Genomic DNA, 54,058 nt, shown 5'->3' on the forward strand with positions numbered 1-54,058 from the left:
CTGCGATGCGGCGGTTCACCGCCGGGATGCCGGCGTGGAGCAGCGCGTCGAACTCGCGGCGCGACATGGCGAGGAGCTTCATCGTCGTCAGCGACCAGACCGTCGCGACCCGAGGTCGACCGTCGAGCAGCGCCATCTCACCGAAGATCGTGCCGGGCTGCAGCGTGCCGAGCGCCACGCCGTCGCGCACCGCGACCGCTTCGCCGTCCAGCACGACGAAGCATTCGTCGCCCGGCGCGTCCTGGATCGTCAGCACCCAGTTGTCCGGTCGCCAGACCTCGGTCGTCAGCCGTCCGACGACATCGAGCTCGCGATCGGTGCAGCCCTCGAACAGCCACACGTCGCGCAACCGGTCGTGCCATGTGTGCCTGGTGAACCTCATGCGTGCTCCTCCTCGTTCTCGGATCCGTTCCTCGTGAACAGGTCGTGACGGATCGGCGTGACCGCCGCATCCGATGCCCACTCGATCTCCACCGCCCGCAGGGTCATCGACTTGCAGGAGACCTCGCGGCCGACCGAGAACACGTGACCGCTCCCCGCCGCGAGCTCGCGAACGCGCTCGATGGCGAGGATGCGACCGTGGTCGGCCGCGCTGCACAGCCGCGCCGCCTCGACGACGGGCATGCCGAAGCAGTCGCCCTGCTCGACGGTCACGTCGCCGACGCTGACACCGACCCGGACGTCGAGACGGTGGCGCGCGTCCCGGTTCGTCGTGTCGACGGTCCGCTGGATCGCAGCGGCGCCGTCCAACGCGCGGCGGACGCTCGAGAAGCGCGCCATCACGCCGTCGCCGATGGTCTTGACGACCTGACCGCCCGTGCTCTCGACCGCGTCGCGCAGCGCCCGGAAGTGCTCGCGCCGCAGCGAGTCGCTCGCGTCGTCACCGAGCCGCATGGCGATCTCGGTCGAGCCGACGACGTCGGTGAACAACACCGACAGCGTCTGCACGTCCGTCTCCTGCCTCGTCTCCATGGATGAGGTTCTACGGACCGGCCGCAAAGGCCCCGTAAAGCGGTGGAACCCGCTCTGACCAGCCGGTACGGTTCGCGCTTCGCGGCGGCTCGAACCGGGGTGGGCCATGGAGCTCCGCGTCCTCGGACCTCTCGAGGTGGTCGGCGACGACGGACCGGTCGCGCTCCGGGGTTCGAAGCCGCGTGACCTGCTGGCGCTCCTCGCGGTCCGCGCGAACAGATGCGTGGCGCCCGAGGTGCTCGTCGACGAGCTCTGGCACGGTGCACCGCCCGACAGCGCGGGCGCCGCGCTACGGGTCCACATCGCGCGAGTACGCCGCGCGCTCGAGCCCGGGCGGCTCGACGGCATGCCGAGTGGGCGCCTCCCGCTGGACGCGCACGGCTACCGGCTCGTCCTCGCGTCCGACGAGACCGACGCGTCACGCTTCGAGCAACTGGTCGGTCGCGCGCACGACGCCCGCCGGGAGGGCTATCCGGAACACGCGGAGGAGCAGCTCGCCGCCGCGCTCGAGCTCTGGCGTGGTCCCGCGTACGCCGGGATCGACGACCTCGAGCCCGTCCGCCCCGAGGCCGCGCGCCTCGACGAGCTGCGCGTGTGCGCCATGGAGGAACGCTTCGACGCGCTGCTGGAGCTCGGCGCCCACGAGCGGATCGTCCACGCGGTCCAGGCCGCGGTGGCCGTCCACCCGTTGCGGGAGCGGCTCACCACGCAACTCGTGGTCGCCCTCTACCGTTCGGGTCGACACGCGGAGGCTCTTGCCGCGTGCAGCGCGTTGGTGCGCCGGCTCGACGACGAGCTCGGCTTGGAGCCGTCGGTGGAGCTACGCGACCTCGAGCGCGCTGTCTTGTTGCAGCGACCAGAGCTCGACTGGCGCGCCCCGACGAAACCCGAGCGGTCGGTCGGCGTCGGCGCGCGTTCGTTCGTACGGGAGCGTCTCATCGGACGTGATGCGGAGCGCACGGCCCTGCTGTCGCTCTGGAACCGCTCGACACTCGGCGAGCGACAGCTCGCGCTCGTCACCGGACCGGCGGGCATCGGGAAGAGCGCGCTCGTCGAGGACCTGGCGCGCCACGCGGAAGCCGCGAACGTGCTCGTCGCGCGCGGTTGGTGCGACCCGGACCCTGTGCACGAGCTGCAGCCGTTCGTCGGGGTCGTCCAGACGCTCGCGGGACGCGTCGACCTGTCGGACGATCCGCTCTTCGACGCGCTGGTTGCGATCGCTCCTGCCCTCGGCTCCCGCGAGCGACCTGCCGACGGCGACGGGAGCGAGGCTCCGACCGAAGCGCGCCGCTACCGGCTCTTCGAGGCGATCGCGAGGCTCGTCGCCGCCGTCCATCCCGCGCCGTGTCTCGTCGTGCTCGAAGACGTGCACTGGGCCGGGAGGCCCGTCCTCCAGTTGTTGCGCCATCTCGTCCGACACGCGGACGTTCGTCGCCTGCTCGTCGTCGCGACGTGCAGGGACTCCGAGGGCACGAGCGCGCGCGACATCGTCGACGATTTGCGCCGGCTGGTGACGGAGACGGGTGGCACCGAGCTCGCGTTGCATGGCTTCGACGTCGGCGCCGTGCGCGCGCTCATCGAGACGAGCGCGCCGCCGGACATGCGCGTAGAGCTCGCCCGATGTGCGGAGACCGTACGCGACGTGACGGGTGGCAGCCCGTTCTACGTGAGGGAAGTCCTCCACGAGCTCGCGGTCGCCGACGATCGAAGTGTCGACGCCGCGACCGCGCTCGCACAGCTCGCGCCGTCAAGCGTTCGCGCGCTGGTTGGCGAGCGTGTCGCGCGGCTGACGGAACCGGCTCGCGACCTGCTGTCCGCGGCAGCGGTGATCGGGATCGAGTTCACGCTCCCGCTCCTCGCGGCTGCACTCCGGGTCGAGGAGATCGACGCGTTGGTGCTCCTCGACGAGGCGTCGAACGAGGCGCTCGTGAACCAGGCCCCGAACGCGGTGGATCGGTTCCGGTTCGCGCATGCGATCGTTCGCAACGCGATCTACGCCGGGTTGACGCGCGTCCGCCGCGCCCGGCTGCACCGCGCGATCGCTGACGCGCTCACCTCGACGCCGTACGTGCACGGTCCAGGGCACGCGGCGGAGATCGCACACCACTTCGTCGAAGCCGTGCCGACCGGCGCTCGCGACGATGCCGTCCGCTGGTCCCGCTCGGCAGGTGAGCAGGCGCTCGCGGCGGGGGCGTACGACGACGCGGTGCGGTGGCTGTCGGTCGCGCTCGAGCTGTCGGGCGGTCGTGTGCTGAGCGCTCGGGACGAAGGACGGACGCAGCACGCGTTGGGACTCGCCTACGAGGGCGGTGGTCGCGTCGATCTCGCGCGCGACGCCCACTTCCGGGCCGCGGATCTCGCGTGCGCCACGGACGACCCGGACCTCCTCGTCGATGCGGCACTCGGGATCCCGTGGGTGTGGGGGTACATCGGTCCGTACCGCGGCGCGGTGCTCGGGGTCACCGACGACGCGCTCGCCGTCGTCCCGCCGGACGCTCGCCGGGTCAAGCTCCAGGCGCGGGTGGTACAGGCCAGCGTGTTCGCCGACGCCCGCCGCGCAACACTCGCCGCCCAGGACGCGCTGGCATTGGCGGAACAGCTCGACGATCCCGGCGCACTCAACGACGGACTCATTGCCGCGCACAACGCGCTCGTCCGGGATCCCGGCGAGGTCGAAGAGCGGCTCGCGTTCGCGCGTCGGGCAGTCGCCGCGTGCCGGGCCGGTGCGCTCCGGGTGGCCGAGCTGGGGAGCCTGCGGGTCCTTCTTGCAGACCTTCTCGCGTCCGGGTTGGTCACCGAGTTCGACCGGACGCTCGATACGTTCGAGGCGCTGGCGCGACACGAGGCAGATCCTCACGCCTCCTACTGGTCCGCGGCCTTGCGCGCGACGCAGGCAACGTTCAGAGGCGAACTGACGTCCGCGGAGCAACTCGTCCGCGGGGCGCTCGTCCGCGGGGAGGAGCTCTCAGAGCCCGAGGCTCCCGGCGTCCACCTCCTGCAGACGTTCGCGATCCGGTACCAGCAAGGGCGGTTGGCGGAGCTCTCGAGCACGCTGACACGGCAGATCGATCCGGGGTCGCCGTTCCGGGCTGGACTCGCGCTCCATGTCGCCTTGCTGGCGGAGACCGGGAAGCACGATGCGGCCGTCCGGGCGCTCGACGACGTGCTCGGCGACGGAGCCGCGCCGCTCCCACCGGACGCGTTCTGGCTTGCCGCAATGTGTCTGCTCGCCGGTGCAGCTGCGGAGGTCCACGCAGCCGTCTGGCTGCAGCCGCTCGAGGAGCTCCTGGCTCGGTTCGCGGGCCAGGTCGTCGTCTTCGGACGCGGCGGCGCGGTGTTCGGCACCGTCGACCACTGGCTCGCTGAGCTTGCACTCGCGCGAGGCGACGACGACCGTGCAGTGGGCCTGTTCGAGCGCGCGTGTGCCCGCGCGCGCGAGATGCGCTTCCCGTATTGGGTCGCGGCCGCGTCGATCGGCGCCGCGCAAGCCCGTCACGTCCGCCACGCGGATGCCGGGACCGACTGCGCCGCGTTCGGTCGGCTCACCATTCGTGTGGCGCAGTCAGGCGCAAGCACATGAGACAGGGAGGAACCATGGCTGACATGACCGCGTTCGGACTCTTGACGAGCGAGCTCCATGCTCACGCGAACGATCTCATGAAGGATCCGGAGGGGCGACGGCGCCTCCAGGAGATGTACGAGCGGCGACCGATACCGTCGTTTCTCGAGATGGTGAGGGAGTTGGGTCTCGACACGTACATGACCGACCTCGAGAAGTCGTATCTGGAGCACATGAGCGCGCACGAAGTACGCACGATCCAGGACGTCACGCTCGAGGCGCTCCGCCAGAAGGACCCGGAGCTCGTCCTCGCCGGTGAGTGCGCGAAGGCCGAGAAGAGCAGGGGGGCGGGATCGCGCGCGACGGGTGACCCACCGGCGGCACCGGCGATCAACATCGTCGCGGCGACGGTGGACGGGAAGTCCGCGATCGGCATCCAGCCCGCCTAGCACCGGTCGCTCCTGCCGCGTCGAGCGCGTGAGCACGCGGCGCGGTCGTCGACGCGCGCAGCCGCACTGTGACGCGCGCCCGGCCGGGGTTCCGAGTGACGGCCCGAACCGGCGGGTAACCCTGCGCGGAACGCCGACCGTGTGGGGAGCGAGATGCTCGAACGACTGAAGGGCAAGGCCAAGGAGGTCGCCGGCTCGCTGCTCGGCGACCGCGACCTCGAGCGCCAGGGCGAGCTGCACGAGCAGAAGGCCGATGCGCAGGACGCCGCCGCGCAGCACGAGGCGCGTGCGGAGCAGGAGCGCGCCGCAGCCGACGTCACCGAGCGCGAGCGCGAGGTGCGGGCCGAGCGTGAGCGGCTCACTGCCGAGGTGGCAGCGGAGGAGCGCGAGGCGCGCGTCGAGCGTGAACGCGAACGGGCGGAGCAGGAGGCCGAGGTCCGCCACGGGCGCGAGCAGGCCGCGCTCGCACACGAGCGGCAGGTCCGGGAGACGGCGCTCGCGGCCGACGAGCACCGCGCGGCGCGGGAGCACGCCGAGCAGGCGCGCGCTGCGAACACCGCCGAGCGGCAGGCCGATGTCGCCCGGCGGGCCGCCGAGGCGCTCGACGACGCGACGCCCGACGTCTGACGGATGCGGAGGACCACCCGATGAGCGTGTTGCAGGAGATCCCGCGGGCCGCCGTCCGGTCCACGTTGTGGGCGGCCCGGTTGCCGCTGACCCTGGCCGAAGCGGTGCGCGGCTCGGATCCCGAGTGGCCACCGGCGCTTGCGTTCGACGCGCTCGCCGCCGAGGTGCGCGAGCTCGCGGGCGGCGTGCTGCGCGACGACGAGCTCGTGCGGGCCGGCCGGCTGCAGCGGGCGCGTGTCCAGGAGCTGCGGCGGGCCGCCGATCTCGACGCCGCGGCCGCCGAGACGCGTGAGGAGGCGGACGAGGAGCTGCGCGCGCGCCGTGAACGCGACGCCCGGCAGCGCGCCGCCGTCGAGCGCGAGACCCGCCAGCGCGCGCAGGCCGCACGGCGGGCCAAGAGCGAGCAGCAGGCCGGGATCGCCGCCGAGGCGCAGCGCCGCAAGCAGGCGGTGCGACGCGCCGAGACCGCGACGAAGGAACGTGTCGCAGACGAGGAGCGCGCGGCCCGTCTCGCCCGGCTGGACGCGGAGGACCAGGCGCTGCGCGAGGAGCGGCGTGCCGTCGCGGCGAGCGGCGCCGCCGTCGACGCCGACCGGGAGCTCGCGGCGCGCAAGGCGGCACGCCGCTCGTGACAAGGCGGCCCGCCGATCGTCCCAATGCCGCACGCGGCCGGCGCCGGCCGGGCACACTGAGTACGTGACCGAGACGGTGAGCCACACGTCGACGGACGGGCTGGGCCCGGAGCACCCGCGCACGGCGGCCGAGGTGCTCGCGATCACGCGCCGGCCGAGCCTCACGGTGCAGATGACGAGCCTCGCGCTACCCCTCTGGCGGACCCTCGGGTTCATGTCGCCGCCCGCACGAGAGCGACGTGCCGTTCGCTACGCGAGCGCCGAGGTCCCGATGCCCTCGTGGTCGCCCGTCACCGCCGCGCACGTGCTCGCCGACGAGATGTGTCTCGCGGCGTTCAAGCTCGTCCGCAAGCCTCCGACGATCGAGGGCTTCCGGCGGATCGAGCAGGAGGTCGACGACGCCGTCGCGATGTTCGGCGCGCGCGGCTGGCTCGACGACGTCGCGGCATACGTCGGGGAGCCGCCGCCGCTCACCGACGCCGAGCCGTGCCGCGCGTTCGCGTTCCGGACGCGGATCGAGGGCTACCGCTTCGAGAGCGGCTGGGAGCCGCACCCGGGTGAGCCCGGACGTGACCGCTGGCTCTCCTACGAGGCGAACCGCACCGCGCGGATGTTCGTCCTCCGTCACGACGACGACCGGCCGCGGCCATGGCTCGTGTACGTGCACGCGACCGCGATGGGCCGCCCCGAGATCGACACGTGGGTGCTGCGTGTGAAGCACCTCCACGAGACGCTCGGGCTCAACGTCGCGATGCCGTTGCTGCCGTTGCACGGCACGCGCGCTGCGCCGCGCGGTGTCGACGCGCAGTTCCCGACGGTCGACGTGCTCGACAACGTGCACGGACTCGCGCAGGCGGCGTGGGACGTGCGCCGGGTGCTGTCGTGGGTGCGCACCCAGGACCCGACCGCGATCGGCATCACGGGTCTGTCGCTCGGCGGGTACGTTACCGCGCTCGTCGCCGGCCTCGAGGAGCCCCTCGACTGTGTCATCCCGGGGATGCCGGCGGTCGACTTCCCGCGCGTCCTGCGTCGGCACACACCCCGCGAGGTGCGCGACCTCGAGGACTTCCGCATCCTGGGCGAGAAGAGCGACCTGCTGCACCGCGCCGTGTCGCCGCTGCTGCCCGTTCCCGCGACGCCTCGCGACCGCCGGTTCATCTACGCGGGCACCGCGGACCGGTTGCTCGACCCGCTCGAGCAGATCGTCGCGCTCTGGGAGCACTGGGACCGTCCCGAGACGAAGTGGGTGCACGCGGGGCACGTCGGTCATCTGCTCCACGACGGCGGCACGCGCTCGTTCGTGGAGGAGGTGCTCGCGCGCTGCCTGCCGCTCGACTGACGGTCAGCGCGCCGCGCGTGCGGGTGCGCGGGTCGCGCCCGCGGTCGCCTTCTTGGTCGGTGGCTTCGCCGGGGTGACGCCGGCCGCGTCGCGCAGACGCGTGACCGCGCGCTCGAAGCCGGTGGCGAGGTCCCACACGTCGGGAACGAGCTCGCGGCACGCGATCACGCCGAAGTCGACGTTCCCCATGTTGCTGAGCACGGTCAGGTTCAACCCGATCCCCTCGATGAGCGGTCCCATCGGGTAGACGGCGTCGACACGCGCGCCTGCGCAGTAGAGCGGCAGCGGCGGTCCGGGGACGTTCGACACGATGAGGTTCGCGAGCGGGCCGTGCCGGTCGGCGAGCCCGAAGTTCGAGTACACGCGCATCGCCGCGCTCACCAGGTTGGGAGACGTGTACTGCGCCCACGCCTGCAGCACGTCGACCCCGAACGCCTGCGACGACCGCTTCGAGCGCGTCGTGTCCTCGTGCACGAGGCGCAGCTGCTCCAGCGGATCGTCGACCTGGACGGGGAGCAGCGCGGTGATGATCGTCATCGCGTTCGTCACGCGCTCCTCGGACGGGTCCTGTGGGACGGCCATCGGGCACGCGGCGACGAGCGGACGGTCGGGGAGCGCGTCGTGCTCGCGCAGCCACTCGCGCAGGGACATCGCGCATGCCGCGAGGACGACGTCGTTCACCTTCGTCCCGGTCGCGTCCTTCGTCGCCTTCACGTCGGCGAGCGACACGCGTCCGTACGCGACGCTGCGGTGTGGCGTGATCGCCCCGTTGAACGGCGTGGCCGGACCCTGGCGTCGCCCGCCCGTCGCGCTGTCGGGTTGCGACCGGCGGTGGAGCTGGTGACGGACGAGACCCGTCGCCGTCTTCCACGTCGTCGCCGCGAGCCCGATCGGTCGCGTCACCAGCGACTCCAGCGCGGCCGGGACGAGCTCCACCTGCGACGGCACCCGTTCGGGCCGCCACTCCGCCGTCGCCGGCTCGGGGTGCGCGTCGGGCGTCAGGTCGAACAGGTGGACCATGAGGTCCGCGCCGGACACGCCGTCGATCGAGGAGTGGTGCAACTTCGCGACGATCGCGATGCGGCCGTGCTCCAGACCCTCGACGACCCACATCTCCCACAGCGGACGGTCACGGTCGAGCGGCCGGCTCGCGATGTTGCCGACGAGCCCGGCGAGCTCTCGCATCCCGCCCGGCGACGGCACCGCGACGCGGATCATGTGCGCGTCAAGGTCGAACGCCGGGTCCTCGACCCAGTACGGGTGGCCGAGGCCGAGTGGGACGGGCACGAGCCGCCGGCGGAACGGGGGCAGGAGGTGCAGCCGCTCGCGGACCATCTCCCGGAACCGGTCGAACGAGTAGCCGCCCGGCATCGTCGACGGGTCGAGCACGACCGTGCCGACGACGTGCATGTGCATCGCCGGCGTCTCGATGTAGAGCATCGCCGCGTCCATGCCCGACAGTCGCTTCACGGCGTTCCCCCTTCGATCGGCGTTCCCGAACTGGAGCCGTACCCGCCGGTGGCGGGTGATGCTCGGGCTGTCACGGCGAGCTCCCGGAGCTCGTCGAGCGCGTCGTGCAGGTCGGTGACGAGGCTCCGGAGGTCCGGCATGGCGTCGTCGCACGCGAGGAGCCCGACGTCGAGCCCGTCGAGATAGCTCCAGACCGTGATGTTGAGCCCCGCGTTCTCGAGGACGGGGCCGACGGAGAAGAGCTCGACGAGTTGCGCGCCCGCGACGTAGAGGGGCTCGGTCGGGCCGGGCACGTTCGAGACGACGAGGTTGACGGGCGGCCGGTGCCGGTTCGCGAGACGGAGGCGCGAGTAGGCCCGCACGGTCGCGCCGAACGGCAGCGGCGGCGTGAGCTCCGACCAGTCGGCCAGCATGGCGGGACCGAGCCGGGCGAGCTGGTCCTTGGCGGCCTGGGTGACCGCGTGGATCTCGGCAAGACGCGCGCGTGGGTCGTCGACGTGGACGGGCAGCGTCGTGAACAGGTTCGAGACGTTGTTCGCCGCGCTCGTGGGCGCGCTCGCCGGCGCGCGCGTCGAGACCGGGACGCTCGCGACGAGCGCGCGGTCGGGGAGCTCCCCGCGAGCGAGCAGGTACCGGCGCAGCGCGCCGGTACACAGCGCGAGCACGACGTCGTTGACCGTGCAGCCGAGCGCTTGCTTCAGCGTCTTGACGTCGGCCAGCGGGAGCGTCGTCGACACGAAACGTCGGCGCGGTGTGAGCGCGCGGTTGAACCGCAGCTTGGGGGTGGCGAACGGCAGCGGCGCGCTCGCGGCGCGCGCCCGGCGCCCGCGCGCGACGTTCACGAGTCCGCGCACCGTGCGCGCGATGAGGTCGGGAAGACCGGCGAGCGCGCGCAGCGCGTCGACGAGGGCGTCGACGACCAGGCGGACGCGAGACGGGACCGGCTCCGCTCGCCACCCTGGCGCGTCCCCGTCCTCCGGCCTGTCGGGCGCCTCGGGATCGCGGTCGAGGACGCCGACGAGGAGCTCGGCCGCGGTGACACCGTCGGCGATGCAGTGGTGGAGCTTCGCGACGAACGCAACCGTGCCGTCGGCGAGACCTTCGACGACGGACACCTCCCAGAGCGGGCGGTCGCGGGGCAGGGGACGGCTCGCGATCGACGAGACGACGTCGTCGAGCTGCGCCCGTGTCCCGGGGGAGGGCAGCACGACCCGTTGTAGGTGCGCGTCGAGGTCGAAGCCCGGGTCCGCGATCCACACCGGGTGGTTCAGGCGCCCGGGCACCTCGACGATCCGGCGCCGGAACGGCGGCAGCCGGTCGAGCCGCGCGCCGAGCACGTCGCGGAACCGCTCGAACGAGTACCCGCCGGGCACGCGCGACACGTCGAGGATCGCGATCTTCAACGTGTGCATGTGCTGGGACGGCGTCTCCATCGCGAGGAAGCCGGCGTCGATCCCCGCCATGCGCTCCATGACGGCCATTCTGACGCCGCGTCGACGCGTGAGCGACGGGTTCAGTCGGGCAGCATCGGTACGGAGAGGCCGTCGTCGCGGCCGAGCATGGCCGCTCGGGTGACGGCACGGGTGCCGAAGCGGTCGCGCACGTCGTCGAGCGCGGCGTCGAGCGTCCCGCGCGTCCGGCGGTCGAACGGCAGCGGGAGCTGGACGGCCTCGTCGTCGTCCAGGTTGCCGACCGACACGCCGACGAGCGTGATGCCCCGCTGCTCGATCAGGGGCGTCGCCGTCGCGAGCAGGTCACGCGCAACCGTCAGGATCGGGTCGGTCCGTGAGGTCGCGCGCGGGAGCGTGTGCGAGCGCGTCACCCGCGAGAAGTCGTCGAAGCGCAGTCGCAGCGTCACCGTCCGGCCGACGCGGTCCGCGGCGCGCATCCGTCGCGTGACGCGTTCGACGAGCCCGGCGAGATAGGTGTCGACGTCGTCGAGCGTGTGCGGCCCACGGCCGAGCGCGCGTTGTGACCCGATCGAGCCGCGCCGGCGGCCGACCGTCACCGGACGGGGGTCGAGGTTGTTGGCGAGCGCGTGCACGTGTCGGCCGCCCGCCTGGCCGAGCATGGCGACGAGCGACTCGACGCCCAGTCGCGCGACGTCGCCGACCTTGGTGATCCCGCGATCGTGCAACTTGGCGGCGGTGACGGGCCCGACACCCCACAGCCGCTCGACCGGCAACGGGTGCAGGAACTCGAGCTCGCCGTCGGGCGGGACGAGCAGCAGCCCGTCCGGCTTGGCGACCGCGCTCGCGACCTTGGCGAGGAACTTCGTGCGCGCGATGCCGACCGTGATCGGCAGCCTGACGCGCTCGCGCACCTCGCGCCGCAGCCGTGTCGCGATCTCGAGCGGCGTGCCCGCGACGCGGCGCAGGCCGCCGACGTCGAGGAACGCCTCGTCGATCGACAGTCCCTCGACGAGGGGTGTCGTGTCCTCGAACACGTCGAAGACCTCGCGGCTCGCGTCGGAGTACGCCGACATGCGGGGCGCGACGACGATGGCGTCCGGGCACAGCGTGCGGGCCTGCGCGGCGCCCATCGGCGTGCGCACACCGCACGCCTTCGCCTCGTAGCTCGCGGCGAGGACGACCCCCATCCCGACGATGACGGGCTTCCCGCGCAGACCGGGGTCGTCGCGCTGCTCGACCGACGCGTAGAACGAGTCGAGGTCGGCGTGGAGGATCGTGGCGTCGCCGCTCACGAACGCATGTTCGCACACCGACGGCGGCCGAGCAGCGATGTCAGTGACGCTTCAATGAAGCGTCAGTCGGCCCACGACCGACTCACGCTTCACTGAAGCGTGACCGACCGCCCGCGTACGTCCGCCCGGACCGGTCGGCGCCGCTGTCGCGCGTGATCCGCGGTCACGGCGGCGAGGTAGCACACCGCGGCTGCGGCCATGATCGAGAAGCTGGGCGGGAGGCTGCCGTCCAGGTAGCTGACGACCAACCCGACCCAGACGACGAGCACGGCGAGCCCGCTCGAGAATGCCAGCCCGCGCCAGGGTTTGACCGTCAGCCGCCGCGCTGCGCCGGCCGGCGCGGCGAGCAACCCGACGAGCAGGAGGGCGCCGACGGCCTGGGTGGCCTCGGCCGCGCACACACCGACGAGCGCGAGGAACGCGATCCCGAGCGCGCGGACCGGCACGCCGCGCGCGTCGGCGACGGCCGCGTCCGCGCTCGCGAACAGCAAGGGCCGCGCGAGCACCAGCACGGCGAGGCAGACGGCGAGCCCGACGGCGGCGGCGACGTAGGCGTCGTTGGCGCTGAGCCCGAAGATCGACCCGAACAGGACGCTCACGCTCTTGGTGCCGCCCGCGCTGCGTGACGACTCTGCGTAGATCGTCATGAACAGCACGCCGAGGCCGAGGACCCAGGTGAAGACGTTGCCGATGACGACGTCGTCGGGCCGGCCACGCTGGCCCAGCACGCCCATCCCCGCGCCGACCGCCACGGTCGCGACGAACAGGCCGACGCGCGGGTCGACGCCGAACGCGAGCGCGGCGAGCGCGCCCGTGAACGCCACGTGGCTCAGCGCGTCGCCGCTGAACACCTGGCTGCGCAACACGACGAAGTACCCGACGGCGCCGCACGCGGCCGCGATGAGCGTCCCGGCGAGGAACGCGTGCTGCATGAACGGCGCGGTCAGCACGTCCGCACCCCGAGTCGCGATGCGGCGTGCGCGAGCACGTACACACCGAACGCGAACGTCGTGATCCAGAACCCGATGGGGTACGACGAGAAGTACCCGATTCCGAGCCCGAGCCACGTCACCGCGACCGCGAGGACGACCGACAGGACGATCCCGCGCCCGGGGCGCGACGTCAGGCGCTGCGCCGCGGCAGGTGGCGCGACGAGCAGCGCGAAGACGAGGAGCGACCCGGTGATCTGGCTCGCCTCGGCCACCGCGACGCCGAGGACCACGAGGAAGAGCGCGGACACGAGGCGTACGGGGAGGCCGCGCGCCTGCGCGACGTCGGCATCGACGGACGCGAACAGCAACGGCCGCGCGAGTGCCGTCAGTGCGGCGAGCGCGACGGCCGCGACGACCGCGAGCGTCACCACCTGTGCGCTCGTGATGCCGAGGAAGCTCCCGAACAGCAGGGCGTTCGTCTCGGTGAGGAGCCCCGCGTAGAGCGTCGCGAACAGGAACCCGCACGCGAGCGCGAACGCCTGCACGGTGCCGATCGCGGCCGACTCCTCGCCCCGCGCGCGTCCTCGCCCGGTGGACGCGGCCGCGATCACGAGCGCCGCGGTCACGCAGAACGCGTAGTAGCCGAGGTTCGCGCTCACGCCGAGCCAGACCGCGCCGGCCGCGCCCGGGAAGCCGACGAGCGCGAGCGTGTGACCGGCGAACGCCTCGCGGCGGAGCACCATGAACCAGCCGATCGCGCCGGCGAGGACGGCCACGACCGCTCCCGCTCGCAACGCGTTCACCATGAACTGGTGCTGGAGGAGCTGGCGCACGTCGTCGACGAGGTTCCACGACAGGTGCGCGACGTCCGCGCCGAGCAGCGCGCTCACGGATGCGGGTGTCCCGCGACGCGGTGGAGGTCGGGATGGTACGTCGCGACCTCGGGCTCGCCGACGACGACGAGCCGGCCGTCGCTCGCGTGCAGCACCTCGATCGGGGACCCGTAGAGCCGCGTGAGCGTGTCGCTCGTGATGACGTCCTCGGGCCGTCCACACCGCGCGCCACCACCCGCGAGGTACACGACGTGGTCGAGCGCGCCGACGATCGGGTTGACGTCGTGCGCGACGATCACGACGGTCACGCCCTGCTCGCGGCAGATCCGCTCGACGAGCGCCGCGACGCCGGCCTGGTTCGCGAGATCGAGGCTGTCGAGGGGTTCGTCGAGCAACAGCAGCGCGGGATCGCGCGCGAGCGCCTGCGCGATGAGGAGGCGCTGCTGCTCGCCACCGGAGCAGTCGCCGATCGGCCGGTCGGCGTAGTCGCCCGCGCCGACGAGGTCGACGAGCTCGGCGACACGCCGCCGGACGGCCCGGTCGCGTCGCGTACGGGGAAGCGGGATGCCCCACCGGTCGCCGTCGACGCCGAGACGCACGACGTCGACGCCACGGATCCGCAGGCCGGGGTCGAAGCTGCGGCGCTGGGGCAGGTACCCGATCTCTTCGCGCGCGTCACCGGGTGGTCGGCCGAGCACGCGGACGGTTCCGGCCGCGACGGGCACGACGCCGAGCAGGACCTTCAGCAGGGTGGACTTGCCGACGCCGTTCGGCCCGAGCACCGCGACGAGGTCGCCGCGCGCGATCTCGAGGTCGACGCCGCTCCAGATCGTTCGGTGGCCGACGCGCACGGCCGCCCCCCGGATCGTCACCGCGGCGTCGGCCGTCATCGGTGCACCGCCGTCGCGAGCGCGTCGCGCAGTGCAACGAGTTGGCGCGTCTGCCATGCCTCGAACGTCGCTCCGCGAGGTGTCAGGGTCTCGGTCATCCGGACGACCGGGATGCGTTCGGTGCGTGCAGCGTCGACGAGGCGCTGCACGTCTGGAGTGGAGTTCTGCGGGTTGAACACGAAGACCGCGATCTGCCTGCCGGTGATCTGGCGGTCGGCCGTCCGTTTGTCAGACGCGCTGGGGTCGTTGCCCTCGGAGATCGCGTCGAGGAAGGGCACCGGCGTGGCGAGGCGGACTCCGAGCGCAGGGACGATCGGCACGACGATGCTCTCCGAGGCTCCGATCGCGACGCCACGGAACCGATCGCGAATGGAGGCGATCGTGTCGTCGTACGCGCGCAGCCGCGTGTGCTCGAGGGTGTCGCGCTGTTGCTCGTAGTAGGCGGCGTGAGCCGGGTCGAGGCGGCCCAGGTCCCGCGCGACACGCGCGACGAACGCGTGGACCGACGCGGGGGAGTACCACTGGTGGGGATTGCCGCCCGCGTGCACGCCGACGAGATCGCCGACGTCGAGGACGACGCGCCCGCGCTCGGGGTTCGCCGCGAGCAGCTTGCGGGCCCACGCGTCGTACCCGATGCCGTTCACCACGACGTAGTCCGCGGTCGCGAAGCGGCGCGCGTCCGCGGGGGTGGGCTCGTAGTCGTGGGGATCGACGGCGGGGTTCGTGATGATGCTGGCCACGTCGGCCTTCGTCCCGGCGATCTGTGCGACGAGGCTTCCCCAGGTGTTCTCGGCCGCGACGACCGCGAGCCGCCCGCCCGCCCCGGCCGACGGCGAGCCGCCGACACGGCAACCGCCCAGCGCGACGGCGCACGTCGCGAGCAGGGCGGTCGCGAGGGGAATGAGGCTCGTTCTCACCATGGCGAACGTACGAGACTGAGTCTCATTCGGTCAAGCGAACGAGAACCAACCTCATTTCACCGGTGACGTGCACGCTATGATCGCGAGGTGTCGCCCGACGTCCACGAAGCCGCAGGCGCGCGGCTGCGCGCGCTGGACGGCCGCTACACGGACGCGCGACGGAGGCTGGTCGAGGTCCTCGCCGCGGCCGGGCAGCCGTTGACGGTCGGGGAGATCGTCGAGCGCAGTGCACTCCCGGTCAGCTCGGTCTACCGGAACCTCACGGTGCTCGAGGAGGCCGGGCTCGTGCACCGGCTCGCCGGTCACACCGAGTTCACGCGCTTCGAGCTGGCGGAGGACCTGCTCGGCCACCATCACCACCTCGCGTGCACCGCGTGCGGCGCGATGACCGACGTCCGCCTGCCGGCGGCCGTCGAGGCGGAGCTCACCCGTGCGCTCGCGCGGGTCGCGCGCCGTCAGCGGTTCTCGATCGACGCGCACCGGCTCGACGTCGTCGGCCTCTGCGCGTCCTGCGCGACGACGGGCTGAGGAAGCGCCCGGCGATCCCGGGGGACCGCCGGGCGGCAACCGGTGAGCGGGACGTCAGCGACCCGACGCGCGCGACCGCTCGCACGGCACGCAGTTGCGCGCGTGGGGAATGACCTCGAGGCGGGCCGCGAGGATCGTCCCGCCGCAACGCGCGCAGCGGCCGTACGACCCGTCGTCGATGCGCGCGAGCGCGTCGTCGATCTCCTGGAGCGCCTCGCGGCCGCGGGCGTCCAGGTCCTCGAGGAGCTCGCGCTCGAGCTGCTCGTCGGCGTCGGTGACCGTCGCGAGATCGTCGAGCGCTTCGACGCGCTGCGACGACTGCTGGAGCAGCGCGTGGCGCTGCTCCACCAGCAGCTCGCGGAACGTGTCGAGCGTCGCCGGGGTGACCTCGCCGTGCGAGGCATCGGCAACGCCGGGAACGTCGGCGCGCCGGGGCGCCGCGGGGGACGCGTGCATGGGGAACCTCCTGGTGTCGCGCGCGCGACGAGCGCGCGGAACGGGCCTGAACGGAGCGGTCAGGCCGCGGGAGGCGCGCCGAGGAGGAGCGATCGCCAGTCGTCGCCCGCGTCCCAGAGGACCCGGCGCGACGGCACGACGTGGAGGCGCCGGTGTGCGAGCGTGAACGCGGCCGCGACGGCCACCGACGCGACTGCGACGGCGGGCTCCCACGGCGTGCTGACACCGGCGCTGCGCAGCGCGCGCACCGCAGGGACCGGGACCGCGACGTGGTGGTCCGGCGACGTGTGACCCGTGTGCGCGGCTGCGCGGTGGTCCTCGGCCGCGACGCGCACCGCGATCTGCGTCGCGAGCGCGCCGAGCGCGAGCGCGACGATCGGGAGGAGGATCCGCCGCCGAACCATGCCTCGATGGTACCGGAACCGTTCCGTCAGACGCGTTCGAGCTCGTCGCGCTCCGGAACACGCGGCGGGTCGAGCGCGACGCCGCGCAACACCGCGAGCAGCGTCGCCATCGCGACGAGCACCGCGCCGGTGATCGCGGCCGCGGCCGCCGCGAACGCGCCGCCGAGATCGACGGTGTCGACGTCGTTGCGACGGATGGCGACGACCGTTACCGCGAGCCCGACGAACGCGATCACGAGCAGCGCGAGGCCCGCGGACGCGAACCACGGTGTGGCGCTCGGCCCGCGCGTCTCGCGCCGCTCGTCGAGCCCGCGACCGATGAAGACGGTGAGGACGGTGGACGCCCACGCCGTCACGACGAGGACCGCGCCGATCGGGTCGCTCGCCCGGTGGCTCGCGGTCGCGACGACCGCGACGCCGATCGCTCCCGCGTAGAGCGCGCCCAGCATCCCGACGAGGCTGCGCCAGCGGCTGGGCGCGACGAGCACGGCGCCGACCGCGAGCGACATCGCCACGGTCGTGTGGCCGCTCGGGAACGACGGCGTCCGACCGAGCGCGTCGACGACGCCGAGATCGGGCCGGGGCAGCACGAAGTGCTTGAGGATCTCCGACGTGAGCGTCGCCCCCGCCATCACGATCCCGGCGCCGACGGCGAGACGGGGCCGTCCCCGTAGCAACGCGACGAGCACGATTGCGCCGCCGAGCAGCGCGACGGACGCGACGTCGATCGTCGTCAGGAGCCGGTGGGCGGCGTGCACGGTCTCGATCCGCAGCGCATGACGACCCCGGACCGCGGTCGCGTCGAGCCGCTGGCCCCAAGCGGTGCGGACCGCGAACAGGTAGAGCGCGACGAAGAGGAGGACGGAGACGGCCGCGGTCGTCTCCAAGGCCCGCTGCTTCACCGCGCGGGAGGCCGGCTGGCTGCTCATCGGGGTTCTCGGGACGCTAGTGCGCAGGCGCCGACGCGGTGACCGCGGGTGGGTGCCCCGGTCTCGACCGTCGGTGGGCGATCCGATACAACGTTCGCCGATGGCCTCACGCCGGGTGCGGATCCCGTATGTCGCCGCGCTCGACGGCGTGCGCGGCGTCGCGGTCGCGGGTGTGCTGCTGTTCCACGGCGGGCACCTGACCGGTGGGTACCTCGGCGTCGACCTCTTCTTCGTCCTGTCCGGCTTCCTCATCACGTCGTTGCTCCTCGCGGAATCGGAGCAGACGGGCGAGATCGCGCTGCGTGGCTTCTGGTCGCGCCGCGCCCGTCGGCTGCTCCCCGCGCTCGGTGCGATGCTCGTCTTCGTCGTCATCTACGCGACGTTCGTCGCCGCGCCCGCGGAGCTGTCACGAATCCGTGGTGACGCCCTCGCGACCATCGGCTACGTCGCGAACTGGCGTGACGTGCTGTCGCACTTCGACTACTGGGCGCTGTTCAGCGCGCCATCGCCACTCGAGCACACGTGGAGCCTCGCGATCGAGGAGCAGTTCTACGTCGTGTGGCCGCTCCTGTTCACCGCGGTCCTGTGGTGGGGCGCGCGTCGCGGGAGCGGGCGGCGCGAGGTGCGCGCGACGGCGAAGCGCATCGTGGCGCTCTCGGCCGTGCTCGCGGTCGCGTCCGGGTTGCTCGGGTTCGTCCTGTACGAGGCGGTCGGGACGAACCGCGTCTACTACGGCACCGACACGCGCGCCGCGGCGATCCTCCTGGGCGCGGGCCTCGCCGCGTTGCTGGCGCTGCGAGGACCGGCGCGGACCCGCGCGGGCCGGTGGCTCGTGGAGATCGTCGGGCTCGGCGGGGTCGCGGTCCTCGCGTACGCGTGGGCCGCGCTCGGCGGCGCGAACCCGCGTCTGTACGAGGGCGGTCTGTTCGCGTGCTCGCTCGCGGGCGCGGCCGTGATCGCGGCCGCGACGCATCCGCAACCGGGCCCGATCGCGCGTGTGTTCCAGCTCCGGCCGCTCGTGCTGCTCGGGCTCATCAGCTACGGCGTGTACCTGTGGCACTGGCCCGTGTTCGTGTGGGTCGACGCGCAGCGCACCGGTCTCGACGGCTGGACGTTGTTCGTCGTGCAGGTCGCCGTCACGCTCGCGATCTCGATCGCGTCGTTCTTCCTGCTGGAGCGGCCCATCCGTCACGGCGCACTGCGCGCCCCGCAGTGGCGCGTCATCACGCCCGTCGCGGCGACGGCACTCGTCATCGCCGTCGTCGCGTCCACCGCCGGCTACGTCGCACCCGTCGACAGCGCGACCGCGACGGCAGCCGCGACGCAGGGCTCGCTCCCGAGCGCCATCGCGGCGGCACGCGCGTACCCGGCAGCGATGCGCGTCGAGGTGGTCGGCAACTCCGTCGCGTTCTTCCTCGCCCGCGAGGGCTTCGGCGCGATCCAGACGGAGCCGCGCATGGTCGTGCACAACGGCGCGTTCCCGGGTTGCGTCTATCCCCCCAGCCCGTACACGCGCACCGACGCGAACAGCCCGCGGCATCCCACGGTGAACTGCAGCGCGTACTGGGCGAACGACATCGAGCAGTTCCGTCCCCAGGTCGTGTTCCTGACGTTGGGTGACACCGCGGGCCAGTACCTCGTGAACGGTCAGTGGCTCGAGCCGTGCACGGCCGGGTACGCGCGCTGGTTCGAGAGCGCGACGCACGACGCGATCGACGTGCTCACCAAGCGCGGTGCGCACCTCGTCATCGCGACGACGGCACCCAACCAGATCTTCGGGCAGCCGGACACCTTCTACAAGGAGGCGGCCTGCGTCAACGACCTCGAGCGCAAGGTCGCGGCGAACGATCCGCGCGTCTCCGTCATCGACCTCGCGGCGTACATCTGCCGGGCGAACGGCACGTGCCGTCAATTGCAGAACGGCATCCGTCTGCGTCCGGACTCGGTCCACTACCGCCATGAAGGCGCGCGGATCCTCGCGACCTGGATGTTCCCGCAGCTCGGGTTGAGGACGGCGGACGGAAGGCCGGGCTGGGTCGTGTCGAACGGCTCACCGCCACTCCCCGCGTTGCAGCACGTCGGCGCCGGCGCCGACTGACTCCGCGCGCCGCGTAAGGTTTCCGCGCCTCACGCACACGCGACGCGAAAGGACGGGGATGGCGCAGCGCGACTGGATCACCGACGCGCGAACGTTGTGGGAACTGCTCGAGCAGCGCGCGAATCGCGACGGTGAGCGCGTCATGCTCGTCGACGAGCAGGAGCGCAGCGTGACGTTCGCCGGGTTCCGCGACCGCGCGCTGCGTGTTGCCGCCGGGCTGCGCGACCTCGGGATCGGTGAGGGGACGCCGGTGTCGTGGCAGCTCCCGAGCCGGATCGACACGATCGTCCTGTCGATGGCCCTGTCGCGCCTCGGCGCGGTGCAGAGCCCGATCATCCATCTGTACCGCGACCGCGAGGTCGGGTTCGCGCTGCGCCAGACGGGCTCCGCGCTGTTCGCCGTCCCCGGCGTGTGGCGCGGGTTCGACTACCCGGATCTCGCGCGCCGGGTGACGGACGGCATGGAGCAGCCGCCGCGCGTGCTCGTGGTGGACGACGGGCTCCCCGAAGGCGACCCGTCCTCGTTGCCGCCCGCGCCCGACGTCGCGGCGGGCGAGGACGCGCCCGTGCGCTGGATCTACTACACGTCCGGGAGCACCGCGGATCCGAAGGGCGTCCGCCACACCGACCAGACGCTGATGGCTGCGGGCCGCGGGCTCGCACACGCGCTCGACATGTCACGCGACGACGTCGGCAGCATCGCGTTCCCGTACGCGCACATCGCGGGACCGGACTACCTCGTGATGATGCTCACCGTCGGGATGGGATCGGTCGTCGTCGAGGCCTTCTCGATGGACGTCCTGCCGTTCTACCGGGAGCACGGCGTCACGATGGCGGGTGGCAGCACCGCGTTCTACGTCGCGTTCCTCACCGAGCAGCGCAAGCACCCGGGCGAGTCGATCCTGCCGTCGCTGCGCATGCTGACGGGCGGTGGCGCGCCGAAGCCGCCCGAGATCCACTACGAGGTACAGCGCGAGATCGGTGGGCGGGGCGTCGTGCACGGCTACGGCATGACCGAGGTGCCGATGATCGCGAACGGCTCGCCGCACGACACCGACGAGCAGCTCGCGAACACCGACGGCGCCCCGATCCTCGGAGCCGAGATCCGCGTCGTGAAGCTCGACGGCACGATCGGCGGTCCCGACGAGGAGGGCGAGATCCGCGTCCGCGGCCCGATGGTGATGCGCGGCTACACCGACGCGTCGCTGAACGGCGAGGCGTTCGACGACGAAGGGTTCTTCCGGACCGGGGATCTCGGGAAGCTGCGCGCGGACGGTCACGTCGTCCTGACCGGCAGGCTGAAGGACGTGATCATCCGCAAGGGCGAGAACGTGAGCGCGAAGGAGATCGAGGACGTCCTCTACACGCATCCGAAGGTGGAGGAGGTCGCGGTCATCGGCTTGCCGGACCGAGAACGCGGCGAACGCGTCTGCGCCGTCGTGCAGGTGGCCGCGGACGCCGACGTGCTGACGTTCGACGAGATGGTCGCGTTCTGCCGCGAGGCCGGCTTGATGACGCAGAAGATCCCGGAGCAGCTCGAGGTCCGCACCGACATGCCACGCGCCTCGATCGGCAAGATCGTGAAGACGAAGCTGCGCGCCGAGTACGCCGAGAAGCCCTGGACGCCGCGGTCGTGACGCGCGCCGCGCGCGTTGCGGCGGTGCTCGCAGCGGCGCTCACACTCTCGTTCGCGGCGGCGGCCGCACCCGGCGGCGCCACGCCGGTGCCCTCGCCGCGTGCACCGACGCGCGCCGCGGCGACGCGCGTCGCGGTGTCGACGCCGACCGCAGTCGGCCGGCGCATGTCACTGCGATCGCGCGTCCCGTCGTCGGTGCACGCGGCCTCGACGACGAGCCCGTTCGTCGCGACCGAGTATCCGTGCACGGGCGCGTCGCAGAGCGAGGTCGTCCCGAGCGGCGTGCACGCGCTCGCGGTCGAGATGTTCGGCGGTGACGGTGCCGCGACCGCCGGCGCGGCCGGCGGCAAGGGCAGCTTCGTGACGGCCTCGTTCGCGGTGACACCCGGCGAGACGCTCGCGCTCGACGTCGGGTGCGCGGGCGTGGCGCCGTCCGCCGGCGCGCCGCGTGGCGGCACGGGCGGCTTCGGGTACGCGACCGGGGGCGCGGGCGGCGCAGGTGTGGCGAACGGCGACGGCGGCGCGGGTGGTGGCGGCGCCTCCGCGGTGCGGCGCGCGACGACGCCGCTGCTCGTCGCGTCCGGCGGTGGCGGCGCGGGCGCGGGGGCCACGGGCGCGGGCACGGGCGGCGACGGCGACCACGCGGGCGAGTCGACGACGGCGGGCGCGCCGGTGAGCGGCGGCGCGGCGGGCGCCGGGTCGGTGCCCGGTGCCGGCGGTGTGCCGGGCGGCGCGGGAGGGTCGGGCGCGGCCGGGGGCGACGGCGGCTCCACGGGACTCGCGCCCGTCGGCGGCGGTGGCGGCGGCGCGGGTGCGGCGGGTGGTGGTGGCGGCGGCTCGGGCGACTCGGGGACGTCGGTCGGTGCGGGCGGTGGCGGCGGCGCGAGCGCGTCGCCGAGATCGGGCATCGCGTACGGGGCGGGCGGGACCGGCAACGGCTCGGCCGGCGACGGCGCGCTCGTGACGGTCTCGGTGCAGCCCGTCAGCCAGATGCGCTACGAACCGGGCGCGAGCGCGTACCGCGGCGTCGCGTCGGCGTTCGACTCGTCGGGCGGCTACGTGGTGGACGGGAGCGGCGCGGTGACGACGTTCGCGCAGGGCGGTGACCCGGCGCCGCCGGCAGCGACGGGGATGGCGCGCTGGTCGAGCTGGGACATCGTCCGCGGGATCGCGACGATGCCGGACGGTCACGGCGGCTTCACGCTGGACGGCTGGGGTGGCCTCCACCCGTTCGCGATCGCCGGATCGAGCCCGCCCGCGATCAGCGGCGCGGCGTACTGGAAGGGATGGGACATCGCGCGCGGCGTCACGATCCTGCCCGACGGCACCGGCGGGTACGTCGTCGACGGATGGGGTGCACTGCACCCGTTCGCGATCGGTGCGAACCCGCCCCCGCCGCGGTTGACGAACGGACCGTCGTGGCGGGGATGGGACATCGCGCGCGGCGTGACGATCGCTCACGAGCTCGGGAGCGAGCTCGGCGGCTACGTGCTCGACGCGTGGGGTGTGCTGCATCCGGTCGGCGCGCTGGAGCTGCAGGTGACCGGGGGAGTGCTGCGTGACTACGCGGTGCCGCCCGCGACGGGCGGCGCCTACTGGCGCGGGTGGGACATCGCGCGCGGCGTCGTCGCGTTCCCGGCGGGGAGCAGCAGCTTCGGCGGGGTGGTGCTCGACGCGTGGGGCGGTCTGCACCCGTACGCGTCGGCCGGCGTGCAGTAGCGCGCGGGCGCTCGCCGATGCAGCGCGTCGTCGTGGTCGGCTCGGGTGGCGCGGGCAAGTCGACGTTCAGCCGGCGCCTCGGCGCGCTGACTGGTCTGCCCGTGGTGCACCTCGACGATCTGTACTGGCGGCCCGGTTGGGAGCCGACGCCCGTCGACGAGTGGCGTGCCGTGCAGGCGCGTGTGGTTACCGAACCGAGGTGGATCGTCGACGGGAACTACTCCGCGACGCTCGACGTGCGGCTCGAACGCGCCGACACCGTCGTGTTCCTCGACTTCCCGCGCGCGTTGTGCCTTTCACGCGCGCTGTGGCGTGTCGCGCGCAACCACGGTCGGGCGGTGCAGGCCGCGGGCTGCCCCGAGCGGTTCGACGGCGAGTTCATCCGGTGGATCTGGTTCTATCCGACGCGCAGCAGGCCGCGTGTCCTGGACGCGATCGCCCGCCATCGCTCGCATCTCGACCTCGTCTGCCTCACGCGTCCGCGCGACGCGCGACGTTGGCTCGCTTCCTCCGGCGACGGATGACGCGCAGTGTCGGCAGCACCAGCGCGCCCGCGAGCGCGGGGAGGAACGTGCCCAGCCCGCGATACGCGAGCGCGCCGGCGAGCGCCGTCGCGTGGTGGACGTCGTAGGACGACAGCACCGCAGGCAGCGCGGTCTCGACGACGCCGAGCCCCGCGGGCAGCAGCGGGACGCCGGTCGCGAGCACCGCGACCGTGTACGCCAGCAGCAGCACGTCCGGCCGCACGACGGCGCCCGCGGCGACGAGGCAGAAGAACAGGCACAGCCCGTCGCACGCCCACGCGGCCAGCGCGATCGCGACGACGACCACCACGTCGGTGCGCGTCGGTGTGATCGTGCGCGCGTCCGTGTACCAGCGCGACCCGCGCGCGCGACGCTCCTCGACCGGGACTCGACGATCGTGTGGCGCGAGCACCCCGAGCCGGACGCTGACCCATTGCACGACCGTCTCGCGCCGGGCGAGCGCGATGACGAGCGCGAGCACGAACAGCATGAAGGCCGCGACGCCCAGCAGCGTGCCGCGCTCGTCGCCGGGAACGTCGCCGACCGTGGAGGCCACGAGGATCGCGCACCCCGTGATGAGCCACAGCGTCCCGTTCGCGTACCACTCCGAGAAGATGAGGGTGAGCGCGGCGCGCCGCCGGGTGAGACCACGGCGGGTCAGCTCCGCGCTCGCCAGCACCATCCCCTCGGCCGGCGACGCCGGCGTGATCAACCCGAGCCCGAACACGACGAGCCCCAGTCGCAGCGCGGCGTTGGGTGCGAGGTCCGCGTCGCGACCGGCGAGCCGGTGGAGCTGCCACGACAGCAGCACGTAGCTCGCGGCCTCGGCCCCGATCCCGGCCAGCAGCCACCGGCCGTCGACGTCGGCGAGCGCGTCGCTCGCGTCCGAGAGCCCGCCCGCGAGCTGGATCGCGACGAACAGCGCGAGCCCGGCGAGCACGAGCCCGATCACGAACCGGAACAACGTGCGCCGTCGCGAGCGTTCGGTCGGTTCGTCCGCGCCGGTGATCACGACTGCGGGCCCTCGCGCGGCAGGGCGCGCGTCAGACTTGGGCCGAGGAGGTCGTCATGGCACACGAGATCACGAAGACCGACGACGAGTGGAAGCAGGAGCTCGGCGCCGAGCGCTACCACGTGCTGCGCCAGGCGGGGACCGAACCGCCGTTCAGCGGCGAGTACGTGCACACCAAGGACGACGGTAGCTACCGGTGCGCCGCGTGCGGTGCAGTCCTGTTCCGCTCGGACGACAAGTTCGACTCGGGCACGGGCTGGCCGAGCTTCACGCAGCCCGCGGTCGCCGACGCGCTCGAGCTCGTGGAGGACCGCAGCCACGGCATGGTCCGCACGGAGGTGCGCTGCCGCAGGTGCGGATCCCACCTCGGGCACGTGTTCGACGACGGCCCGCGCCCGACCGGGCTGCGGTACTGCATGAACTCGCTGGCGCTGGAACTCGATCGGGACGCCGACCACACAGGGTGAGATTCCGCTCAAGCCCCTGGTAGCGGGCACCGATAACCAGCTCAGCGAGTCTCAGGAAAAAGGCAAACCCGCCGGGAGGCGGGGACGCAAAGTCACGGGGCCCATCCCGCCTCGCCGACGACGGCGTGACGGACGGCCGGCCGGACTACCCCGAGGACGTGAACCCCGGTGACGGGGGGAGCCCGACGGGCGAGACCACGGACTCGCACCCGGAACATCCCGACCCATCACAAGGGGGCACGCGAGTGCTGCAGAACACCCTGAAGAACCTCAGGGCCCGTCGTGACGGGGAGGAGGGGTTCACGCTCATCGAGCTCATGGTCGTGGTGCTGATCATTGCCATCCTCATCGCCATCGCCATCCCCACCTTCCTCGGTGCGAAGAGCCGGGCCCAGGACAAGCAGGCACAGTCCGACGTGCGGAACGCGCTGACGGCTGCGAAGACGGTCTTCACCGACGCGCAGACGTACGCCAACGCCACGGGCACGGCGACGAACCCGAACACGAGCACGGCGGGGATGTCGCAGGTCGAGCCGTCGTTGAACTACGACCTGACGCAGTCGACGGACCCGAAGACGGTTGCCGTCGAGGCGATCTCGACGGGCGCGAACGGTTCGACGTACGACGAGATCCTCCTCGTCGCCCGTTCGAACGACAACAAGTGCTGGGCGATCAGCGACATCCAGGGCGCCGCGGCGCCTCAGGGTCGCACCGTCGGCACGGCGTACGCGTCGTTCGGTGACACGAACGGTGCGTGCACGCTCCAGGCGGCGAGCAACGCGACCTGGGCGAGCGCCTGGTCGTAACCCGAACCCGACCAACGCCGAACGAGAGGGCCCGGAGGTTCGCCTCCGGGCCCTTCGGCGTGTGCGGGGAAATCGTCGCAGGATTCGCGCGCACCGCGTTCAACCTTTGCGCTGCGCACGCCGATACCCCACCTGTCGTCCCGCTCTCTCCGGAGGAAGAACACTCCATGGGTGCACTGCAGATCATCGGACTCGTCGTCGTCGCCGGCCTCATCGGGCTGCTCGTGAAGATGCGCCGCTCGAACAGCGCGCCGGCGACGCGTCGCACGCGCTGACGCGCGCGAACACGGTCGCCGGGCTCAACCTCGCCCGCACGCGCGCCGACGCGTAGACCGTGAACGTGGCGACCGCCGTCATCGCAGGGATCTTCGGGCTGCTCGTCGGCTCGTTCCTCAACGTCGTGATCTGGCGGGTGCCACGCAAGGAGTCGGTCGTGAGGCCGGCGTCGCACTGCCCCGAGTGCGACGCTCCGGTCCGCCCGTACGACAACGTGCCCGTGCTGTCGTGGGTCGTCCTGCGTGGGCGCTGCCGCGACTGCCACGCGCCCATCCCCGTCCGCTACCCGCTCGTCGAGCTCGCGTGCGGCGCGCTGTGGGCGGGGCTGGGGTGGCGCTTCGCCGGGTCGTGGGCGCTCCCCGCCTTCCTCGTCCTCGGCGCCGGGCTGCTCGCGCTGTCGGTCATCGACCTCGAGCACTACCTGCTCCCGAACCGGGTCGTGTACCCGCTCGGGATCGCGTGCGCGGTGCTCCTCGCCGTCGGCGCGGTCGGTGACGGCGACCCGGCCCGCTGGCTGCGGGCGCTCGCGGCCGGCGCGGTCGCGTTCGTCGCCTTCTTCACCATCCACCTCGTCTCGCCGCGCGGGATGGGGTTCGGCGACGTCCGCCTCTCGTTCGTGCTCGGGCTCGCGCTCGGCTGGCTCGGGTGGGGCTATGTCGCGCTCGGCCTCTTCCTCGGGTTCGTCTACGGCGCGGTCGTCGGCGTCGGGCTCATCGTGACGCGGCTGCGGTCCCGCCGGGACCACGTCCCCTTCGGCCCCTTCCTCGCCGCGGGCACGCTCACCGCGGCGCTGTGGGGTCACCTCATCCTCGACTGGTACCTCCACCGGTAGAGATGCGGCACTGACGTACGCATTGCGTAGGTCAGTGCCGCATCGTTCATTCCTGCCGCGTGCCGCACCCCCTCGTGCGCGCGCCACGCTTCGCGCGAACGACTCAAGTCGAGGGGGCGGAAATGACGACGCTTCCTGCAGGTCTTCGCCGGGGGACCCGCGCCGAACCTTCCGGGCTGATGGCGCTGTTGACTGGTGTTGCTAGTGAACAGTACTGTGCTCGGAGTCAAAGAGGGGTAGGTAGCGTGACATTTGCGATGCCTGAGCGTGGCCTGCTCACCGTGCGTGAGGTGGCCGCGGAGATGCGGGTGTCGACGATGACCGTGTACCGGCTCATCAAGGCCGGCGAGCTCCCCGCGATCCGGGTCGGGAAGCACTTCCGGATCAAGGGTGGGGACCTGCTGGCGTACCTCGACAGCCGGATCGTCGGCGGCGCGCCGCCCGTCCGGCCCGCACCGCCGGCAGCCGACGACATGCGAGACGTGCGAGGGGGCTCGTGGCCCGGCGGGTGATCGGGCTCGACGTCGGCACGAACGCGGTACGGGTCGCCGAGATCGAGGTCGGCCCGTCGCCGGTCCTGCGCGCCTTCGGTCAGGTCGCGCTCCCGCCCGAGGCGATGCGCGAGGGCGAGATCGTCGACCCCGGCGCGGTCACCGCCGCGATCGAGCGCCTCTGGCGCGAGCTCGGGCTACGCAAGGGTGAGGTCCGCGTCGGGATCGCGAGCCCGCGCGTGATCGTCCGCCCGGTCGAGCTGCCCGCGATGCCCGAGGAGGACCTCGCGGGCGCGTTGCGCTTCCAGGCCCAGGAGCTCATCCCGATCCCGATCGACGAGGCCGTCTTCGACTTCCAGGTCCTCGACACCATGCCGCCGCTCGAGGGCGAGGAGGGGACGGGAACGAGTCGCGTCCTGCTCGCCGCCGCGCACCGCGAGACGGTCACGCGACTCGTCGACGCCGTCCGGGCCGCCGGGCTGCGCGCGGCCGCGATCGACGTCGTGCCGCTCGCGCTCGTCCGCGCGCTGACGATCGTGCCGACCGACGACACCGCGCCCGGCGCGGAGGCGATCGTGTCGATGGGTGGCGGCACGACCGTGGTCGTCGTCCACGAGGCCGGGCTGCCGCGCTTCGTCCGCATCCTCGGCGCGGGTGGCCGCGTCCTCACTGACGCGGTCGCGCGCGACCTCGACCTTCCCGCCGAGACCGCGGAGTCCGTGAAGCGCCAGGGCGACCTCGCGCCTGACGACCTCGGCGCCCGTGCCCGCGCCGCGATCGAGCGGCCGCTCAGCGACCTCCTCGAGGAGGTCCGCAGCTCGATCGACTACTACCGCACGCAACCGGGCGCCGCGCCGCTGCGCCGCGCGCTGATCACCGGTGGGTCCTCACGACTGTCCGGCATCGTCGACCGGTTGTCGAGCGTGCTCGGCGTCCCCGTGGAGGAGGCGCGCCCGCGTGACCACGTCGTGGTCGCGGACATCGGGTTCCCGCCCGAGGAGCTGCCCGCGCTCGACCCGTACCTCGTGGTGCCCATCGGGCTCGCGTTCGGCGGCATCGGCGCGACACGCCGGATCAACCTCACGACGGTCGTGCGTCGCGTCGAGGTGGACCGCCGTCTCGTCGGCGCGCTCGCCGCCTGTCTCGTCGCGCTGATCGTCCTGCTCGGCTTCCTCACCGTGAAGAAGTCGCACGACGTGTCGAACGCGAAGGACGACCTCAAGACGGTGCAGCGGTCGAACACGCAGCTGCAGGCGGAGATCACCCGTCTCGGTGGTGTGCAGGCGGACCAGCGCCAGGTCGAGGCGATGAAGGCACAGGTGACGCAGCTCCTGCAGAACGACGTGTCGTGGGGAACGCTGCTGCAGGGCATCGCGCGCGTCATCCCGGACGACGTCTGGCTGACGAGCTTCCAGGGCACGCAGAGCAAGACCGCGACGGCCGCGCCGTCGTCGGCCGCGAACACCGCGGCCGGCATCTCGGGCAGCGCCGCCACGACGACGACGTCGGGCTCGTCGGGTGCGACGACGTCGACGACCGCGCCGGGAGCCGTGCCCGCGGGCGGGCCGACGGGCACGCTCACGTTCAGCGCGACCGGCCTGGACTTCACGTCGGTCGCGTCGTGGATCCAGCGCATCTCGGACATCCCCGCGCTGTCGAACGTGTGGGTGTCGTCCGCGAGCCGCGGCGGACAGGGTCAGTCCGGCGCGGGCGCGGGCGCAGGCTCGACGGGCCAGAACCTCGTGACGTTCTCGTCGACCGCGACGTTCAACGCGAACGCGCGCTCGAACCGTCTCCAGCAGCTGGAGCAGGGGGACGGATGAGCCCGGCGATGACGAAGCGGATCGTCCCGATCGCCGCCGCGGCGCTCGCCGTGCTGATCGTGCTCGTGTGGTACTTCGGCTTCTACTCGCCGAAGAGCCACGACCTCTCGAAGGTCCATCAGGACACCGACGCCGCGCAGCAGAGCCAGCAGACGTTGCGCGCGCAGCTGAGCAACCTGCGCGGTCTCGAGGCGAACCGCACGAAGGAGCAGGCCCAGCTCCAGCAGCTCTCGGCCGCGGTCCCGGCGACGCCCGATCTCGCGAGCTTCATCCTGCAGGCGAACGACATCGCGACCCAGGCGGGTGTCAACTGGTTGCAGGTCTCGCCGTCGCCGCCGACCGCGGGCACCGCCGGCGCGCCGACGACGATCAACGTCACGATGCAGCTGCAGGGTGGGTTCTTCCAGGTGTTCGACTACCTGAACCGGCTCGAGGACATGCAGCGACTCTTCCTCGTCGACACGGTGAACATCTCGTCGAGTGGCGGCGGCCAGAGCGGCGCATCGGGGGGCGTGACGTCCGACCCGACGCTCTCGATGTCGATCACGGGCCGGATGTTCACGCGTGCGGTGCCGGCGGCACCGGGTGGTGCGGCGGGCGGCACCGGCGGGCCGGGTGGCACCGGCGGGACGGGTGGCACGGGCACGACGCCGACGACGCCCACGACGTCCGGGACGACCACGACCACGGCGTCGTCCACGACGACGCAGAGCACGCAGGTCGGCTGACATGGCGGCGACACGCAACGTCTCGTCCGACACGAAGCGGGTCATGATGATCGGCGGGGTCGGCCTCGTCGTGATCCTCGGCCTGCTCGCGTTCTCCCTGTCTCGCGGGGGCGGCTCGTCGTCGTCGCCGCCGACGACGACCGTCCCGTCGAGCCGGTCGGTGAGCGAGCGCGCGCTCGCGTCCGGCCGGCGCGCGCAGACGTCGCCGAGCACGACCACGACGACTACGACGACGCCCGTCAACTCGATGCCCGACAGCTTCGAGACGTTCACCGAGCGCAACCCGTTCCAGCCCGCGGTCGGCGTGTCGACGGGTGTGACGACGACGCCCGACACGAGCGGCACGACGGGGACCACGCCGACGACCGCGCCCGCGACGTCGGGTACCGCGAGCGGCACCGGCACGGGTACCGGTGCCACGACGGAGACGACGACCGCGAGCCAGAACCCGTCGGCGGGAACGGTCGTGCAGCTCGTCGAGGTCGTGCCCGGCAGCCCGCCGAGCGCGCGCGTGCAGGTCGCGTCCACCGTGTACACCGTGACGCCGGGACAGACGTTCGACACGAGCTACAAGCTCGTCTCGCTGAGCGGTACGTGCGGGCAGTTCCTGTTCGGCGACTCGCCGTTCCAGCTCTGCCAGGGCCAACAGGTCCTGAAGTAGCCCCGGGCCCTCACCGAGCCCGCCTTACACTTCGCACACTGTGCTGCGCTTCCTGACCGCCGGCGAGTCGCACGGCCCCGCGCTGACGGTCATCGTCGAGGGCCTGCCCGCGGGCCTGCCGATCCTCGTCGAGGACGTCGCGTCCGAGCTCGCCCGTCGGCGTCTGGGCTACGGGCGCGGTCCGCGCATGCGCTTCGAGCGCGACGACGTCGAGATCAACGGCGGCGTCCGCCACGGCCGCACCCTCGGGTCGCCGGTGTCGATGGTCATCCACAACACCGAGTGGCCGAAGTGGCAGGAGGAGATGTCGGCCGCGCCCGGCGTCACCGCGAAGCCGTTGCGCCAGCCCCGGCCGGGCCATGCGGATCTCGTCGGCATGCAGAAGTACGGGTTCGACGACGCGCGCGACGTGCTCGAGCGCGCGAGCGCGCGCGAGACCGCGGCGCGCGTCGCGGCCGGTGCGCTCGCGAAGGCCTTGCTCGCGCAGCTCGGCACGTCGGTCCTCAGCCACGTGATCCAGCTCGGCGCGGTGCGCGCACCGGGCGAGCCCCGCCCGACGCCGGACGACCTCGAGCGCGTCGACGACTCGTCCGTGCGGTGCTTCGACCCGGAGGCCGAGGACGAGATGGTGGCCGCGGTGAAGGCGGCCGCGAAGGTCGGTGACTCGCTCGGTGGCGTGGTGGAGGTGCTCGGCTACGGCGTGCCGCCCGGTCTCGGGTCGCACGTCCACTGGGACCGCAAGATCGACGGGCTCCTCGCGCAGGCGCTCATGAGCATCCAGGCGATGAAGGGCGTCGAGATCGGCGACGGGTTCGCGGTGTCCGGTCTGCCCGGCAGCCAGGCGCACGACGAGATCCTGTGGGACGCGGACGCGCGCGAGTACCGGCGCGCGTCGGACCGCGCGGGTGGCACGGAGGGCGGGATGACCACCGGGGAGCTGCTCGTCGCCCGGGTCGCGATGAAGCCGCTCGCGACGTTGAACCGTCCGGTGCTGCGCACGGTCGACACCGAGACGAAGGCCGAGACGGTGTCCTTCAAGGAGCGCACCGACGTGACCGCGGTGCCCGCGGCGGGTGTCGTCGCCGAGACGATGGTCGCGCTCGTGCTCGCGAACGAGGCGATGCGGAAGTTCGGTGGCGACTCGCTCGACGAGCTGCTCCGCAACCACCGCGGGTACCTGGCGTCGCTGCGCGAGTCCTGACCGAGCGAGCCGTGAGCATCTCGCGTGGCCCGCACCTCGTGCTGATCGGGTTGATGGGTGTCGGGAAGTCGACCGTCGGGCGTCGCTGCGCGACCGCGCTCGACCGGCCCTTCGTCGACACGGACGAGCTCGTCGAGACGATCGCGCGCATGCCCGTCCCGACGTTGTTCGCGACGCGCGGCGAGGCGCACTTCCGCGCGCTCGAGAGCCGCGTGCTCGAGGACGCGTGCGCGTCGCCCGTCCCCGCGGTGATCGCGTGCGGCGGCGGTGCCGTGGTCGACGCGAAGAACCGTCGCCGGCTCGAGCGCGCCGGGCTCGTCGTGTGGCTGCAGGCGCCGCCCGCGGTCCTGACCGAGCGCGTCGGTCGCGGCGACGGCCGCCCGCTGCTCGCGGGCCCGGCGGGTGCGCGGCCACGGCCGCCGCAGGTGACGGCCACGCTCGAACGGCTCGCGCTGCTGCGCGAGTCCGCGTACGCGGACGCGGCCGACGCGGTCGTCGACACCGTGGGCCGCAACCCCGCCGAGGTCGCCGACGTGGTGCTGCGCGTGTACCGCGCGACGGTCCCGTGACCGCCTCCGAGACCGTCGTCGGCAACGGCGTCCTGCGCGACGTCGCGCGCGTGCTGCGCGGGCGGCGTCGTGTCGTCGTCGTGACGCAGCCGGCGGTCGCGGCGTTGTATGGGGACACCGTCGCCGAGGCCCTGGGCGGCGTGGGCGTCGCGTGCGAGACGGTCACGATCGGCGACGGCGAGGACGAGAAGTCGCTCACGACGGTCGAGACGCTGTGCCGCCACTTCGCGTCGTCGGGTCTGCTGCGCGCGGACGCGGTCGTCGCGCTCGGTGGCGGCGTGGTCGGCGACACGGCGGGGTTCGCCGCCGCGGTGTACCACCGTGGTGTCGACGTCGTGCAGGTGCCGACGACGTTGCTCGCGCAGGTGGACTCCGCGGTCGGCGGCAAGACGGGTGTGAACCTCCCCGAGGGGAAGAACCTCGTCGGCGCGTTCCACCTGCCGGTCGCCGTCGTCGCCGACACCGCGACGCTCTCGACGTTGCCCGAGCGGGAGTTCCGCTCGGGATTGGGAGAGGTGGCGAAGTACGCGCTCATGCCCCAGGGTGCCGAGGTCGCGGACATCCTCGACGCGCGGCGCGACGACGTCCTCGCGCGTGATCCCGACGTCCTCGGCGACCTCGTGCGCCGGTGCATCGCGATCAAGCAGGCGGTCGTCGACGCCGACCCGCAGGAGCGGACCGGTGTACGCGCGACGCTGAACCTCGGACACACGCTCGCGCACGCGCTCGAGACCGCCGGCGGCTACGACCTCCGCCACGGTGAGGCCGTCGCGGTCGGCCTCGCGTTCATCGGCGAGCTCGCGTACGCGACCGAGCGCGTCGATCGTGACACCGCGGCTCGCTTCCGCGACCTTCCCGCGGCGCTCGGCCTCCCCGTCGACGTCCCCGACGGTGACGCGCTCACGCCCGCCGCGCTGCTCGCGGTGATGCGCCGCGACAAGAAGGCGAAGGGTGGGTTGACGTTCGTCGTGCCCGCCGACCGCGGTCGCGTGCTCGAGACGGTCGACGACCCGCCGGCCGCCGCGCTGGAGCACGCGCTCCGCGCCGTCGGCGTGCGAGGCTGAGCACCGATGCCGACGATCTTGTTGCTCTCGGGCCCGAACCTGAACCTGTTCGGCGAGCGCGAGCCGTCCGTGTACGGGACCGACACGCTCGACGACATGGTGCGCGACGCCCGTGAGGCGGCCGCGGCGCGTGGGTACGAGGTCGAGCACGTGCAGTCGAACCACGAGGGCGACCTCGTCGACGCGGTGCACGCGGCGCGCGGCCGATGCGACGCGATCGTCGTCAACGCCGGCGCGCTCACGCACTATTCGTACGCGCTCGCGGACGCGCTCGCGACGTTCGAGGGCGTGAAGGTCGAGCTGCACGTCTCGAACCCGGCGGCGCGCGAGGCGTGGCGCGCGGAGTCGGTCCTCTCGCCCTTCGTGACGGGCGTCGTCGCGGGGTTCGGCCGCGCCGGGTACCGCCTCGCGGTCGACGGCGCGCTGGCGAAGCTGGGGGAGCGCGCGTGACCGATCTCCCCGCCATGGACGTCGCCGCTCGGACCGACCGGCTGCGGGCCCGCTTCGACGACGACGGTCTGGACGCGCTGCTCGTCACGCGGCTGCCGAACGTCCGTTACCTCACCGGGTTCACCGGCTCGGCCGGCATGGTCCTCGTCGCGCGCGACTGGTCGCTGCTCGTCACGGACGGCCGCTACGCCACCCAGGCCGAGGAGCAGCTCGCCGCGGCCGGCGCGCGTGCCGACGTCGCGATCGGTGCGAGCGGGCTGAAGCAGCGTGACATCCTGCGCGACGCGGTGCGCGACGGCAGCCGGCTCGGGCTCGAGGCGCACGGCGTGACGTGGGCGCAGCAGCGCGCGTTCGCGTCGGAGTGGTTCGGGCACGCCGAGCTGGTCCCCACGGAGGGCATGGTCGAGGCGCTGCGCTGCGTGAAGGAGCCGGCCGAGGTCGCGCGGATCCGTGCCGCGTGCGCGATCGCCGACGACGCGTTGCGCGAGGTCAGCGCGTTGCTCGCGCAGGAGCCGAGCGAGCGCGAGTTCGCGCTCCGGCTCGAGCTCGCGATGCGCGAGCGTGGCGCGAGCGGCAACAGCTTCGACCCGATCGTCGCGTCGGGCCCGAACGGCGCGAAGCCGCACGCGCGCCCGACGGACCGGCGGGTGCAGCGGGGCGAGCTCGTCGTCATCGACTTCGGTTGCGTCGTCGACGGCTACTGCTCCGACATGACGCGCACCGTCAGCGTCGGCGACCCCGGTCCCGAGGCGCGGCGCGTCTGGGACACCGTGCTCGCGAGCCAGCGCGCGGGACGCGACGCCGTGCGCGCGGGAGTCGAGTGCGCGGCCGTCGACCGCGCGAGCCGCGCCGTCATCGACGACGCCGGATGGGGCGACGCGTTCGCGCACGGCACCGGTCACGGCGTCGGCCTCGAGATCCACGAGGACCCGCGGGTGGCCGCGACGGCCCGTGGTACGTTGGCCGAAGGTCACGTCGTGACCGTGGAGCCCGGCGTCTACCTCCCCGGCGTCGGTGGCGTCCGCATCGAGGACACCGTCGTCGTCACGGCGTCCGGTGCCGAGCCCCTCACCGAATTCCCGAAGGAACTCGTCGTCTCGTCATGAGTGAGCGAGCCGCCAGGCGAGCGGAAGCGTGGCCCAGCGGCCCGGCGCCGAAGGCGCCAGGAGCGGAAGCATGAGTGTTTCCACCAACGACCTGCGCAACGGGATGGCCCTCAACCTGCCCGAGGGCCTGATGACGGTCGTCGAGTTCCAGCACGTGAAGCCGGGCAAGGGCGGCGCGTTCGTGCGCACGAAGCTGAAGAACTACCGCACCGGTGCCGTCCTCGAGCGCACGTTCCGCGCCGACGAGAAGGTCCCGCTCGCCGTCATCGACAAGCGCGAGATGCAGTACCTCTACCGCGATGGCGCCGACCTCGTGTTCATGGACGGCGAGAGCTACGAGCAGATGAACGTGCCCGCGTCCGAGCTCGGCAGCGCGGTCAGCTTCATGAAGGAGGGCGACACCGTCATCCTGCCGATGTACCAGGGGCAGGTCGTCGGCGTGGACCTCCCGGCCGCGGTCGAGCTGACGGTGACGGAGACCGAGCCGGGGATCCAGGGCGACCGCGTGTCGGGCGCGCGCAAGCCGGCGACGCTCGAGACCGGTCTCGTCGTGCAGGTCCCGCTGTTCGTCGAGACGGGCGACACGCTGAAGGTCGACACCCGCACCGGCGAGTACCTGACCCGAGCCTGAGACGTGGGGTAGCGATGGCGACGCGGCGCGAGGCGCGTGAGCGGGCACTCGGGCTCTGCTACGAAGCCGAGCAGCGGCTCGTGCCCGCGGAGCGTCTCCTCGCCGAGCAGCCGGTCGCGCCGGACCCCTACGCGAGCGAGGTGCTCGCGGGTGTCGACGACCATCGCGAGGAGATCGACGCCGTGCTTCGCAAGTTCTCGGAGCACTGGGCGCTCGAACGCATGCCCGCGGTCGACCGCGCCGTCCTTCGCATCGCGTGCTACGAGCTGATGTACCGGCCCGACGTGCCGACGGCCGTCGTCATCACGGAGGCGGTCGAGCTCGCGAAGCAGTACTCGACCAAGGATTCCGGGCGCTTCGTGAACGGGATGCTCGGTCGGATCGCCGACCACGTCCGCGACGACGACACCCCCGCGAGCGAGGACACACCCGCGCCGTGATCGCGCGGCTCCGCTCCACCGGGACCGAGCTCGAGGAGCCCGTCCTCGACGAGCCGCTGCTCGACGAGCCGATCGGTGACGAGGACGTCCTCACCGACAAGCCGTGGATCGTCATCGTGTGGAACGACCCGGTGAACCTGATGTCGTACGTCGTGTACGTCTTCCAGAAGCTGTTCGGCTACTCGCGCCAGAAGGCGACGAAGCTCATGCTCGACGTGCACCACAAGGGCAAGGCGATCGTGTCGCACGGCAACCGCGAGAAGGCCGAGACGGACGTCGCCCGCCTGCACGCGCACGGTCTGTGGGCGACGATGGAACGCGACACACCCGCGTGACGGTGCGCGCGTGATCTTCTCCGCGTTCAAGCGCAACCGTCGGGGTGAGCTCGTGGCGCGTCTGCGTCCCGAGGAGGTCGAGCTGCTGCGCCGCCTGCCCGACGAGCTCCAGCCCGTCCTCGACGCCCCACCCGAGCCCGACGTCGCGGGGGAGGGCGACGCGATCCGGCAACGACTGTTCCCGCGCGCGTACCTGGACCCGACCGAGGAGCAGGCCGAGCACGACTGGCAGAGCGCCGTCCATCCGGAGCTCGTGCGCACGAAGCTCGAAGCGCTCTCGTTGCTCACGACGACGCTCGATCGCGCGACGACGACGCGCGGTCGCGTCGAGGTCGTCCTGTCGCCCGAGGAGTCGGAGGCGTGGCTCGGCGTGCTGAACGACGCGCGACTCGCGCTCGGCGTCGCCCTCGGTGTCACCGAGGACCTCGACTACGGGAAGATCCGTCCGGACGACCCGGCGGCCGCCGGGTACAGCGTGTACGGCTGGCTCACCTCACTGCAGGGTCAGCTCGTCGACGCGCTCGCGGGCGGATAGCCGGCAGTTCTCTGACGATGCGCTTCGAGGCCGAGCAGACGTTCCCGGGTGCGTCACCCCGCGACGTCGGCGCGCTCCTCGTCGATCCGGCGTTCGAGGCGAGCGTCGAGCTGCCCGACCTCTCGCCGCCGGAGGTCGTCGCGCGCGAACGCGACGGCAACGTCGCGCTGCTGAAGCTCCGGTACGAGTACACCGGGCAGCTCGATCCGATCGCTCGCCGGTTGCTCGGCAACCGGAAGCTCTCGTGGGTGCAGGAGCTGCGCCTCGACGTCGAGGCCGGTCGCGGTGAGCTGACGTTCGCCGCGGAGGCCGACCCGTCACGGCTGCACGGCCGCGCGGACGTCACGCTCACGGTCGACGGGGACGGCGGCACGCGCCGGCTCTTCGCGGGTGAGCTCGTCGTGAAGGCGCCCGTCGTCGGCGGCATGGCGGAGCGCAGGATCGTCCCCGGACTCCTCCGCCGCCTCGACGTCGAGGCCGACGCGGTCCGCGCGCACCTCTCCCGCCCCGTTCCGTGAAGCGTCACCGCGCCTATGTGGCGGTGCCGCTTCACGAAAGCGTGTCGAGCGCGTGCATCTCGTCGTCGGTCAGCGTGAAGCCGAACACGTCGAGGTTCTGCGCGATGCGTTCGGGTGTCTTCGACTTCGGGATCGCGACGACCTCGTGCTGCACGTGCCACCGCAGCACGACCTGCGCAGCCGTCACCCCGTGCGCACGCGCGATCGCGACGAGCCGCGCGTCGCGCAGGTTCGTGTGCTTGAACGGCGAGTAGCCCTCGACGACCATCCCGCGCTCCCGCGCCGCGGCGAGGAAGCGCGCGTCGAAGCGTGACGGGTCCCACGGGACCTGGTCGAGCGCCGGCGTCTCGCCGGTCGCGGCCGTGAGGCGGTCGACCTGAGCGACGCTGTGGTTGCTCACCCCGACGCTCGTCGCGAGCCCGTCGTCCCGGATCGAGAGGAACCGCTCCCACGTCCGCTCGAGGACGCGGTCGCGCGGTGGCCAGTGCACGAGCCAGAGGTCGACGTGGTCGGTGCCGAGCGCGGCGAGGCTCGCGTCGATCGTCGCCTGCTCGCGACCCGCGTTCTCGGGCGGCAGCTTCGTCGTGAGGAACACCTCGTCGCGCGCGATCCTGCTGTCGCGCAGCGCGCGTCCGATCTCCGCCTCGTTGCCGTACATCGTCGCGGTGTCGATCAGCCGGTAGCCGGCGTCGAGCGCAGCCCGCGTCGCCCGGTACGCGCCGCGACCGCTGAGCTGCCATGTCCCGAACCCGACGAGCGGCATGGCGGCGCCGCTGCGCAACGTGACGGTGGGGACGTCCATCCTCCGAGTGTTGCCCGACGGATACCTCCAGGGGGTATAGTGGCGCGCATGGAGCACCACGGCCAGCACGACGGGCACCACGACCACGGGTCGCACGCCGACGCGTTCCGGCGCCTGTTCTGGTGGAGCCTCGTGCTGACGGTGCCGATCGTTGTCGCGAGCCCGATGGTGGCGGACTGGTTCGGCTACCCGGTCGACGTGCCGGGAGCGGGTTGGGTCGGGCCCATCCTCGGCAGCGTCGTGTTCCTCTGGTGCGGCCGGCCGTTCCTGGCGGGCGCACGCGACGAGCTGCGCGCCCGCGCGCCCGGGATGATGCTGCTCATCGCGCTGGCGATCACGGTTGCATACGTCGCGTCGCTGGCGAGCTCGATCGGCTGGTTCAGCGAGGACTTCTGGTGGGAGCTCGCCGCGCTGATCACGATCATGCTGCTCGGCCACTGGCAGGAGATGAAGGCGCTGGGGCAGGCGTCGGACGCGCTCACCGCGCTCGCCGCGCTGCTGCCGGACACCGCGGACGTCGTCGACGCGCATGGTGACACGCGCACGGTCGCGCTCGACGACCTGCGGCCGGGCACGGTCGTGCTGGTGCGCTCCGGTGCACGCGTCCCCGCGGACGGGACGGTACTCGACGGCGAGGCCGAGGTCGACGAGTCGATGATCACCGGCGAGTCGCGGGCGGTGACGAAGCAGCCCGGCGCCCGTGTCGTCGCGGGGACGGTGGCCACGGACTCCGCGTTGCGCGTCCGCGTCGACGCCGTCGGCGCCGACACCGCGCTCGCCGGCATCCAACGGCTCGTCGCCGACGCGCAGACGTCGCACAGCCGCGCCCAGGCGCTCGCAGACCGCGCGGCAGCACTGCTCTTCTACGTCGCGCTCGCGGCCGCGGTCGTCACGTTCGTCGCGTGGAGCATCGGCGGTGACGTCGGCCGCGCGGTCGGGCTCACCGTCGGCGTCCTCGTCATCAGCTGCCCGCACGCGCTCGGCCTCGCGATCCCGCTCGTCGTCGCGCTCGCGTCCGCGATCGGTGCGCGCGCCGGGATCCTCGTGAAGGACCGGCTCGCGCTCGAACGCATGCGGACGGTCGACACGGTCCTGTTCGACAAGACGGGCACGCTGACGAAGGGCGCTCCCGCCGTCACCGACGTCGCGGGCATCGGGACCGTCGACAGCGCGACCGTCCTCGGGCTCGCCGCCGCGGTGGAGGCCGACTCCGAGCACCCGCTCGCGCGCGCGGTCGTCGAGGCAGCACGGAGTCAGCGTGGCGACGACGTGCCCCGGGCAGTCGGGTTCCGATCATTGACAGGACGCGGCGTGGAGGCCGCGGTCGACGGCACGGTCTACGCGGTCGGCGGTCCCGCGCTGGTGCGCGAGCTCGGCGTCGACCTCCCGCCCGAGCTCGAATCGGCGTTCGACGCGTGGCGTGCGCGCGGCACGACCGTTCTGACGCTCGTACGCGACAAGACGGACATCGTCGGCGCGCTCGCGCTCGAGGACGAGATCCGGCCGGAGGCGCGCGAGGCGGTCGACGCGCTGCGCGGGCGCGGGGTCCGCGTCGTGATGGTGACGGGCGACGCGCGCAACGTCGCCGAGTCGGTCGGGGCGCGGCTCGGCATCGACGAGGTGATTTCCGAAATCCTCCCCGAGGACAAGGACGAGACTGTCGGCGCGCTGCAGGCGCGTGGCCTGCGCGTCGCGATGGTCGGCGACGGCGTGAACGACGCGCCCGCGCTCGCGCGCGCGGACGTCGGCATCGCGATCGGCGCGGGTACCGACGTCGCGATCGAGTCCGCGGGCGTCGTGCTCGCGACGAGCGACCCGCGCGCGGTCGTGTCCGTCGCGCGCCTGTCGGAGGCCGGCTACCGCAAGATGGTGCAGAACCTCGTGTGGGCCGCGGGGTACAACGTCGTCGCGATCCCGCTCGCCGCGGGCGCGCTCGCGTGGGCCGGGATCACGCTCGCCCCCGCGGTCGGCGCCGTCCTCATGAGCCTCTCGACGATCGTCGTCGCCCTCAACGCGCAACTCCTCCGCCGCGTCGCGCTCTGATCTGACTCGCCCGCGTGCCGTTCCGTGAATCGTCACGGCCACAGAGTGGTCGCCACGCTTCACGGAACCGAGGGTGGCCGGGGTGGGCTGCCACCCGTGGTACGGTGACCGCGACCGTGAAGGGAATCCCGTGAGGTTCCTACGGAGGACTGCGCATGCCCGCGCCCGACGCCGGCCCCGCGCCCGCGCACAGCCGAGCCCGAAGCGACACGCCGGCCGGCGCTCCGTTCGTCCTCCGCATCCGGGTCTTCGACGCCGACGACCTGCGCCGGGCCCAGATCCGCATCGCGCACGAGATCGTCGAGCGCAACCACGGCGCCGACGACGTCGTGCTCGTCGGTCTCTACACGCGCGGGCCGGCGATCGCGCGGCGCCTCGCCGCCGCGATCGAGCAGTTCGAGGGCGTGTCCGTGCCCGTCGGGGCGCTCGACGTCGCGTTCTACCGCGACGACATCGGCCTGCGCCCCGTGCAGCCGCTTGGGCCGACCGAGGTCCCCGTCGACATCACCGGGCGCGTCGTGGTGATCGTCGACGACGTGCTCTACACGGGCCGCACGGCGCGCAGCGCGCTCGACGCCCTCACGGAGCTGGGTCGGCCGCGCGCCGTGCAGCTCGCCGTGCTCGTCGACCGCGGCCACCGCGAGCTGCCCATCCGGGCGGACTTCGTCGGCAAGAACCTCCCGACGGCAGACGTCGAGGACGTGCGCGTGCACCTCGCGGAGGTCGACGGCGGCGCCGACGGCATCGAGATCTGGGGACCCGAGGGCACGGGAGCGGCGCGGTGAAGCATCTCCTGTCCGTCGACGACCTGGGGCGCGACGGCATCGAGGACCTCCTCGACCTGTCGGAGAGCTTCGTCGAGGTGACGAGGCGCGACATCCCGAAGGTGCCCGCGCTGCGTGGCAAGACGATCGTGTCGCTGTTCTACGAGGACTCCACGCGCACGCGCCTGTCGTTCGAGACGGCAGCGAAGCGTCTGTCGGCCGACACGATGACGTTCACCGTCGGGTCGTCCTCGGTGAACAAGGGCGAGAGCCTGCGCGACACCGTCATGACCATCGAGGCGATGGGCGTCGACGCCATGATCGTGCGTCACTCGTCGGCCGGCGCGCCGCACCGCGTCGCGACGTGGACGGATGCGAGCGTCGTGAACGCGGGCGACGGGCGCCACGAGCACCCGACGCAGGCGCTGCTCGACCTGCTCACGCTGCGGACGCACCGCGGTCGCGCGCTCGACGGGCTGCACGTGGGGATCGTGGGCGACGTTCGCCACTCGCGCGTCGCGCACAGCGACGTGAAGGCGCTCGGGGCGCTCGGTGCGGACGTCACGCTCGTCGGTCCACCGACGCTCATGCCGGAGTCGCTCGACGGCTGGTCCGCGCAGATCGCGTACGACCTCGACGACGTGCTCCCTGACCTCGACGTCGTGTACCTGCTGCGCATCCAGCTCGAACGGCAGTCGGACGCGCTGTTCCCGTCGCTGCGCGAGTACACGGCGCGCTACGCGCTCACCGAGTCGCGTGCGCGCCGCCTGAAGCCCGACGCGCTCGTGATGGCGCCCGGCCCGATCAACCGCGGCGTCGAGATCGCGGCCGAGGTCGCGGACGGACCGGCGTCGGTCATCACGGAGCAGGTGTCCAACGGCGTCGCCGTGCGCATGGCCGTGCTGTGGTCGCTGCTCGGATCGGGGGGTTCCATTGTCTGAGCTCGTCGTACGGGGCGGGCGCGTCGTCGACGCGACGGGCGAGCGCACCGCCGACGTGCGCGTGCGCGACGGCGTCGTCGTCGAGGTCGGCGAGAACCTGCGCGGGGGAGCGCGCGAGCTCGACGCGGCGGGCTGTCTCGTCGCGCCCGGGCTCGTCGACCTGCACACGCACCTGCGCGAGCCGGGCGACGAGGAGGCGGAGACGATCGAGACGGGGGCGCGCGCCGCGGCCCTCGGCGGGTTCACCGCGGTCGTCGCGATGCCGAACACGCAGCCACCCCTCGACGACGCCGCGGTCGTGGCAGCGGTGCTCGCGCGCGGTGCCGGTACGGCGTGCGAGGTTGTGGCGTCGGCGTGCATCACCAAGGGGCGCGCCGGCGCCGAGCTCGCGCCGATGGCCGAGCTGCACGGCCTCGGCGTGCGGATCTTCACGGACGACGGCAACTGTGTCGGCGATGCCGGCGTCATGCGGCGCGCGCTCGAGTACGCCCGGTCGCTGCCCGGCGCGGTCGTCGCCCAGCACGCCGAGGACCCCGCGCTCGCGCGGGGCGGCCACATGCACGAGGGTGCGTGGTCGAGCCGGCTCGGCATCCCGGGTCGTCCCGCCGCGGCCGAGGACGTCGTGGTCGCGCGTGACGTCGAGCTCGCCGCGATCACGGGGACGCGCGTCCACGTGCTGCACCTGTCGAGCGCGCGCGCCGTCGCGCTCGTGCGCGACGCCAAGGTGCGCGGGATCCCCGTCACCGCGGAGGTCACCCCGCATCACTTCACGCTGACGGACGCGCGCTGCGCGTCGTTCGACCCGGTGTTCAAGGTGCACCCGCCGCTGCGCACCCAGGCCGACGTCGACGCCGTGAAGGCGGGCCTCGCCGACGGGACGATCGACGCCATCGCCACGGACCACGCGCCGCACACGCCCGAGTCGAAGGAGCGCCCGTTCGAGGAGGCACCACCGGGGATGCTCGGACTGGAGACCGCGCTCGCGCTCACGCTCACCGAGCTCGTCGAGCCCGGTGTGCTGACGATGCAGGACGCGCTCGGCGCGCTGTCGTGGCGGCCGGCGCAGATCGCGGGCATCGCGGAGCGTCACGGTGGCCCGATCGCGCCGAAACGCCCCGCGAACCTGTGCGTGATCGACCCCGCGGTCACGTGGGAGGTGGATGCCACCCGTCTCGCGAGCCGGGCCCGCAACACGCCGTTCGCGGGTCGGAAGCTGACGGGCCGCGTCCGCCACACCGTCCTGCGCGGCGAACCGGTCGTCGTCGACGGCGAGGCCCGGCGATGACCCCCACCCACCCGGTTGGTACACAAGTCGCGCCTATGACCGCGACTTGTGTACCAACGCGCCGAGGGGTTGGAGGTCGCGCGTGAGTTCCGCGGCCCGGGAGGCGGTGCTCGTCCTCGCGGACGGGACGACGTTCGAGGGCGAGGCGATCGGCTGGCCCGCGGACGAGCACGGGGACGCCGTCGCGACCGGCGAGGTCGTGTTCAACACCGCGCTGAGCGGCTACCAGGAGATCGTCACCGACCCGTCGTACGCGGGACAGGTCATCGCGTTCACGTACCCGCACATCGGCAACTACGGCGTGAACGGCGACGACGTCGAGAGCCGCCGTCCCGCGTGCCGCGGGGTGATCGTGCGCGACCTCGCGCGGCGGCCGAGCAACTGGCGCGCCACCGACGACCTCGACACGTTCCTGCGCCGTCACCGCGTGCCGGGCATCGCGGGCATCGACACGCGCCGGCTGACCCGTCACATCCGCGAAGCCGGCGCGATGCCGGGCGCGTTCGGCACCGACGAGCACGCGACGCGGATCGCGGCCAGCGAGGCGCAGGCGACCGACGGCATCGACCTCGTAGCCACCGTGACGACGCCCGCCGCGTACAGCGTGGGCGACCCGGCCGCGCCGTTCCTCGTCGTCGCGTACGACTTCGGCATCAAGACGACGATCCTGCGCCACCTCGAGGCCGCCGGTTGCCAGGTCGAGGTCGTCCCCGCGTCCACCACCGCGGAGGACGTCCTCGCGCGCGAGCCCGACGGCGTGTTCCTCTCGAACGGGCCCGGCGACCCGGCCGCGGTCGAGGGCGTGGCCGGCAACGTCGCGAGGCTGCTGGGCGAGGTCCCCGTGTTCGGGATCTGCCTCGGTCAGCAGATCCTGGGGCTCGCGCTCGGCGGACGGACGTTCAAGCTGCCGTTCGGTCACCACGGCGCGAACCATCCCGTGCGTCACGAGCGCGACGGGCGCGTCGAGATCACGAGCCAGAACCACAACTACGCGGTCGACGTCGACTCGCTCCCGGGCTCGGTGGACGTCACCCACGTCAACCTGAACGACGGCGTCGCGGAGGGCTTCCGCCTGCGCGACGTCCCCGCGTTCGCGGTGCAGTACCACCCGGAGGCCGGCCCCGGTCCGCACGACGCGACGTACCTGTTCGACGAGTTCACCACGATGATGGCCGAGGGCTGACCCGCACGATGCCGAGAAGAGACGACCTGCACACGATCCTCATCATCGGCAGCGGCCCGATCGTCATCGGGCAGGCGTGCGAGTTCGACTACTCGGGGACGCAGGCGTGCCGAGTCCTGAAGGACGAGGGCTACCGCGTCGTGCTGGTCAACTCGAACCCGGCGACGATCATGACGGACCCGGAGTTCGCGGACGCGACGTATGTCGAGCCGCTCGACGTGCCGTCGCTGACGCGCGTCGTCGAGAAGGAGCGCCCCGACGCGATCCTGCCGACGCTGGGCGGCCAGACCGCGCTCAACCTCGCGGTCGCGCTCGACGAGGCGGGTGTGCTCGAGCGGTTCGGCGTCGAGCTCATCGGTGCGAGCATCGACGCGATCCACACCGCGGAGGACCGGTCGCGCTTCAAGGCCGCGATGACGGAGATCGGGCTCAAGGTGCCGCGCTCCGGTCTCGCGTACAGCCTCGGCGAGGCCCTGCAGGTCGGCGCGGAGGTCGGCTACCCGCTGATCGTGCGCCCGTCGTTCATCCTCGGCGGCGGCGGGACGGGCATCGCGCACGACGAGGACGAGCTGCGCGAGGTCGCAGGACGCGGCCTCGCCGCGAGCCCCGTCTCCGAGATCCTGCTCGAGCACTCCATCGCGGGGTGGAAGGAGTACGAGCTCGAGGTGATGCGCGACCACGCCGACAACGTGGTCGTCGTCTGCTCGATCGAGAACGTCGACCCGATGGGCGTGCACACGGGCGACTCGGTGACGGTCGCGCCCGCGCAGACCCTCACCGACGTCGAGTACCAGCGGATGCGCGATGCCGCGTTTCTGTGCATCCGCCGCATCGGTGTCGACACCGGTGGGTCCAACATCCAGTTCGCGGTGAACCCCGCGGACGGCGAGATGGTCGTCATCGAGATGAACCCGCGTGTCTCGCGCTCGAGCGCGCTCGCGAGCAAGGCGACGGGCTTCCCGATCGCGAAGATCGCGGCGCGCCTCGCGGTCGGGTACCGGCTCGACGAGATCACCAACGACATCACCGGTGAGACGCCCGCGAGCTTCGAGCCGACGATCGACTACGTCGTCACGAAGTTCCCGCGCTGGGCGTTCGAGAAGCTGCCCGGTGCCGTGCCCGTCCTCGGCACGATGATGCAGTCGGTCGGCGAGGCGATGGCGATCGGCCGCACGTTCCCCGAGTCGCTGCAGAAGGCGGTGCGGTCGCTGGAGACGGGCCGGGCCGGCCTGAACTGCGACCCCGGCGAGGCCGCGTACGACGCGCTCTCGGACGACGAGCTCGTGCGCGCGGCGGCGGTCGCGACGCCCGAGCGGCTGTTCCAGGTCGAGGCCGCGCTCCGCCGGTTCGTCCCCGTGGAGCGCGTCTACGACGCCACCCGCATCGACCCGTGGTTCCTCGACCAGATCCTGCAGATCGTCGAGGAGCGGGATCGCCTCGCCGCGCTCGACGTCGACCGCATGACCCGCGCCGACTGGCGGCGCGCGAAGCGGTTCGGGTTCTCGGACACGCAGCTCGCGTACCTCTGGCACACGGACGCGGGCCGGGTCCGGGACGCCCGGCTCGATGCCGGTGTCGGCGTCACGTACAAGACGGTCGACACCTGTGCCGCCGAGTTCGCGGCGCGCACGCCCTATCACTACGGCACCTACGAGGACGAGGACGAGCTCGCGCCGCTCGACAAGCAGGCCGTCGTCATCCTCGGGAGCGGGCCGAACCGCATCGGGCAGGGCGTCGAGTTCGACTACTGCTGCGTGCACGCGGCGTTCGCGCTGCGTGACGCCGGGTTCGAGACCGTGATGGTCAACTGCAACCCGGAGACCGTGTCGACCGACTACGACACGAGCGATCGCCTGTTCTTCGAGCCGCTCACCGCGGAGGACGTGCGCGCGGTGTGCGAGTCCCTCGACCGCGCCGGCATGACCGGCGGCGGCTCCGTCGCCGGCGTCATCGTGAGCCTGGGTGGGCAGACGCCGCTCAAGCTCGCGCACGGCCTCGACGCCGCGGGCATCCGCGTCCTCGGTACGGCTGCGGACTCGATCGACCTCGCGGAGGACCGCGAGCGCTTCAACGCGCTCTGCGAGCATCTCGGGATCCCGCAACCGGACGGCGGCACCGCGACGTCGTCCGACGAGGCACGCGAGATCGCGACGCGCATCGGGTACCCGGTGCTGGTGCGCCCGAGCTACGTGCTCGGCGGTCGCGCGATGCAGATCGTCTACGACGACGACGGGCTCGACACGGCGATGGCCGAGCTGGGCGCGGCGGGGAGCCTCGGCCGTGAGGGCGGGCTGTCGGCGGAGCGCCCGGCGCTGATCGACCGGTTCCTCGAGGACGCGATCGAGGTCGACGTCGACGCGCTCCGTGACGCGACCGGCGACGTGGTGATCGGCGGGATCATGGAGCACATCGAGGAGGCCGGCGTGCACTCGGGCGACTCCGCGTGCGCGATCCCGCCGCCGACGCTGCCCCCCGCGGTGCTCAACACGATCGAGGAGCACACGCGGGCGCTCGCGGACGCGCTCGACGTGCGCGGTCTGCTCAACGTCCAGTACGCCGTGAAGGACGGCCGCGTCTACGTCATCGAGGCGAACCCGCGCGCGAGCCGGACGGTCCCGTTCGTCAGCAAGGCGACGGGCGTCCCGCTGGCCAAGGCCGCGGCGCGCGTCATGGCGGGCGCGACGCTCGCCGAGCTGCGCGACGACGGCGTGCTGCACCCGCCCGCGGGTGGCGGGCACATCGCGGTCAAGGAGGCGGTGCTGCCGTTCAACCGCTTCCCCCAGGTCGACACCGTGCTCGGTCCCGAGATGCGCAGCACCGGTGAGGTCATGGGCATCGACCGGTCGTTCGGGCTCGCGTTCGCGAAGAGCCAGGCGGGCGCCGGGAACCAGCTGCCCGACCGGGGGACCGTGTTCCTGTCCCTCGCCGACCGCGACAAGCCCGAGGGTCTGCGCGCGGCCCGGCGGTTCGCCGAGCTCGGGTTCTCGCTCGCCGCGACGGCGGGAACCGCGGCCGCGCTGCAGGGCGCCGGCATCCCGGTCGAGTCCGTCGTGGCGAAGGTCGGCGAACCGGTCGGCGTGGACGCCGTCGAGCTCATCTCGTCGGGCAAGGTCGACCTCGTCGTCAACACGCCGCGCGGTCGCACGCAGCGCGCCGACGGCGCGCACATCCGCCAAGCCGCGACCGTCCACCGCGTCGCGTACGTCACGACGGTCGCCGCCGCGCTCGCCGCCGCGGCCGGGATCGCGGAGGCGACGACGCAGGAGCCGACCGTCCGCGCGCTGCAGGAGTACCACGGCGACGGCCAGCTCCGTCTCGAGGTCTGACGTGCCCCGATCGTTCATGCGTCGCCGGTCGTTGCACCACGACGACGAGCGACGCATGAACGCTCGGGATGTCGACATGCGGGTGCGCATCGGGCCGGTCGAGCTGCCGAACCCGATCGTTGCCGCGTCGGGCACGTTCGGGCACGGCGACGAGGTCGCGCGCGTGTGTGACCCGTCGCGGCTCGGCGCCGTCACGACGAAGTCGCTCGCGCCGTTCCCGTGGGCGGGCAACCCGGCCCCGCGCCTCCACCCGGCGAGCGCGGGCATGCTCAACTCCGTCGGCCTCCAGGGCCCGGGCGTCGAGACGTGGGTGAGCGAGGAGCTGCCCGCGCTCCTGGCACGCGGCGCGCGCGTGATCGCGTCGATCTGGGGACGGACGGTCGACGACTTCGCGCTCGCCGCGAAGATGCTGCGACCCGTCCACGACGACCTCGTCGCGCTCGAGGTGAACGTCAGCTGCCCGAACGTCGAGGACCGGTCGCGGATGTTCGCGCATTCGGCGGACGCGACCGCCGCGGTGACCCGCGCCGTCGTGGACGCCGTGGACGGCCTCCCCGTGCTCGCCAAGCTGTCGCCCAACGCGACCGACGTGCGCGAGATCGCCGCCGCGGCGGTCGGCGCCGGCGCGACGGGGCTCACCCTCGTCAACACGCTGCTCGGCCTCGCGCTCGACCCGGTCACGCGGCGGCCCGCGCTCGGTGCCGGCGGCGGGGGACTGTCCGGGCCGGCGATCAAGCCGGTCGCGCTGCGGATCGTGGCCGAGGTCGCCCGGGAGCTGCCCGGCGTGCCGATCGTGGGGACGGGCGGCGTGCTGACCGGGGCCGACGCGGTCGAGATGCTCGTCGCGGGCGCGTCCGCGGTCGGCGTCGGCACCGCCTCGTTCCACGACCCCCGCGCCGCGCTGCGCATCCTCGACGACCTGGTCGACTGGTGCGCCCGCCACGCCATCGCCCGGGTCGCCGACCTGACCGCCACGCTGGAATGGCCGACGTGAGGAGACCGGCATGACCGTGCCCGAGCCCGTCGCCCCGCCCGAGATCCGCGACCGTCTCGCGGTCGCGCTCGACGTCGACGACCTCGATGACGCGGTCGACCTCGCGCGCCGCGTCGCACCCTGGATGGGCATCGCGAAGGTCGGCCTCGAGCTCTACACGGTGGCGGGACCGGTCGCGTTCGCGCGCATGCACGACCTCGGCCTGCGCGTCTTCGCGGACCTCAAGCTCCACGACATCCCGACCACCGTCGAGCGCGCCTCACGCGCCGCCGCGCGTCACGGCGTCGAGTTCCTCAATCTGCACGCGGCTGGTGGTGTCGCGATGCTGCGCGCGGGTGTCGAAGGCGCGCGTGACGGCGCGCGCGATCACGCGCCGCTCGTCCTCGCGGTGACGGTGTTGACGAGTGACGCCGACACGAGCGCGTTCACACCGCGACTCGACGCGACGATCGACGCGGGATGTGACGGCGTGGTGTGCTCCGCGCACGAGGTGCGCCTCGTGAAGGAGCGCGACCCGTCGCTGCGCGCGATGGTCCCCGGTGTGCGACCGGCGGGCACGGCGCGCGACGATCAGGCGCGCGTCGCGACGCCTGCAGACGTTGTCGCCGTCGGTGGTGACTGGATGGTGTTGGGACGCGCGGTGACGCGCGCAGCGAGTCCCGAACGCGCCGCGGCGGACGTCGTCGCGTCGTTGCACGACACTCTGAAAACACCGTCTCACCTGCGCTGACGCGCACCCGGGGTCCCGGGTTGCCCGTCAATCCGCCCTGCCTATACTGACCCTTCGTCTCGTCCGACTCGCCTCAGTCGTTCACGGACGTCCGGTCACGACACGGAGGTTCCCGCCCCATGCCCCTTCCCCCGTCACTCACACCCGAGCAGCGTCAGGCTGCGCTCGACAAGGCCGCTGAGGCACGGCGTGTGCGTGCAGAGGTGAAGAAGAAGCTGAAGGACCGCGCGTTGTCGTTGAAGGAGCTCTTCGACGTGAGCGACACCGACGACACTGTCGCGAAGCTGAAGGTCGTGAGCGTGCTCGAGTCGTTGCCCGGTGTTGGCAAGGTGCGCGCGCGCAAGATCATGGAAGAGCTCGACATCAGCGAGAGCCGTCGACTGCGCGGCCTCGGCGCGAACCAGCGCACGTCGCTGCTCGAGCACTTCGGTTAGTCGCGCGCGATCCGGTCACGTTCGCGTGCGCGGCCGGCTCGTCGTCATCGCGGGTCCCTCCGGGGCGGGGAAGGGGACCATCGTCCGGCGGTTGCTCGAGACGCATCCCGAGCTGACGTACTCGGTGTCGATGACGACGCGCGCGCCGCGTCCCGGTGAGGTCGACGGGCGCGACTACTTCTTCGTGTCGCGCGACCGGTTCGAGAAGCTCCGCGACGCGGGCGGCTTCCTCGAGTGGTTCGCGGTGTACGGCGACCTGAAGGGCACGCCGCGCGAGCCCGTGGAGCGCAACCTCGACGCCGGCCGCGACGTCCTGCTCGAGGTCGACGTGCAGGGGGCGATGGCGGTCAAGGAGCGGTTCCCCGAGGCACTCCTCGTCTTCGTGAAGCCGCCCTCCCGAGACGTGCAGCGGGAGCGGTTCCTCGCCCGTCACCGCGACGACCCCAACTTCGACCCCGGCGACCTCGAGCGGCGCCTCGCGCAGGCGGACGCCGAGGAGGCCTTGGCCGGCCGCTTCGACGCCCTCGTCGTCAACGACGACCTCGATCGGGCGGTCGGGGAGGTCGCTGCTATCCTGACCGACCGCCGTCGTGCCGCCGACCAGGCCTGACGCGCCCTCCCCGCACCCGTAGGAGTCGAGGCGGAGGCGTGGCCGGACGGCCGGGACGCCGCAGCCGAGACGACCAGACGACATGGAGCCTCGATGGACGACCGCCGCATCACGTTGATGGAGCCCCGCATGGAGGAGCTCCTCGACAAGGTGGACTCGAAGTTCACGCTCGTGACGCTGGCCGCGAAGCGGGCCCGGGAGATCAACGACTACTACAATCAGCTCGGCGAGGGGCTCGGCAAGATCGTCCCACCCCAGGTCACGTCTGTGTCGCGCAAGCCGCTGTCGATCGCGCTCGAGGAGATCGAGGTCGACAAGATCAAGTTCGAGCGTCCCGACCCCGACGAAGAGGCCGTCGACGGCGAGGAGCCGGCCGAGTAGCTGCCCCGGCGGGGGCGAGGCCGGGCGATGGACGCTCGCGACGCCGATGCGGTGCTGCGGGGACGGCGGATCGTCCTCGGCGTGACCGGCGGCATCGCCGCGTACAAGGCGGTCGAGGTGTGCCGCCGGCTCGTCGACGCCGGGGCGCACGTGGCCGCCGTGCTCACGTCGGACGCCACGCGATTCGTGGGCGCCGTGACGTTCTCCGCGCTCGCGTCGGAGCCCGCGCGCACGTCGCTGTTCGACGGACCCGACCCGATCCCGCACACCCGGCTCGGCCAGAGCGCCGACCTGGTCGTCGTCGCGCCCGCGACGGCCAAGCTGCTCGGCAGGTACGCGGCCGGCATCTCCGACGACCTGTTGAGCGCGACGCTGCTCGCGACGCGCGCGCCCGTCCTGCTCGCCCCCGCGATGCACACCGAGATGTGGGAGCACCCGGCGGTGCAGGACAACGTGGCGACGCTTCGCCGCCGCGGGGTGCACGTGGTCGATCCAGACGAGGGCCGGCTCGCCGGTGGTGACGTCGGCGCGGGCCGGCTCGCCGATCCCGAACGGATCGTCGCGGCCGCCGCGGAGGTGCTGCTCGCGGCGAATCGCTCGGCGATTCGCCGCGAAGGGGGCGCTGACCAGGGCCGGGACCTCGCCGGCGTGCGGGTGCTCGTCACCGCGGGCGGCACCCGCGAGCCGATCGACCCGGTCCGTTACGTCGGGAACCGGTCGTCCGGGAAGATGGGGCACGCGCTCGCGGAGGTGGCGTGGCGGCGCGGCGCCGCGACGACGCTCGTCACGACGCAGTCCCGCCCGGTCGCCGACGGCGTCGACGTCGTCCGCGTCGAGACCGCCGAGGAGATGGCCGCCGCGGTGCTCGAGCGCTACGCCGACGTCGACGTGGTCGTGATGGCCGCCGCCGTCGCGGACTTCCGCCCGAAGGCCGTGGCGGCGGAGAAGCTGAAGAAGCGCGACGGCCTCCCCGAGGTCGTCCTCGAGCCGACGCCCGACATCCTCGCCGCGCTCGGGGAGCGCAAGACCGGCCAGGTGCTCGTCGGCTTCGCGGCCGAGACCGAGCGCGTGCGCGAGCACGCGGCCGACAAGCTCCGCGCGAAGCGCGTCGATCTCATGGTCGCCAACGACGTCAGCGCGGCCGACGCCGGGTTCGAGGTGGACACGAACCGCGCGCTGCTCCTCGACCCGAGCGGGGCGGTGGAGGAGCTGCCGCTGCTCACGAAACTCGACCTCGCGAGGGTCATCTTCGATAGGGTGCACCGCCTGCTCGGCGACCGGTCGCGCCAGCAAGACCGCGGCGCGTGAGCGTCGATCACTGATCCACAGAGAGAGAATCCATGGATTCGTTCACGTTCACGTCGGAGTCGGTGACCGAGGGTCACCCCGACAAGATGTGCGACCAGATCAGCGACGCCGTCCTCGACGCCATCTTCGAGGAGGACCCGACGAGCCGGGTCGCGTGCGAGTCGATGGCGACCACCGGTCTCGTCGTTGTCGCCGGCGAGATCAGCACGAGCGCCTACGTCGACATCCCGCGCGTCGTGCGCGACACGATCCGCGCGATCGGCTACGACCGGGAGTCGTACGGGTTCGACGGCAGCACGTGCGGCGTCATCACCTCGATCGACGAGCAGTCGCCCGACATCGCGATGGGCGTCGACAAGGCGGTCGAGCAGCGCGCCGGCACGGGCGAGCACTTCGACGAGATCGGCGCGGGCGACCAGGGGATGATGTTCGGCTACGCCTGCGACGAGACCGAAGACCTGATGCCGATGCCGATCTGGCTCGCACACCGTCTCGCGCACCGGCTGTCCGAGGTCCGCAAGGCCGGCGTGCTCCCGTACCTGCGCCCCGACGGCAAGACGCAGGTGACGGTCGCGTACGAGAACGGCGTCCCGAAGCGGCTGCAGACGGTGCTCATCTCGACGCAGCACCAGCCCGGCATCGACATCGAGAGCCTGATGAAGCCGGACCTGATCGAGCACGTCATCCGGCCGTTGCTGCCCGAGCAGTTCGCGGACGACAGGTTCGAGGTGCTCTGCAACCCGACCGGCAACTTCGAGCTCGGCGGTCCGCACGCCGACTGCGGCCTCACGGGTCGCAAGATCATCGTCGACACGTACGGCGGCATGGCCCGCCACGGCGGCGGCGCGTTCTCCGGCAAGGACCCGACGAAGGTCGACCGCTCGGCGGCGTACGCGGTGCGCCACGCGGCGAAGAACATCGTCGCGGCCGGGCTCGCGAAGCGCTGCGAGGTCCAGGTCGCGTACGCGATCGGCGTCGCGCGTCCCGTGTCGATCATGGTCGAGACGTTCGGTACGTCCGAGATCGATCCCGCGAAGCTGCCCGACCTCATCCAGGAGCAGTTCGACCTGCGGCCCGCGGCGATCATCGACCGGCTCGACCTGCGCCGGCCGATCTTCCGCAAGACCGCCGCGTACGGGCACTTCGGCCGTCCCGACCGCGACTTCACGTGGGAGCGCACGTCGCAGGCGGACACGCTCCGCAAGGCCGCAGAATCGCTCGCGTAGTCCGCGTACGGCCGGACGTCCCGGCCGTCGACCGCGACTTCGACTATCTCGTGCCCGACGCGCTCGACGCGCGCGTCGCGGTCGGCACGATCGTGCGCGTCCCGCTCCACGGTCGGCGCGTGCGCGGCTGGGTCGTGGCTGACGGCGTCGCGCCCGAGACGGAACCCGAGCGGCTCCGGCCCATCGCGGCCGCGGTGTCGGCCGGCCCGTCCCGCGAGCTCGTGGACCTGTGCGGGTGGATCGCGTGGCGGTGGTGCGGGCCGGTCGTCTCGCTGTTGCGCAGCGCGTCGCCGCCCAACGTCGTCGCGCCCGAGGCCGCCCCCGTGCCCGACGTCGGCGTGCACCCGGTGGTCGACGTGCCGGCCGGTCTCGACGGCATCGCGGACGCGCCCGTCGGGCTCGTCGCGTGGCCGCCCGCGTCCGACCGGCGCGCGCTCGTCCGGTCCCTCCTCGCGCCCTCGGGCTC

At 72.6% G+C, this 54,058-nt stretch carries 55 protein-coding genes and 1 riboswitch; of the genes, 41 read left to right on the forward strand and 14 right to left on the reverse strand.

Annotation, left to right across the window (positions count from 1 at the left end; all coding sequences use genetic code 11):
• Positions 1 to 382: cyclic nucleotide-binding domain-containing protein (locus VFC33_08755; GenBank protein ID HZR13326.1), on the reverse strand; the 382-nt coding region annotated here is incomplete at its 3' end.
• Positions 379 to 972 (reverse strand): adenylate/guanylate cyclase domain-containing protein, encoded by a 594-nt coding sequence (locus VFC33_08760; GenBank protein ID HZR13327.1) that lies wholly within the window; start codon positions 970 to 972, stop codon positions 379 to 381. The genes VFC33_08755 and VFC33_08760, both read right to left, overlap by 4 nt.
• A gap of 106 nt (positions 973 to 1,078) precedes the next feature.
• Here VFC33_08760 and VFC33_08765 point away from each other — a divergent pair, with 106 nt between their 5' ends.
• From VFC33_08765 to VFC33_08785, 5 genes are all read left to right on the forward strand, one after another.
• The gene (locus tag VFC33_08765; protein HZR13328.1) at positions 1,079 to 4,552 is read left to right on the forward strand and encodes a BTAD domain-containing putative transcriptional regulator; all 3,474 of its coding nucleotides are present in this window, start codon (positions 1,079 to 1,081) and stop codon (positions 4,550 to 4,552) included.
• Between the two features lie 14 nt (positions 4,553 to 4,566).
• Positions 4,567 to 4,980, forward strand: a complete 414-nt coding sequence (locus tag VFC33_08770; protein ID HZR13329.1) for a hypothetical protein — start codon at positions 4,567 to 4,569, stop codon at positions 4,978 to 4,980.
• 153 nt (positions 4,981 to 5,133) lie between these two features.
• Positions 5,134 to 5,607, forward strand: coding sequence for a hypothetical protein (locus tag VFC33_08775; GenBank protein HZR13330.1), 474 nt, complete (start codon positions 5,134 to 5,136; stop codon positions 5,605 to 5,607).
• Between the two features lie 20 nt (positions 5,608 to 5,627).
• The gene (locus VFC33_08780) at positions 5,628 to 6,239 is read left to right on the forward strand and encodes a hypothetical protein (GenBank protein ID HZR13331.1); all 612 of its coding nucleotides are present in this window, start codon (positions 5,628 to 5,630) and stop codon (positions 6,237 to 6,239) included.
• A gap of 64 nt (positions 6,240 to 6,303) precedes the next feature.
• The gene (locus VFC33_08785) at positions 6,304 to 7,578 is read left to right on the forward strand and encodes a hypothetical protein (protein ID HZR13332.1); all 1,275 of its coding nucleotides are present in this window, start codon (positions 6,304 to 6,306) and stop codon (positions 7,576 to 7,578) included.
• Between the two features lie 3 nt (positions 7,579 to 7,581).
• Here the strand turns inward: VFC33_08785 and VFC33_08790 are convergent, their stop codons facing one another.
• The 7 genes from VFC33_08790 to VFC33_08820 form a co-directional block, all read right to left on the reverse strand.
• Positions 7,582 to 9,048: a wax ester/triacylglycerol synthase family O-acyltransferase gene (locus tag VFC33_08790; protein ID HZR13333.1), complete on the reverse strand. Its 1,467-nt coding sequence runs from the start codon at positions 9,046 to 9,048 to the stop codon at positions 7,582 to 7,584.
• Complete coding sequence (locus VFC33_08795; protein ID HZR13334.1) at positions 9,045 to 10,520, reverse strand: wax ester/triacylglycerol synthase family O-acyltransferase; 1,476 nt, start codon at positions 10,518 to 10,520, stop codon at positions 9,045 to 9,047. The genes VFC33_08790 and VFC33_08795 overlap by 4 nt, the downstream gene beginning before the upstream one ends.
• Positions 10,521 to 10,561: 41 nt before the next feature.
• Positions 10,562 to 11,752 carry a DNA polymerase IV gene (dinB, locus tag VFC33_08800; protein ID HZR13335.1) on the reverse strand — a complete coding sequence of 397 codons (1,191 nt, stop codon included), beginning with the start codon at positions 11,750 to 11,752 and terminating at the stop codon, positions 10,562 to 10,564.
• 89 nt (positions 11,753 to 11,841) lie between these two features.
• Positions 11,842 to 12,702, reverse strand: coding sequence for a metal ABC transporter permease (locus VFC33_08805; protein HZR13336.1), 861 nt, complete (start codon positions 12,700 to 12,702; stop codon positions 11,842 to 11,844).
• Positions 12,696 to 13,574: an iron chelate uptake ABC transporter family permease subunit gene (locus VFC33_08810; GenBank protein HZR13337.1), complete on the reverse strand. Its 879-nt coding sequence runs from the start codon at positions 13,572 to 13,574 to the stop codon at positions 12,696 to 12,698. Before VFC33_08810 ends, VFC33_08805 begins: the two co-directional genes overlap by 7 nt.
• Positions 13,571 to 14,407 carry an ATP-binding cassette domain-containing protein gene (locus VFC33_08815; GenBank protein ID HZR13338.1) on the reverse strand — a complete coding sequence of 279 codons (837 nt, stop codon included), beginning with the start codon at positions 14,405 to 14,407 and terminating at the stop codon, positions 13,571 to 13,573. The genes VFC33_08810 and VFC33_08815 overlap by 4 nt, the downstream gene beginning before the upstream one ends.
• On the reverse strand, positions 14,404 to 15,324 hold the full coding sequence (locus tag VFC33_08820) for a zinc ABC transporter substrate-binding protein (GenBank protein ID HZR13339.1): 921 nt from the start codon (positions 15,322 to 15,324) through the stop codon (positions 14,404 to 14,406). Before VFC33_08820 ends, VFC33_08815 begins: the two co-directional genes overlap by 4 nt.
• Before the next feature lie 90 nt (positions 15,325 to 15,414).
• Here VFC33_08820 and VFC33_08825 point away from each other — a divergent pair, with 90 nt between their 5' ends.
• Entirely contained in the window at positions 15,415 to 15,855 is a 441-nt protein-coding gene (locus VFC33_08825; GenBank protein HZR13340.1) for a Fur family transcriptional regulator, read from the forward strand.
• 54 nt (positions 15,856 to 15,909) lie between these two features.
• Here VFC33_08825 and VFC33_08830 read toward each other — a convergent pair whose 3' ends face one another.
• The 3 genes from VFC33_08830 to VFC33_08840 are packed head-to-tail and all read right to left on the reverse strand — an operon-like array spanning position 15,910 to position 17,644.
• A complete protein-coding gene (locus VFC33_08830; protein ID HZR13341.1) occupies positions 15,910 to 16,311 on the reverse strand; it encodes a TraR/DksA C4-type zinc finger protein in 402 nt (133 codons plus the stop codon).
• Between the two features lie 59 nt (positions 16,312 to 16,370).
• On the reverse strand, positions 16,371 to 16,715 hold the full coding sequence (locus tag VFC33_08835) for a hypothetical protein (GenBank protein HZR13342.1): 345 nt from the start codon (positions 16,713 to 16,715) through the stop codon (positions 16,371 to 16,373).
• 26 nt (positions 16,716 to 16,741) lie between these two features.
• A complete protein-coding gene (locus VFC33_08840) occupies positions 16,742 to 17,644 on the reverse strand; it encodes a phosphatase PAP2 family protein (protein HZR13343.1) in 903 nt (300 codons plus the stop codon).
• Between the two features lie 100 nt (positions 17,645 to 17,744).
• Here VFC33_08840 and VFC33_08845 point away from each other — a divergent pair, with 100 nt between their 5' ends.
• From VFC33_08845 to VFC33_08860, 4 genes are read left to right on the forward strand one after another with little or no spacing between them, the layout of a single operon-like run.
• The gene (locus VFC33_08845; protein ID HZR13344.1) at positions 17,745 to 19,742 is read left to right on the forward strand and encodes an acyltransferase family protein; all 1,998 of its coding nucleotides are present in this window, start codon (positions 17,745 to 17,747) and stop codon (positions 19,740 to 19,742) included.
• Positions 19,743 to 19,800: 58 nt separating this feature from the next.
• Complete coding sequence (locus VFC33_08850) at positions 19,801 to 21,378, forward strand: AMP-binding protein (protein ID HZR13345.1); 1,578 nt, start codon at positions 19,801 to 19,803, stop codon at positions 21,376 to 21,378.
• The gene (locus VFC33_08855; GenBank protein HZR13346.1) at positions 21,375 to 23,096 is read left to right on the forward strand and encodes a hypothetical protein; all 1,722 of its coding nucleotides are present in this window, start codon (positions 21,375 to 21,377) and stop codon (positions 23,094 to 23,096) included. The genes VFC33_08850 and VFC33_08855 overlap by 4 nt, the downstream gene beginning before the upstream one ends.
• Positions 23,097 to 23,113: 17 nt before the next feature.
• Positions 23,114 to 23,620: a DNA topology modulation protein FlaR gene (locus VFC33_08860; GenBank protein HZR13347.1), complete on the forward strand. Its 507-nt coding sequence runs from the start codon at positions 23,114 to 23,116 to the stop codon at positions 23,618 to 23,620.
• Here the strand turns inward: VFC33_08860 and VFC33_08865 are convergent.
• Positions 23,568 to 24,632: a lysylphosphatidylglycerol synthase transmembrane domain-containing protein gene (locus VFC33_08865; GenBank protein ID HZR13348.1), complete on the reverse strand. Its 1,065-nt coding sequence runs from the start codon at positions 24,630 to 24,632 to the stop codon at positions 23,568 to 23,570. The genes VFC33_08860 and VFC33_08865 overlap by 53 nt on opposite strands.
• Positions 24,633 to 24,688: 56 nt before the next feature.
• Here VFC33_08865 and msrB point away from each other — a divergent pair, with 56 nt between their 5' ends.
• From msrB to VFC33_08950, 17 genes are all read left to right on the forward strand, one after another.
• Positions 24,689 to 25,099 (forward strand): peptide-methionine (R)-S-oxide reductase MsrB, encoded by a 411-nt coding sequence (gene msrB / locus VFC33_08870; protein ID HZR13349.1) that lies wholly within the window; start codon positions 24,689 to 24,691, stop codon positions 25,097 to 25,099.
• Between the two features lie 51 nt (positions 25,100 to 25,150).
• Positions 25,151 to 25,252, forward strand: a riboswitch (cyclic di-GMP riboswitch).
• A gap of 92 nt (positions 25,253 to 25,344) precedes the next feature.
• Positions 25,345 to 25,905: a prepilin-type N-terminal cleavage/methylation domain-containing protein gene (locus tag VFC33_08875; protein HZR13350.1), complete on the forward strand. Its 561-nt coding sequence runs from the start codon at positions 25,345 to 25,347 to the stop codon at positions 25,903 to 25,905.
• A gap of 340 nt (positions 25,906 to 26,245) precedes the next feature.
• The gene (locus VFC33_08880; protein ID HZR13351.1) at positions 26,246 to 27,013 is read left to right on the forward strand and encodes a prepilin peptidase; all 768 of its coding nucleotides are present in this window, start codon (positions 26,246 to 26,248) and stop codon (positions 27,011 to 27,013) included.
• Positions 27,014 to 27,270: 257 nt separating this feature from the next.
• The gene (locus VFC33_08885; protein ID HZR13352.1) at positions 27,271 to 27,525 is read left to right on the forward strand and encodes a helix-turn-helix domain-containing protein; all 255 of its coding nucleotides are present in this window, start codon (positions 27,271 to 27,273) and stop codon (positions 27,523 to 27,525) included.
• Positions 27,510 to 29,327 carry a type IV pilus assembly protein PilM gene (pilM, locus tag VFC33_08890; protein HZR13353.1) on the forward strand — a complete coding sequence of 606 codons (1,818 nt, stop codon included), beginning with the start codon at positions 27,510 to 27,512 and terminating at the stop codon, positions 29,325 to 29,327. The genes VFC33_08885 and pilM overlap by 16 nt, the downstream gene beginning before the upstream one ends.
• A gap of 8 nt (positions 29,328 to 29,335) precedes the next feature.
• Positions 29,336 to 30,055: a type 4a pilus biogenesis protein PilO gene (pilO, locus tag VFC33_08895; protein HZR13354.1), complete on the forward strand. Its 720-nt coding sequence runs from the start codon at positions 29,336 to 29,338 to the stop codon at positions 30,053 to 30,055.
• Between the two features lies 1 nt (position 30,056).
• Entirely contained in the window at positions 30,057 to 30,716 is a 660-nt protein-coding gene (locus tag VFC33_08900) for a hypothetical protein (protein ID HZR13355.1), read from the forward strand.
• Positions 30,717 to 30,759: 43 nt separating this feature from the next.
• Positions 30,760 to 31,917 carry a chorismate synthase gene (gene aroC / locus VFC33_08905; protein ID HZR13356.1) on the forward strand — a complete coding sequence of 386 codons (1,158 nt, stop codon included), beginning with the start codon at positions 30,760 to 30,762 and terminating at the stop codon, positions 31,915 to 31,917.
• 11 nt (positions 31,918 to 31,928) lie between these two features.
• Positions 31,929 to 32,486, forward strand: coding sequence for a shikimate kinase (locus VFC33_08910; protein ID HZR13357.1), 558 nt, complete (start codon positions 31,929 to 31,931; stop codon positions 32,484 to 32,486).
• Positions 32,483 to 33,550 carry a 3-dehydroquinate synthase gene (aroB, locus tag VFC33_08915; GenBank protein ID HZR13358.1) on the forward strand — a complete coding sequence of 356 codons (1,068 nt, stop codon included), beginning with the start codon at positions 32,483 to 32,485 and terminating at the stop codon, positions 33,548 to 33,550. The genes VFC33_08910 and aroB overlap by 4 nt, the downstream gene beginning before the upstream one ends.
• Before the next feature lie 6 nt (positions 33,551 to 33,556).
• Positions 33,557 to 34,000 (forward strand): type II 3-dehydroquinate dehydratase, encoded by a 444-nt coding sequence (locus VFC33_08920; protein HZR13359.1) that lies wholly within the window; start codon positions 33,557 to 33,559, stop codon positions 33,998 to 34,000.
• A gap of 14 nt (positions 34,001 to 34,014) precedes the next feature.
• On the forward strand, positions 34,015 to 35,106 hold the full coding sequence (locus VFC33_08925) for a Xaa-Pro peptidase family protein (GenBank protein HZR13360.1): 1,092 nt from the start codon (positions 34,015 to 34,017) through the stop codon (positions 35,104 to 35,106).
• A gap of 70 nt (positions 35,107 to 35,176) precedes the next feature.
• A complete protein-coding gene (gene efp, locus VFC33_08930) occupies positions 35,177 to 35,737 on the forward strand; it encodes an elongation factor P (GenBank protein HZR13361.1) in 561 nt (186 codons plus the stop codon).
• Positions 35,738 to 35,751: 14 nt separating this feature from the next.
• Complete coding sequence (gene nusB / locus VFC33_08935) at positions 35,752 to 36,177, forward strand: transcription antitermination factor NusB (GenBank protein HZR13362.1); 426 nt, start codon at positions 35,752 to 35,754, stop codon at positions 36,175 to 36,177.
• Between the two features lie 56 nt (positions 36,178 to 36,233).
• Positions 36,234 to 36,512, forward strand: a complete 279-nt coding sequence (gene clpS, locus VFC33_08940) for an ATP-dependent Clp protease adapter ClpS (protein HZR13363.1) — start codon at positions 36,234 to 36,236, stop codon at positions 36,510 to 36,512.
• A 10-nt stretch (positions 36,513 to 36,522) separates the two neighbouring features.
• Positions 36,523 to 37,047: a DUF2017 family protein gene (locus VFC33_08945; GenBank protein ID HZR13364.1), complete on the forward strand. Its 525-nt coding sequence runs from the start codon at positions 36,523 to 36,525 to the stop codon at positions 37,045 to 37,047.
• A 17-nt stretch (positions 37,048 to 37,064) separates the two neighbouring features.
• Positions 37,065 to 37,565, forward strand: coding sequence for a DUF2505 family protein (locus tag VFC33_08950; protein HZR13365.1), 501 nt, complete (start codon positions 37,065 to 37,067; stop codon positions 37,563 to 37,565).
• A gap of 31 nt (positions 37,566 to 37,596) precedes the next feature.
• Here the strand turns inward: VFC33_08950 and VFC33_08955 are convergent, their stop codons facing one another.
• Complete coding sequence (locus VFC33_08955; protein HZR13366.1) at positions 37,597 to 38,367, reverse strand: aldo/keto reductase; 771 nt, start codon at positions 38,365 to 38,367, stop codon at positions 37,597 to 37,599.
• A 48-nt stretch (positions 38,368 to 38,415) separates the two neighbouring features.
• Between VFC33_08955 and VFC33_08960 the strand changes: the two genes are divergently transcribed.
• The 14 genes from VFC33_08960 to VFC33_09025 form a co-directional block, all read left to right on the forward strand.
• Positions 38,416 to 40,410, forward strand: a complete 1,995-nt coding sequence (locus VFC33_08960) for a copper-translocating P-type ATPase (GenBank protein ID HZR13367.1) — start codon at positions 38,416 to 38,418, stop codon at positions 40,408 to 40,410.
• Between the two features lie 155 nt (positions 40,411 to 40,565).
• Positions 40,566 to 41,195: a bifunctional pyr operon transcriptional regulator/uracil phosphoribosyltransferase PyrR gene (gene pyrR, locus VFC33_08965; protein ID HZR13368.1), complete on the forward strand. Its 630-nt coding sequence runs from the start codon at positions 40,566 to 40,568 to the stop codon at positions 41,193 to 41,195.
• The gene (locus VFC33_08970; protein ID HZR13369.1) at positions 41,192 to 42,115 is read left to right on the forward strand and encodes an aspartate carbamoyltransferase catalytic subunit; all 924 of its coding nucleotides are present in this window, start codon (positions 41,192 to 41,194) and stop codon (positions 42,113 to 42,115) included. The genes pyrR and VFC33_08970 overlap by 4 nt, the downstream gene beginning before the upstream one ends.
• Entirely contained in the window at positions 42,108 to 43,400 is a 1,293-nt protein-coding gene (locus tag VFC33_08975) for a dihydroorotase (protein HZR13370.1), read from the forward strand. The genes VFC33_08970 and VFC33_08975 overlap by 8 nt, the downstream gene beginning before the upstream one ends.
• Before the next feature lie 82 nt (positions 43,401 to 43,482).
• A complete protein-coding gene (gene carA, locus VFC33_08980) occupies positions 43,483 to 44,583 on the forward strand; it encodes a glutamine-hydrolyzing carbamoyl-phosphate synthase small subunit (GenBank protein HZR13371.1) in 1,101 nt (366 codons plus the stop codon).
• Positions 44,584 to 44,591: 8 nt separating this feature from the next.
• A complete protein-coding gene (carB, locus tag VFC33_08985) occupies positions 44,592 to 47,909 on the forward strand; it encodes a carbamoyl-phosphate synthase large subunit (protein ID HZR13372.1) in 3,318 nt (1,105 codons plus the stop codon).
• 55 nt (positions 47,910 to 47,964) lie between these two features.
• Positions 47,965 to 48,903, forward strand: coding sequence for a dihydroorotate dehydrogenase (locus VFC33_08990; GenBank protein ID HZR13373.1), 939 nt, complete (start codon positions 47,965 to 47,967; stop codon positions 48,901 to 48,903).
• A gap of 10 nt (positions 48,904 to 48,913) precedes the next feature.
• On the forward strand, positions 48,914 to 49,633 hold the full coding sequence (gene pyrF / locus VFC33_08995; GenBank protein HZR13374.1) for an orotidine-5'-phosphate decarboxylase: 720 nt from the start codon (positions 48,914 to 48,916) through the stop codon (positions 49,631 to 49,633).
• 119 nt (positions 49,634 to 49,752) lie between these two features.
• Entirely contained in the window at positions 49,753 to 50,067 is a 315-nt protein-coding gene (gene mihF / locus VFC33_09000; GenBank protein HZR13375.1) for an integration host factor, actinobacterial type, read from the forward strand.
• 25 nt (positions 50,068 to 50,092) lie between these two features.
• A complete protein-coding gene (gmk, locus tag VFC33_09005) occupies positions 50,093 to 50,677 on the forward strand; it encodes a guanylate kinase (protein ID HZR13376.1) in 585 nt (194 codons plus the stop codon).
• Positions 50,678 to 50,770: 93 nt separating this feature from the next.
• A complete protein-coding gene (gene rpoZ, locus VFC33_09010) occupies positions 50,771 to 51,058 on the forward strand; it encodes a DNA-directed RNA polymerase subunit omega (GenBank protein HZR13377.1) in 288 nt (95 codons plus the stop codon).
• 27 nt (positions 51,059 to 51,085) lie between these two features.
• Entirely contained in the window at positions 51,086 to 52,366 is a 1,281-nt protein-coding gene (gene coaBC / locus VFC33_09015; GenBank protein ID HZR13378.1) for a bifunctional phosphopantothenoylcysteine decarboxylase/phosphopantothenate--cysteine ligase CoaBC, read from the forward strand.
• Between the two features lie 32 nt (positions 52,367 to 52,398).
• Positions 52,399 to 53,592 (forward strand): methionine adenosyltransferase, encoded by a 1,194-nt coding sequence (gene metK, locus VFC33_09020; GenBank protein ID HZR13379.1) that lies wholly within the window; start codon positions 52,399 to 52,401, stop codon positions 53,590 to 53,592.
• 50 nt (positions 53,593 to 53,642) lie between these two features.
• Positions 53,643 to 54,058 (forward strand): hypothetical protein (locus VFC33_09025; GenBank protein ID HZR13380.1); only part of this gene is annotated, 416 nt, incomplete at its 3' end.

The sequence above is a fragment of the Acidimicrobiia bacterium genome (assembly GCA_035651955.1).
Lineage (GTDB): Bacteria > Actinomycetota > Acidimicrobiia > IMCC26256 > JAMXLJ01 > JAMXLJ01.

Bases quoted from the DNA above. Each gene is read 5' to 3' on its own strand.
- VFC33_08760 (HZR13327.1), bottom strand. From the start codon at position 972: ATGGAGACGAGGCAGGAGACGGACGTGCAGACGCTGTCGGTGTTGTTC.
- VFC33_08765 (HZR13328.1), top strand. From the start codon at position 1,079: ATGGAGCTCCGCGTCCTCGGACCTCTCGAGGTGGTCGGCGACGACGGA.
- VFC33_08770 (HZR13329.1), top strand. From the start codon at position 4,567: ATGGCTGACATGACCGCGTTCGGACTCTTGACGAGCGAGCTCCATGCT.
- VFC33_08775 (HZR13330.1), top strand. From the start codon at position 5,134: ATGCTCGAACGACTGAAGGGCAAGGCCAAGGAGGTCGCCGGCTCGCTG.
- VFC33_08780 (HZR13331.1), top strand. From the start codon at position 5,628: ATGAGCGTGTTGCAGGAGATCCCGCGGGCCGCCGTCCGGTCCACGTTG.
- VFC33_08795 (HZR13334.1), bottom strand. From the start codon at position 10,520: ATGGAGCGCATGGCGGGGATCGACGCCGGCTTCCTCGCGATGGAGACG.
- VFC33_08815 (HZR13338.1), bottom strand. From the start codon at position 14,407: ATGACGGCCGACGCCGCGGTGACGATCCGGGGGGCGGCCGTGCGCGTC.
- VFC33_08830 (HZR13341.1), bottom strand. From the start codon at position 16,311: ATGCACGCGTCCCCCGCGGCGCCCCGGCGCGCCGACGTTCCCGGCGTT.
- VFC33_08835 (HZR13342.1), bottom strand. From the start codon at position 16,715: ATGGTTCGGCGGCGGATCCTCCTCCCGATCGTCGCGCTCGCGCTCGGC.
- VFC33_08840 (HZR13343.1), bottom strand. From the start codon at position 17,644: ATGAGCAGCCAGCCGGCCTCCCGCGCGGTGAAGCAGCGGGCCTTGGAG.
- VFC33_08845 (HZR13344.1), top strand. From the start codon at position 17,745: ATGGCCTCACGCCGGGTGCGGATCCCGTATGTCGCCGCGCTCGACGGC.
- VFC33_08850 (HZR13345.1), top strand. From the start codon at position 19,801: ATGGCGCAGCGCGACTGGATCACCGACGCGCGAACGTTGTGGGAACTG.
- VFC33_08860 (HZR13347.1), top strand. From the start codon at position 23,114: ATGCAGCGCGTCGTCGTGGTCGGCTCGGGTGGCGCGGGCAAGTCGACG.
- msrB (HZR13349.1), top strand. From the start codon at position 24,689: ATGGCACACGAGATCACGAAGACCGACGACGAGTGGAAGCAGGAGCTC.
- VFC33_08885 (HZR13352.1), top strand. From the start codon at position 27,271: ATGCCTGAGCGTGGCCTGCTCACCGTGCGTGAGGTGGCCGCGGAGATG.
- pilO (HZR13354.1), top strand. From the start codon at position 29,336: ATGACGAAGCGGATCGTCCCGATCGCCGCCGCGGCGCTCGCCGTGCTG.
- VFC33_08900 (HZR13355.1), top strand. From the start codon at position 30,057: ATGGCGGCGACACGCAACGTCTCGTCCGACACGAAGCGGGTCATGATG.
- VFC33_08920 (HZR13359.1), top strand. From the start codon at position 33,557: ATGCCGACGATCTTGTTGCTCTCGGGCCCGAACCTGAACCTGTTCGGC.
- VFC33_08925 (HZR13360.1), top strand. From the start codon at position 34,015: ATGGACGTCGCCGCTCGGACCGACCGGCTGCGGGCCCGCTTCGACGAC.
- efp (HZR13361.1), top strand. From the start codon at position 35,177: ATGAGTGTTTCCACCAACGACCTGCGCAACGGGATGGCCCTCAACCTG.
- nusB (HZR13362.1), top strand. From the start codon at position 35,752: ATGGCGACGCGGCGCGAGGCGCGTGAGCGGGCACTCGGGCTCTGCTAC.
- VFC33_08950 (HZR13365.1), top strand. From the start codon at position 37,065: ATGCGCTTCGAGGCCGAGCAGACGTTCCCGGGTGCGTCACCCCGCGAC.
- VFC33_08955 (HZR13366.1), bottom strand. From the start codon at position 38,367: ATGGACGTCCCCACCGTCACGTTGCGCAGCGGCGCCGCCATGCCGCTC.
- VFC33_08960 (HZR13367.1), top strand. From the start codon at position 38,416: ATGGAGCACCACGGCCAGCACGACGGGCACCACGACCACGGGTCGCAC.
- pyrR (HZR13368.1), top strand. From the start codon at position 40,566: ATGCCCGCGCCCGACGCCGGCCCCGCGCCCGCGCACAGCCGAGCCCGA.
- carB (HZR13372.1), top strand. From the start codon at position 44,592: ATGCCGAGAAGAGACGACCTGCACACGATCCTCATCATCGGCAGCGGC.
- VFC33_08990 (HZR13373.1), top strand. From the start codon at position 47,965: ATGAACGCTCGGGATGTCGACATGCGGGTGCGCATCGGGCCGGTCGAG.
- pyrF (HZR13374.1), top strand. From the start codon at position 48,914: ATGACCGTGCCCGAGCCCGTCGCCCCGCCCGAGATCCGCGACCGTCTC.
- mihF (HZR13375.1), top strand. From the start codon at position 49,753: ATGCCCCTTCCCCCGTCACTCACACCCGAGCAGCGTCAGGCTGCGCTC.
- rpoZ (HZR13377.1), top strand. From the start codon at position 50,771: ATGGACGACCGCCGCATCACGTTGATGGAGCCCCGCATGGAGGAGCTC.
- coaBC (HZR13378.1), top strand. From the start codon at position 51,086: ATGGACGCTCGCGACGCCGATGCGGTGCTGCGGGGACGGCGGATCGTC.
- metK (HZR13379.1), top strand. From the start codon at position 52,399: ATGGATTCGTTCACGTTCACGTCGGAGTCGGTGACCGAGGGTCACCCC.